We start from the raw sequence: 56206 nt of genomic DNA on the forward strand, positions 1-56206 counted from the left end.
GGAGTATCGCTTCCACCGCCGAAGAGGGCGGACGCCGCCCAGATGATCAACGCCAGTGCAATGACGGCGGCACCAATGGCCAGCGCCCGGCGACGCCAGTAGATCTCGGGGGGCAGTGGTCCATTCGGTTCCAACACGGACTCAACGGTAGTTGGCGCAGGGTCCACTAACCGTCAGCTGAGGCGGCGTGTCGGTACCCATTGTCTGCTACCGGGTATCACTGCCCCGGAAGATCTAACCCTCGACGGTCTCGACGCTCTCGCCGATGTCGCCGACCGCGCCCTGAACTCGCATGTGACCGTCGGACAATGTGTACGTGACGCCGACGATCGCGCACGCACCGTTGTCCACCTTGTCTGCGATGATCCGCGACCTCTGCATGATCAACGAGCCGGTCTCCACGACGTGTCGACCTTCGAGTTCGTCGACGGTGGACAAGCCTTCGTTGCGACCCATCAGGATGGACGGAGCAACGCGCTCGACCACGCTGCGAATGAAGCCGTCGGGAACCGCACCCTTGTCCAGGGCGTCGAGCGTTGCCTTCACGGCACCGCAACCGTCGTGACCGAGGACGACGATGAGCGGCACGTTGAGCACGTGAACCGCGTACTCGATCGAACCGAGCACCGAATCGTCGAGCACGTGACCTGCCGTACGCACGACGAACATGTCGCCGAGGCCCTGATCGAAGATGATCTCGGCGGCTACGCGCGAATCACCGCAACCGAACAGCACCGCGGTGGGGTGCTGCCCATCGACGAGCTTCGCGCGATCGGCGATTCCCTGGCTGGGGTGAATGGACGCGTCGTTGACAAATCGCTCGTTGCCTTCGCGAAGGGACTTCCAAGCGGAAATGGGGCTTGATCGTGGCATTCACTCATTGTGCACCCGTCGCATTTCGGACTCTCGCCGGGAAGGTTGCGTAGACGCAAACGGAAGCTCCGCGTCCACATTCACGCCTTGTGATGGCGTGCCCGAATTGGAACTTACTTCAGAGTCAGTTTCCTGATACCGTCCCCGAACGTGACCTGGAGCACTTCGACCTTCCGAGTGTGATCGAAGAAACCCGACCAGAACGATTCGGCCGGAAAGGGGGATGGCGTGAGCACTGAAGTTGGAACAACCGGGGACGCAACGCCTGCCTCCCCCGCCAAGACGAACATGTTCTCGAACCTGCTGTCCGAGATCGGACTGCTGTTCACCTTCACCGTTCGCGTATGCGTATGCGTCGCCGCTTTCACAACTCTGCGACACAAGCGCCTCGCCTGGCGTGAAGCGCTCGACCAGATGTGGTTTCTCGCCCACGTCACCTCGGTCGCTTCGGCACTGGTGATGATTCCCCTCGGCGTGGGCGTAGCTCTCCAGATCGGTTCGCTCGCAGACCAAATCGGCGCGGGTTCATACAGCGGTGCAGTCGTCGCGTTCCTCATCATCGGACAGGCCGGACCGCTGGTCTGCGCCCTGATCATCGCCGGCGTCGGCGGTTCCGCAATCTGCGCAGATTTGGGAGCGCGCACGATCCGCGAAGAGATCGATGCGCTCGAAGTACTGGGCCTGCCGGTGTTGGAACGCCTGGTCGTGCCGCGGATGATCGCAATTGCCGTCGTCTGCCTCCTGCTGAATTCGATAGTTCTCGTGATCGGTTTGGGCGCAAGCCTCTTCGTTCACGTCCTGATACTCGACGGCAACGCACAGAGCTTCCTGCGCAATCTCGTTCAATTCAGTCAACCGAGCGACTTCGTCGTCTCCGGTATCAAAGCCGTTGCCTTTGCTCTCATCTCGGGAATCGTGGCCTGCTACAAGGGCCTGACCGTCAAGCGCGGTGCTCAAGGCGTCGGCGACGCAGTCAACGAGACCGTCGTGCTCTCGTTTGTCCTCGTGTTCGTCGCCAACCTCGCAATTACCCAGTTCTACCCGCTGTTCGTCTCGGTGAAGGGTGCCTACTGATGCACCTGCCCATCGCAATTCGTGCCAAGCGGGCCAGTTCGCGCACCGTCGACGGTCTGAGTCGACTCGGCGATCAGTTCACGTTCCACGCGCGCGTCATCATCTCGATTCCGGCAACCCTCAAGCGATATTGGCGTGAAGTCGCCCGTCTCGTCGCCCAGGTGGCATTCGGTTCGGGCACCCTGCTCGCCGGCGGCGGCAGCGTCGTCGTGATCTTCGCGATCTCGTTCTTCGCAGGTTCCCAGATCGGACTCGAGGGCTACCGCGGACTCAACCTCGTCGGCCTCGCACCGCTGTCCGGCGTGATGTCCGCCATCGCGAATACTCGTGAGGTCGCACCACTCGTTGCCGCAATCACCTTGGCTGCCAAGGTCGGAACTGGATTCACCGCGCAGCTCGGAGCCATGCGGATCTCCGAGGAAATCGACGCACTCGAAGTCATGGCGATTCCCTCGCTGCGATACCTGGTCACCACCCGAATGATCGCGGCGCTCATCGCGGTGGTCCCGCTGTACCTGGTCGGCCTGTTTGCTTCGTACATGGCAACGGCGCTTGCGGTGATCCGGGTCAAAGGCCAGTCGGAGGGAACATACGGCTACTACTTCAGTCTTTTCCTCTCTCCCAACGACATCTGGTTGTCCTTGATAAAAGTCATGGTGTTCGCGGTCGTCGTGACCCTCGTGCACTGCTACTACGGTTATACCGCGACGGGTGGACCTGAAGGCGTCGGACGAGCAGCCGGACGAGCGCTGCGCACCAGCATCGTCTTCCTGGCCTTCACCGACGTCGCCATGACCATCGCGCTCTGGGGACTCAAACCTCAGGTGCCCGGGTTGACCGGATGATCGTCACGGGCACCAGTCGAATTGCACTGGCACTGCGTGGTTTACTTGCGATAGTCCTGCTGATCGTCGCCTACGTCTTCTTGTTCAGCAGGGGCACGGACACGTTCAGTTCCACACCGCAGGTCAGTGCTGTCGTCCCTGCCAGCGCCGGTGCGCTGCGAGTCGGATCCTCGGTTCAGTACCGCGGCGTCGTCGTCGGTTCGGTCGCCGACATCGAGCCTGGCACCACCGCTTCCACCATCTCACTCGCAATCGACGAGGGTGCATTCGAGGACATACCGTCGGCAAGTCAGGTGCGGCTGATGCCCCGCAACATCTTCGGCGACTTCTTCGTGGACCTGATTCAACCTGACGGTCTCTCGCGCGGTCCTGCTCTCGCGCCGGGTACCGAGTTGGCATCAGATCAGTCCGAAGTCGCGGTCCAGCTCTACCAATCGATCTCACGGATCTACTCGCTCGTTTCTTCCCTCGACCCCGCCGACATCAACGTGGCGCTCACGGCAGTCTCGGATGCGATGAGCGGCAAGGGAAACCAGATCGGTGAGTCTCTCGATTCAGTCCACCAAGCATTGGTCGGTGCGCAGCCCGTCATCGACGGACTCGGTGACGACCTCGACGACATAGCCACGCTCGCCGACAGTCTCTCGACGAGTGCGCCCGACATGCTCGCCGCATTCGAGAACTCCATCACCACATCCAAGACCGTCGTCGAGAAATCCGACGGATTGGCGGGGCTTCTGCGAGCAGGCACCAGCACGGGATCTGCTGCCACGAGTCTGATCGGCGACAATCGCGACCGCCTGATCACCTTGGTCGACGACGCCGATTCCCTCACCGGTGCAATCACTTCGCGGCCGGACCACATCACCACCTTCTACAACGGCCTGCGCAATCTCACGATCAAACTCCCGCCCGCATTGGCGCACGGTCCCTGGCTCAGCACTGACTTGCGCCTGTCTGTCACAGATCTGTATCCGTACGGAAAGACCGACTGCCCACAATACGACGGGACCCGCGGCCCCAACTGCCCTGCCGCCGCGACCGCGTTCGGCGGAACCGTCGGCCCGGTCGGCAGCCCTGCCGAACAATCCCTGATCTCAGCTATCACCCAGGGCGGTACAGCTTTGGACACTCTCGTGGCGGGGCCGGTATTTCGCGGCACGACGGTGGTGGGCGGATGAGCGTGAAGAAATCTCTGATCAGGTTCGGACTGTTTGCCGCGCTGTCGATTCTCGCCACCGTGGTCGTGGTGAGCACTCTGATCAACCCAGTCTCCGGGTCTAGTTCGCAGTACCGGGCCGTCTTCGTCAATGCCTCCGGCCTGGTCACCGGCAGCGATGTTCAGATCGCCGGGGTGCGAGTAGGGCGCGTCGACAGCGTCGAGTTGGTGAACAACCAAGCCGTCGTCGGCTTCGAACTCGAATCTACACAACGTATTCCGACCGACGGTCGGGCTGTGGTGAGGTATGCAGATCTGCTGGGGGCACGGACGATCTCGATCGAACCCGGACAGGGCGAACTAGTAGCCGGCAACTACCTCTCCCCCGGAGCCACAATTCCCGTGGAACAGACTCAGCCGGCGATCGACCTCACCGACATCCTCGGCGGTTTCCGTCCCCTGTTCGACGCACTTGACCCCGCAGAAGTCAACGAGCTTGCCGCACAGGTCGTCCAGGTATTCCAAGGACAAGGTTCCACCATCGAAAGCCTGCTGGAGCGCACAGTTGCCGTCACCGAGAACTTGACGTCCCGAGACGCGATCTTGGACCAACTACTGACCAACCTCGACCGGGTACTCACCGTCACGACGACGAATCGACCCAACTTCGTCGAGATGATCAATACGCTCGACACGCTGGTAGGCGGTTTGGCACAGGACCGCCAACAGATCTCGGCCGCAGTTGATTCCGCAGGTGCCCTGACTTCTTCCCTTCAGGACTTGGTGACGCGCGTGGAACCGGACTTGGCTGGCGCGCTGACTTCGATCGATCAGTCGGCCAGCGTCGTCGTCGACAATCGTGAGTCGCTGGCGACCGGTATCACCGCTTTCGATCAACTGTTCACCCAATTGGGAATCGCAATGAGCTACGGCAGTTGGGCGAACATCTACATCTGTAACTTCCGACTCAGCGCGCTGGACCAATCGGTGACTCTCGGCGGCCCCGAGCGTTCGGCGGTGTGCCGATGAACTGGCTCACCGTCAAGAACCCCGTCCGCAACGGAATGATCTGCATTCTCGTCGGAGTCTGTGTCGTTCTGGCCGCACTCGTTGTCCCTCAACTGATCTTGAAGGTCAAGACCAACGAGTACAACGCCGTGTTTGCCAACGCCACCGGATTGACGCAGGACGATCCGGTCAACGTCGCGGGAGTCCCGAGCGGGGTGGTCACCTCGTTGGCGGTCAGCGGCAACTCCGTTGAAGTCACCTTCCGACTCGACGACGGCGTCACTCTCGGCGAAAACTCGCGCGCGGACATCAAGATCTCGACTCTGCTCGGCCGACGCTCGCTCGACATCACTCCGAACGGATCGCGCTCGTTACCCGGAGGTTCGACCATTCCCATCGAGAACACGAGTGTTCCGTTCACTCTCGACGATCTCGGACGAGGAGCACAATCCACTTCGGAAAACCTTGATCTGCAACAACTGCGAAACATGCTGACCGTGGTGTCCGACAACTCACCGGACGATCCCGAACTCATTCGCCGCTCGCTCGAGGGAATCGACGCACTCTCCGGAGTAGTCAACGACAACGACGTTGCGCTCCGTTCCCTTCTCACCGGAGCGCAGCAGACGACCGCAACACTGATCGAGCAAAAGGACACTCTGCAAACCCTTCTGGGAAATGCGGACCTGGTGATGGCCACGATCGCCGACCGGCGAGATGTGCTCAATGCGCTTGTACAAGACCTCAATCAGTTGAGCACCACACTTGCCCAGTTCCTGGGTGACAACCAGGCATTGGTCGACTCGGTCATGGGAGACATCCACGAGGTGACGGGAGTTCTTTCCGAGAACGAACAATCACTGACCACGTTGCTCGACAACTTCGCCCCCAGCGTTCGGTACGTCACCAATGCGACCGGTAACGGCAACTGGCTCGACCTCAACTCACCCTCCACCCTCATCCCGGACAACTGGTTGTGCGTCGTCGGGCTCGTTCAGGGGTGTCGATGACCACGACCGTCAAGAAGCTCGCCGTGCTGGCAGCGATAATGATCTGCGCGATCGGTGCGGTCCTGTTCGTCACGCGTGACGAACACCAACTCACTCTCACTGCCGAATTCACCTCGACCGACGCCATCTTCACCGGAAACACGGTGACTATTCTCGGAGTTCCCAGCGGGAGGGTCGAGAGCGTCACGCCGGAAGGGTCCCGGGTACGAGTGGCGATGAGCCTGCCGTCCGGAACACGCATACCGGCCGACGCGCAGGCCTGGGTCCTGTCTCCTTCGGTCATCAGCGACCGCACGATCGAACTCGGCCCCGGCTACGAGGACGGTGAGTTCCTCGCGGACGGCGCAGTGATCCCTCTCGAACGAACTCACTCCCCTCTGACATGGGACCAGCTCACCGCATCGGTGAACGAACTGACGGTGGCGCTCGGCCCTGGCGCGGACGGCGGTGGGATCGGTGACCTCATCGGAGAAGGCGCCCACGCGTTGGACGGCAACGGGCAAGCATTCAACGATGCCGTTCGGTCCATCTCACAGGCTAGTTCGGTACTGGCGGGTGCAAGTCCCGACATCTCCGAACTCGTGAAGAACCTGAACACCCTCGTGCAGTTGATCGCGGACAACCAGACCAAGGTCGACTCGCTGTCGAATTCGGTGACAGTCACCGCCCGCGCGTTCAGTACCCAGCGAGAAGACATCAGCGGGGCGCTCGATTCCCTGACCACGTTGCTCGGACAGGTCTCAGCGCTACTCGCCGAACACGGCGAGGCGGTCACCGCCGATCTGGGTGCGCTCGCACAGTTGGCCGGTGCAGTCGCGACCAAACAGGACCAACTGCGCGAGATCATCGAAACGGCACCAACGGGATTCGAGAACGTCGCCAACCTCGTCACCGAAGAAGGCCGAGCCAGAGCGCGATTGAACGTCGCCACCGATCTCTCACAGTTCGACACGACGCGAGAACTGTGCGAGAAGATGCCGATTCCGCTGTGCACCGGGCCTGGGATCGTCAATCCCATCGAATTTCCTTCGGCAGGCAGCTCCGACCTGGCACGCATCCTCGGTGGGGGCAACTGATGGCGTCGAACAAGTCCGTGGTGAGCGTTGTCGTGGCACTTGTCATCGCGGCGCCGTTGACCGGCTGCAGTCTCAACTTCCAGCACCTCCCCCTCGGGCGCGGTCTGCCAGGAGAGTCGTACCCGCTGAACATGGAATTCGTCGATGCGTCATTACTCCCCGTCGGCGGCGAGGTGCGGATCGGCCAGGCAGTGGTCGGCAGAGTCACGTCGATGAGCGCGGAAACATTTGCAGCCGTAGTACATACAGAAATTGAATCGGACATCGAACTACCCGTCGGCACTCGCGCTCGGATCGAGCTGTCCACCCCGATCGGCGACGCATTTGTCAACCTCGAAGTTCCGGTCGATCCAACGGGCCCCAGGCTCGAACCAGGTTCCACCATCGCGCGATCGGAGACCGTGCGCGGACCCGATGTCGCACAACTGCTCGGCGCCGTCGGAACTCTGTTGAACGGCAGTGGGTTGGCGCAGGTCAAGAACATCGTCAGTGAGGCTGATCAGATTCTCGACGGCAGGGAAGAGACGATCCGCGATCTGCTTGCGCGCCTTGACACTTTTCTCGGAACACTTGACGACCGAAAGGAATCGATCAATTCGGCACTGGATTCACTGAACCGGCTCAGCGCTCTGATCGGTGACGAGAGCGCCACCATCGACGAAGGCTTGCGAACACTCACACCCGCATTGGGCGTGATCGCCGACCAACGACAACCGCTCCTCGATCTTCTCGACGAAACCGATCGGCTCAGTACCGCAACCAATTCCGTGCTCGACCAGTCGGCCGACCAGATTTCCGAGATCACCGGACGACTGTCACCCATCCTCGACCAGTTCTCGGCAATGGGCCCGACTCTGAGTGAGACCATGTCCAACCTGGACAACGCGAGAGTGCTCCTCGAGCGCGCCAGCCCAGGTGATTACGTGAACATCGACCTCGACGTCGATGTCGAGGGCACCGTGACCGGGGTGCTCAACGAGATAATTCCGGGCGCCGCACCGCCACTGCCACCTCTGCCCGCCTCCGATCGGGAACTGCCGATCACGACACCCCTGCAAGGAGGAACGCGATGAAGAACCGAACCGTCTATTTCGAGATCGTCGCCTTTCTCCTCATCGCGGTGGTCAGCACGACGTATGTGCTCCGACAAGTAGGTGCCGGAGATCCCTTCACCGGAACGTTCTCGGTCACCGTCGAATTGGAGAACGCGGCCGGAATCGCTCCGGGTTCGGAAGTGGCCTATCGCGGAGTCACCGTCGGCGACGTCGAGTCGGTGGAGGTGGACTCTGCCCAGGACCTCGTCGTGATGACGTTGAGCATCGCCGCCGACCAACAGATCCCCAGCGATTCGCATGTGGCCATCAGCCAGGACACCGCCGTTCCGGTGTTGAAAGTTCAGTTGTCTTCGCAGACCGACGGCGGCCCGTATCTGGTTGAAGGTTCGGTTGTTCCGACTGAGCGCACTTCGATCCCGGTCGCGTTGGGAACCGTGATTGCGAATTTCAACGCTGCTGCCGATACCGTCGATCCGGCAGACCTGCGAACCCTCTCGCACGAACTCGGTGAGGGATTGAACGGATTGGGTCCGGATCTGCAGGCGCTCGTCGACAACTTCGACGTCCTCGCGCGCACTGTCCAAGCCGATCAACCGCGTGTCAACACACTCGTCGAGAACTCGCGCTCACTGTTCACTGCGAACGAGGAAAATATTGACGCTCTTCCCGAAGTTGCACTCACACTTCGCCAATTGACAGATCAGGTACGAAACTCCGATCCGCAACTGCGCACACTCCTCGATCGAAGCCCGAGTGTTCTCGACAATCAGATACTGCCTCTCATCGAACAGAGTCGTGAGCCGTTCAGTCTGCTGTTGGCCAATTCTCTCGTCTCCACTCAGATCGTCACTGCACGGATGCCCGCCGTCGATGCCTTGTTGGTGGTGGTGCCCAAAGGATTCGAGAAGTTCGGAAGTATCGTCAAAGACGGACGGGCACAGCTTGATCTGATCACAGCACTCGGACCGGTCTGTATCTACGACACGCCCCGGCGATCGGTACAGGACACCTCACCGACCACGCTCGACAAGAACCAACACTGCGCGGACCAGTCGGGCCGGATCCAGAATCGCGGTTCGCAGAACGTCCCCACCGGAACTGGAACGATCGACTGGGTTGCCGAATACGATCCTGCTCTCGGCACAGTTGCGGCCGGTGACGGAACGTCGATTCGTCTGGGCCTCAACGGTGGTCAGAACACCGTTCTCGGTGACAACTCGTTTGCCGCACTACTAGTACAAGGAACGCAATGACCGAGACACCCCAGTCCGAGACACCCCAACCCCAGACTCCCGAGAGTCCGACACCCACAATCGTCGAAAAGCCCAAGCGGCTTCGCAAGCAGACCTTGCTGATCGTTGCCGGCGTCCTGGTCGTGGTCGCGGCGCTCGGATGGGGCGCATTCGCGACCTGGCAGAAATCGGCCGACGAAGACGCGCGTACCAGCGCACTGGACAGCGGACGGCAATTCGCCACTGATCTTGCGACGTACAACTTCCAGAACCTCGATCAGAATCTCTCCGTGGTGCGTGACAACTCTGTCGGTGAGTTCGCCGGTCAGTACGCCCAGGTGGCAGCCAACCTGCAGAACATGATCGTGCAGTATCAGGCGACCTCGTCCGCTCAGATCATTTCAGCCGGACTGGCGAGCAGTGATCGCGACAACGCCGAGGTGCTCGTGTTCCTCGATCAGACGATCACCAATACCAACTCCCCCGATCCGAGGATCGACCGTAACCGCATGCAACTTTCTCTGGTCCGCGAGGACGGCGAGTGGAAACTGAGCAACGTGCAGTTGTTGTGACTCAAAGGTCTGGCGTCACAGGCAGCCGTGTCGGTGACTGCCGATAAAGTGGCCTCCAGAAGTCGACGTGTCCTTCGTCGACCAGGAGCACAGGTTCGAGGAGTGTGTCGGTAGCAGTGGCAGTGGAATCTTCGGTGCTACTGAAGTGGTACTCCGAGAACGCTCGTGACCTGCCGTGGCGACGCGAGGGCGTCAGTGCCTGGCAGATCCTGATGAGCGAGATCATGCTCCAGCAGACGCCGGTGGTGCGCGTTGCGCCCATCTGGGAAGAGTGGGTGGAGCGCTGGCCGGTACCGTCGGCGATGGCAACGTCGAGTCAGGCAGAAGTACTTCGCGCGTGGGGCAAACTCGGTTACCCACGACGCGCACTGCGGTTACACGAATGCGCGGGTGTCCTCGCCGCCGAGCACGGCGACGTGGTGCCGGTAGACGTCGACACCCTGCTCTCCCTACCGGGAATCGGTTCGTACACCGCCCGCGCCGTGGCGTGCTTCGCCTACGGACAGCGAGTGCCGGTGGTGGACACCAACGTACGACGCGTGGTTGCGCGAGCCGTCCACGGCAATGCGGAACCCGGCAATCCGTCCAACACGCGAGACCTCGCCGACGTCGCGGCGCTGCTGCCACGGACACGAGCGCGCGCCGCCACCTACAGCGCCGCTCTCATGGAACTCGGTGCACTGATCTGCACTGCGCGGACGCCGAACTGCGAGAACTGCCCTTTGCCGAATTGCGCGTGGGTCGCTTCGGGCAAACCGGCACACACCGGACCGCCCAAGAAGGTGCAGAAGTTCGCGGGCACCGATCGCCAAGTTCGTGGAAAATTGATGGCCGTTCTGCGCGAGAGCCACCGTCCGGTCGAACGCGCGCAACTCGACATCGTCTGGCCGACCGATCCTGGTCAGCGTGACCGCGCACTACATTCCTTGTTGGTCGACGGACTGGTCGAGCAGACCGATAACGGCCTGTTTGCACTGGCTGGAGAAGGTACGCCCTAGCCCACTCGCATCGGGTCGCATGCTTCTGCTGGTTCGACGGTCTGGGGTGGTGTGACATCAGGATCCGAACGCCGAAACGCAGCGGGGACGACGGGTACCACCGGGTCGCAAGGCGGGAGCGTCAGGATCGGTAGGGCCGCTCCGGACGGTGGCCCGCTCGTCGGGTTCGCCGGCTCGGCGCCGACGTTCGGGCGATCAGTGGACACCGCTCGCGACCCGTCCGGCGACAGAGCGATCAGCAATCCCGTCAGCATGAGCAGGAGCGGCAGCACTATTGCCGCCGCCCACCGGATTCTGTTGACGGGCTGAACAGCCGCGCCGCCAGCGGACCTGACCTCACTCCCCCGACCGGCCGCTACCAGCGCAGCGCCTATCGCCAGTTGGGCGCGCTCGCCGAGATACAGGAAGCCGAGCCCTGCCGATTCGGCGGCTTCGGCGGACAACTGCCGTGACTCTTCCTTGCCGAGCATGGCGACGAGCAACTTGGGCACGGGGTCTCGTTCAGCGACGAGCAGGTCCAATGTCGCAGCAAATGTCGAGCTGTCTGTAAGCAACTCGGCGGTAGCGTAGCGGTGCGCCGAGTCCACGACGCCGGCGCTCGGATCGATGGCAGCGATCACAGTCTCACTGCCGTCCGGCCAGAACGCGAGAATCGGCGAAACACCATTCAGGGCGTCGACCGTCCGCAAGTAGGCAATGCGAGCGTCCAGACCGTTGACCAACTCGACGTTCTCGAAAGTGCTGGAGGACAATGAATCCGGGACAAATTCGCGCACGTCCGCGCGCTCGCACATCACTCCGACGACGGTGGGGCACAGGTTCGAGCGCAGGGCCCGACCGGTGGCGACCTCGGCAGCGGAGGCGAGCGCGCGTGCCGACGCTTGCGCAGAGGGAACAGTCCCGTTCGCGCCCCACGGATGACGGAACTCGTCGATCGAGCCCAGAAGGGGCGTGTCCGCATCTACGAGAGCTGTTGAAATGGAATTGTTTTCGAATACCACGCCCAGGCTTTCACGCACTGGATCCTCCATCGACTGTTTCCAACTGGTTCTGAACTGTTTCAGGTGTTGCTATCACTGTGGAGCTGTATCAGAACGTCAGGCCACCGACCGCCATTGCCCCTGGTTCCAACACCACGTCCACCGGCGCTCGGCCGTCGACCGTGACGCGATACGTCCCCGGCAGGAGTCCGACAAACGAGAAGCGACCCTCGAACGGTTTCACCGTCCGCGCTATCGCGTGCCCGCATTGATCGACGCCGTTGATCACCACCGCCTCCGAGATGCCCGACGTCACCAGACCTGAGATCCGACCATCTGCCGAGACAGCTGTCCCCTGGTCTCTCCGACCACCAACAGAATTCCCTTGTGGATCACACACTCCCGGGGTGGTCGCCACCCGCACGGTGACATCGTCCGACCGCACGCGAGCCGCCCCTCGATCTGCGGTGACCAGTGCAGCAATCGATAGACCGTCGGCGTCTTCCCGCTTTCCCGCAGTCATCGTCGCTGTCCGGGTGAAGTACCGATCCGCTTCCAGATTGCCTATCAGGCAATGTAACCCGAACTCGTCGACACCCGAGCCATCTTTGCAGTAGTCAGGCACGGACGGTAGAACGAAACCTCGAGGCACCGGAAGCTGCACGACCACGTCCGAGAGCGGGTTGCCCCGGACGCCGATGTCTACGACATACGTCACCGGATCACCCTCTCGGACAATGCCGTTGGACGGTCCGGTATCGAGCCCTGGACCGTCACCGGGGTCGAAGGGCGGCGCACCGTCAATCGCCGTCAACTCGACGGTGAAGGGAGAAGCGGACTCTCCCTCGGCTGCCAATCGAACATCCGACTGCATCGGTAGCGCACCGAGCGCAGCTGCGCCGACAAGTAACACTCCTGTCACCACGACTACGCCTCGCACTCTTCGGGCGCACGCTCTCGGTCGGAGTCGGACCGTAACCGCCTTCGACCACACCACTGACAGACGAGTTCTCACGACACTCCTTCGATGGCCGACCCTCGGGGCCCGGTCGGGCACTCTCGACCAGATTTGGCGAATCCCGAGCTACGTTCAATAGAAGTCGCTCGAGGGACTCGAAAGCCAATGGTGACGGCATGATTATGTGGGTGAACTTCTCTCACCCGGGGTGAAGTCGCGGGTGAATTGCCCGGGATGACACGCTCTGGATTCGCACCAGCTACGCTCCTCCATGTAGATAGATGGATCGAGACAATCCGCCCAAATCCGCCAATTAGCGTGGGGCGTGAAAGCAGAAAGGGTCCGCGTTGATGTTCGGGAGGGACGGCCACGACTGGGCAGCTATTCCCGAAAGGCGCACTCTCACCGAGTCGATTCCTCGGCAAGCACTGTTCGCGAAACTGGATCGACGCGCCGCTCTGACCATCGTCCGTGCACCGAACGGCCACGGGAAATCGTCGTTGATCGCATCGTGGCTGCGCGCCCATCTGGCATCCGAACGAATACTCGTCTGGGTCTCGGCCCCACAGCCCTCGTCGACACTCGAAGATTTCTGGGCCGTTGTCCTCGATCGAATCCACGCTGCCGGAATCGCACTGCCCGACGTCGACGATCTCGCCGATCCTTTCACCGCTGCCGCCAAATCCCTGAACGCCCTCAGCCGCCCCGTGCTGCTCGTGCTGATCAGGCCGGATCTGATATCGGAACCAGAGTTGGACGATCAGTTGATCGATCTCCTCACCCTCTGCCACAACCTGGACCTCGTGGTCACGCTCTCGGGATTCGGCATGTTCGCCGAGCCATACCTTCTCGACACGGATCACGAGGTCATCGGCGCCGATGAGCTGTTGTTCACGACATCCGATACCGCCCAATTGCTGGAACAGGCGGGGGTGCGCACGGCTGAGGGTGATGCAGAACAAATCACATCCCTGACGGGTGGGCTGCCCGCATTGGTTCGCGCCGCAGTCGCCGCCGTCAGGGACTCACGTAACAGCAACCGTGAGCGAGAGATCAAAACGAACACCGCGCAAGCGATAGACGATTACGTGACTGATTCCGTTCTCGCCACCGCTGAGCGCCTAAAGCAACATGAGTTCCTACTCGCGACCGCCTTTGGTCGATCGATCACCGTCGGCGTCGCCACAATGCTGTTCGAGTCCCAGCGCCCTGACACTGCCGAAACCGTTCATGAGATCCGCTCGCGGCTGGTGACGCTGGAGACAGCCGGCTTGTTGTCGCGCGTCGAGGCCGAAGCCGACGAAACATGGGAATTGCCTCCCGCCATTCGACGATCGATACTCGCGCACCACACTCGCGTGGGAATCGATCCGTCGCAACGTCTTTCATTCCTCGCTCACAATCGACTCGACAACGGCCATCACGCGTCGGCGCTGGACTATGCGGTCGAGGCACAGAACTGGACCCTGGCAGTAGACATCGTCGAACAACATTGGGTGACGATGATCGTGCATAACCTGGACTCGGTTCGCTCCGCCCTCCAACGGATTCCGGCGGAAGCTGCCGACAAGCACTCTGCCGTTGAGGCCGGGCGTGCCTTGTTCACGATGCATCCGAGCAAGCGATCCACGTCAATCGACTTGCTACCCGAATCGCCGGCCGAACTGTGGGAACTCGGCGCCCAACCCAGCGCGAAGGACGCCTTGAGCATCGCCTGCGTTCAATCGATCATGCTCAGGATGGCCGGTGAATACGGGCTCTCGGCAGAGACCACCAGGCGGCTGTCTCACCTCAGCCGCAGTGCGCTGGAAAACAATCCGGAAGCGGTCAGCGCACAACTCCCCCTGATGCGACTTCAATGGGCGATCAATTTTCAATTGAGCGGCAGGTTCACCGAATCCACGATCAAGGCTCGAATGGCATACCACGGCGCCCTGTCTCACGGAGTCGACTTCATCGCTCGCAACTCTGCGGGTAGTGCCGCCCTGAATTGGGCTTTGGCAGGTGAGCCGCGGCAGGCCAGACACTGGTTCGAACTCGAACAGAAGCATCCTGACCCCGGGGGTTGGCTCGAACCTGTAGTCAAGATCGCCGGCTTGACGGCACGGGCTCTCGCCGCTCTCGACACACTCGACTTCGGTGACGCACGTATCGCACTGACCGACCTCGGCGTTCCGTCCGACACCGAGGAGCTATGGGCGTTCGTCGTCTATGCGCACAGCCAATTCGCCCTGACTCAGAGCAGTGCATCTTCCGCTCTGCCCTTGCTCCACAACGCGATTGGAGTGCATTCCAAGCAGTACACGGCCACGTCTTTCGCGCTTCCTCTGCTGCAATCCGCAGAAATCGATCTCCTGCTCGCACTCGGCGAGGGAAACAAGGCGACGGCTCTGGCCAAGGAAATTGCCGATCCTGCAGCCAACCCGTGGACGCTCGCGTCGGTGGCGCGTTTACGTCAGCGAATCGGCCAGAACGAGGCCGCTGTGGCGCTGTGTCATCAGTTCGACTGGTCTGGCGAATCCTATCCGCGGGCACAGATGGAATCGCTTCTGGTGCAAGCGGTTGCACACTCCGAGCTGGGTGAGCCACGACTCGCCTCTCAGGAGTGGTCCAGAGCGTGCAGTATCGCGGACCAAACCGGACTTCTGCGTCCGTTCGCGACCATCGGATCGGCGGACGTCGAGAAACTCGAATCGATGGCAGTAACAAAATCGCGTGCACTCGCCGAGTTCTCGAAAAGTGCTCCTGCGGAATCATTTCCGGGATCCGTACGTATCGTGGAGCTGACCGAACGCGAACAGAAGGTCCTCTCACTCCTGGCGCTCGGCATGGGGTCGGCCGCGATGGCCGACAAACTGTACGTGTCCGTCAACACCGTCAAGACTCAACTGCGCACTCTCTACAAGAAGCTCGACGCACACAATCGAAACGAAGCGATCACGAAGGCACGTCAGCTGCGCCTGCTGTAGTCCCGGGTCGGATCTGATTCGGACTACATTCTGTAGGCATGAGCACCGATACCTGTGTCTTCTGCAAGATCGTCGCGCTGACCGAGCCGGCGATTCTCGTCCACGAGAGCGAGACGACTCTTGCATTTCTCGACGCCCGACCGGTGAGTCGCGGGCACACCCTGGTGGTCCCCAAGCGTCATGCAGAAAACCTCGATGCTCTCGAAAGCCACGAGGGCGCAGAGATGTTCCGCGTCGGCACGCTCATCGCCGGAGCTCTACGCCGCTGCGACATCGCCGCTGACGGAGTCAACTTTCTGGTCAACGACGGGCGTGCCGCGGGCCAAACCGTGTTCCACTCGCACCTCCACGTCGTCCCCCGCCATCGCGGCGACAAGGCGAAGTTCGCTGCCGGACTCCTGGCCAGGCGAGCCGTCGAACTGGAGCAGGTGGGCGCGTCGATCCGCAGTCAGCTCACCGTCTGAAGGAATTCCGTCACCACTTCGCGATAGCGCTGCGGTTGATCGTCGTGAACCAGGTGGCCTGCATCGGCAATACGTACGTACCGAGTTCCCGGCCTCTCGGCCATCTCTCGCATCTGTCCCTCGGGGGTGATGGTGAACTCTCCCTCGATCAGCAAGGTCGGCACGTCGATCGCCTTCCACTGATCCCAGAAATGCCTCGTGCCCCACTCCTCCGAGATGTCGCGGAAGGTCGACACCTCGCCGTGCAGGTACCACCCGTCGTCGCGGCGGTCGAAAGAGTCGAGAAAGTACTGGCCGGCGACGGGCCCGAAGAATTCCTTCATCGCGTCCTCGGAAGCAAACGGCTGCGGCCACGCCGAGATCATCTGAGCCCAATCCGCGGCGGTGCGTCCGCGAAAATCCGGAGCCATGTCTTCGAGGACCAGTGCACAAACCTTTTCGGGATGCGATGCGGCGAAGCACCACGCGTGCAGAGCCCCCATCGAATGGCCGATCACGATCATCGGCTCCTCGATGGACGCAACGGCAGATGCCAGGTCGTCGACGAATGCCTCGGTGGTCAGCTCTGACGGCGCGGGCCGGCCGTGACCGGCGGCGTCGAACGTGTAGACGTGGCCGAACTCGCGGATCCAGGGCACCTGGCGTCGCCACGTCCTCGAGCTGCCCATGAGGCCGTGCAACAACAGAATCGGTTGTCCTGTTCCACCTTCGTCATGCAACACGAGTGTCACGGTACGCGGTGAAGGTGCGCGGGTAATGTCGCTTGCATGGCAGTCGTGAAGATCAATGCAATCGAGGTCCCCGAGGGCGCCGGCCCCGAACTGGAGAAGCGCTTCGCAGCACGCGCTCATGCAGTCGAGAACTCCCCGGGCTTTCTCGGATTCCAACTCCTCCGCCCCACCGCAGGTGAGAGCCGCTACTTCGTGGTGACGCAGTGGGAGTCCGAGCAGGCGTTCGCCGATTGGCGTGACGGCCCTGCCCGCGAAGCCCATTCCGGCGAGCGTGCGAAGCCCGTCGCTTCGGGTGCGTCGTTGCTCGAGTTCGAAGTTGTCCTGGACGTCGCCGCAAAGAGCTGATCTAGAACGATTGTGCCCGCCTTGGCGGGCACAATCGACGGTCATCTCGGCTTACGCGTTGACACGGTGCGGGCAGTAGTGCAAAAGTTCGCATGTAAACGCGATGGTCCGACAGGAATCCGGTGAAAGCCCGGAGCGGTCGCGCCACTGTAATTCGAGGTGAAGTGCCTTTTTCGGCACGACTATTTCGACAGCCAGACACTTCGGCCATCGCATGGACCTAGGGGACGCGAAAATCCCAGGAGGCTTCGATGGCTCTCGCCTATTCTCCCGATACGTCGATCGATTCGACTCGTCTTGCTTTCCTCGCCGCTGCAGTAGTTCTGTTCGCGATGCTCGCTCTCTACCTGGTCGGATTCGACCAGGGCGCTATCTCTCGCACCGGCATGTACATGCATGAATTGATGCACGACGGTCGACACTTGATGGGCCTGCCGTGCCACTAGTCGACAATTTCACGAAGCTTCTCATTCGTGGTTTGTTGGCTGGTTTGATCGCAGGCATCCTTGCCGGCGGAGTTGCATTCGTGCTGGGTGAACCGCACGTCAATGCCGCCATTGCGATCGAAGAAGCCAACAGCGCCACCGGTGAGGTTGCCGGCGAAGCCGCTGGGCATTCGCACGGTGACGAAGAAGAACCACTGGTGAGCCGCGACGGGCAGCGCGCCGGGCTGTTCCTGGCCACAGCGCTGGCCGGACTGGCACTCGGGGCGATCTTCTCGGTCGTTGCCAATTACGCTCGACGACTCACCGGAATGTCCGGGCCGTTGTTGGCGATCACCATCGCCGTCGGTGGTTGGCTGGCCATCGAGGCCGTGCCCTTCTTCAAGTACCCGGCCAATCCGCCGGCCGTCGGAGATCCCGACACCATCAACCAGCGCACACTGCTGTGGCTGGCCGCCGTGATTCTCGGGCTACTGTCCGTCACCGCGGCAGCAGCGGCGGCAAAGGCAGTTTCCGGGCACGAGTTCCTCAGCGTGCGCATCGCTGCTCCGGTGGCTGCGTTCCTGCTGATCGCCACGATCGGTTACGTCTCGCTTCCCGGCATCAACGAGGTGGGCGAGGACTTCCCGGCAACTCTGCTGTGGGAGTTCCGACTTTCCTCGCTCGCTACGCAGGCGACGCTCTGGCTCGTGCTCGGGTTGGCATTCGCCTTCCTCACCGAGCGCGCGACCAAGAACACCGAAGTAGCAAAGAAGTACGCCCTTCGCTGAACCTGCTGTGCGCCTTTATTAACCGCGGGCGGTTAATAAAGGCGCACAGCAGTTCTATTTCAGCTCAGGTGATGCACTTCCTGCAGTCCGTACACCGGCGTCGGGATGCCCTCGTAGCGCGCCTTCAACTGCAACGCCAAGTACAGCGAGTAGTGGCGCGACTGGTGCAGATTGCCTCCGTGGAACCACAGCGCTTCCTGCTGCGTCGGCTTCCACATGTTGCGCTGCTCGCCTTCCCACGGTCCCGGATCCTTGGTGGTGTTCGACCCCAGGCCCCACACCTTGCCGACCTTGTCGGCGGTGTCCTGACCGATCAGATCCGCCACCCAGCCATTCATCGAGCCGTAGCCGGTCGCGTAGACCACCACGTCGGCAGGCAATTCCGTACCGTCTTCGAGGATCACGCTGTTCTCGGTCAGCTCACGAATGTTGCCGTGCGCGAGCTTGATGTCCCCGTTCGCGACCAGTTCGGCCGCGCCGACGTCGATGTAGTAACCCGAGCCGCGTCGTAGGTACTTCATGAACAGACCTGAACCGTCGTCACCCCAGTCGTGCTCGAAGCCCGCCTTCTCGAGGCGATCGTAGAAATCCTTGTCGCGCTCACGGATTGCGTCGTACACCGGGATCTGGAACTCGTGCATGATCCGGTACGGCAGCGAACCGAACGTGAGGTCTGCCTTGTGTGTCGTCATGCCCGCGGCCAGTGCTCGCTCCGAGTACAGATCGCCCAAGCCCAAATCCATCAGCGAATCCGACTTCACGATGTGCGTCGAGCTGCGTTGCACCATCGTGACGTCGATGCCGTTCTCCCACAGTGCGCCGCAGATGTCGTGCGAGGAGTTATTGGCCCCGATCACGACGACCTTCTTGCCCACGTACTGATCCGGGCCGGGGTGCTTGCTCGAGTGGTGCTGATCGCCGAGGAACTTGTCCTGCCCGGGGAACGTCGGAACGTTGGCCTTGCCGGACATACCCGTCGCCATCACCAACTGCTTGGGACGCAACGTCAGCTTCTCGCCGTTGCGGTTGACCTCGACGGTCCATTCCTGGGTCTTCTCGTCGAACGACGCAGAGGTGCAGGTCGTGGAACTCCAGTACGGAACCTCCATGACCTTGGTGTACATCTCGAGCCAGTCGCCGATCTTGTCCTTGGGCGCGAACACCGGCCAGTTGTCGGGGAACGGCATGTATGGCAGGTGGTCGTACCAAACCGGGTCGTGCAGGCACAGGGACTTGTAGCGTCCACGCCACTGGTCGCCCGGCCGCTCGTGGCTGTCGATCACGATGGCCGGAACTCCGAGTTGGCGCATCCGGGCACCGAGGGCGATGCCTCCCTGGCCGCCGCCGACGATCACGACGTAAGGCTGTGTGGTGTAACCCAGTTCGCGATCCTCGATCTCCTTCTGCTCGGCCCACGTGATGCGGTTCGGGTCCGCTCCGTGCTTCGCTCCACGAGGCCGGCGAGTGCCCTTACCTTCTTCGTGTCCCTTCAATTCCTGCAACGACGTCAGCAGGGTCCAACCTTCATCTCCTTTCAAACGAAGGTGCCCGTGCGCGCGACCGGTTGCAGTCTCGAATTCGATCCAGGCCGACGTGACGCCGTCGGCTTCGTCGGGTGTCTCGGTGGTCCGGAATCCCGAAGGATCGGTGTCGTCGAGACGCTCGGAGAGCATGTCGGCAATCTGCTCGCGACCTTCGACGGTCTTGATGTTCCAGGTGAACGACACCAAGTCTCGCCAGAAGCTGTCGAGTGCAAATTTGCCTGCCACACGCTCGATGTCACGAGCCGCGAGGGCCGACTCGAAATCCGCCAGCCAGGCGTCGACGCGTTCCTGAGGTGTCACCGCCGTCAACTTCACCTCGGGGGTGACTGCGGAATCGATGGTTTGCGTCATCACTTCTCCTTGTTTGTGAATGTGACACACAGCACATCCCATAAGTGGCCCCGGTCACAAGCGTTGCAGTCTGTTGCAATCAGCGGGCGCGGTGCCGCCGCCCGATACCGGTTACCCGCACCGATGTGCGGGCAACCGACTCACCCCTCAGTAGGCTTGAATTTGCCGAGTCCCAGCGACTGAAATCCCACGACGTAGAACAGCGTCCACAACACGGCCCAGTCCACGAAACCCAGTGCATTGCCGTGCAATCCGTCGACAACTGCCGGCTCGTGAAGAATGTGCTCTGCCGCAAAGCGGTAATAGAACAAGAATGTGACCACCGCGAGCGCAAACGTGAGCAGCGCGCGGATCGCCAGGTTGACCCCGTCCGCAAAGCCCGTGGGCTTGTTACCGAAGGCGTTGGCCCAGAAGATCATCCAGAAGGCCCAGCACACACCGAGCTGCGCCGGGAACTGATGGACCACACCACCCAACTCGGCAACGGCATCGCTTCCCACCAACACCTTCACGACCGGAAGTGCCACGAAGTACAAGCCGGTTCCGACGGCGAAGTTACCGATCGTGGCTGCGAGCGCCGTCTTACCGCCGCCGCCGAACAGTCGCCACGGCCAGTTGTCGAGCGTCTGGCCAGTCAGGATCACGACCACCACGACGCAGTAGAACCATCCGAGTGCGGTGTCGACGGTCATCAACGGATCCGTGGCGGACAGCGACACGGACGGCAGACCGAACACGAAGTACAGCGCCAGCGTCGGGACGGCGACAAACGCGATCTCACACAAACCCACCAACGGCTGCTTCATCCCGAGGGAAGTCCACGGCCAATGCTGCCAGTTCAGGACCACCATCACCCAGGTCCCGAAGCCGAAGAGCACGAACAGCGCACCCGCGAAATATCCGAGGCCGCCCTCACGATCGGCCGCGAAATCCGGGTACAAACTCCCCAAGCCGTTTGCCAGGAGCCACGTCACCACGACGGCGAAGACCGCGGTCGCGACCATGATCGCCAAGCCTTTCGCCGGCTGTGGGAGTCGATCGAAGCCGGCGAACTCGCAATTGAAGCCGATGAACACAACAAAAAGGATTGCCCAGAAAAGCGCCGCGTTGAACGGCAGAGGATAGAAACTCCAGGGACTGGTGGTCGGATCGGCCAGAAGGTACCAACTCGCCACGGCCAGCACGAGAACGATCACGAGGTTCGCGATCCCGAACCCGATCCAGCGGCGTGACGGTTGTCGGCTCGGCGTGGCCGGTTCCGTGGGTGTGTCGACTGTAGCGGTCATGTGCCCTCTCCCAGATTGTCTCGCAAGATGATTCGCGAAGTGGTGGCGCAACTATGGAACCGTCGCGCGGGGTACCGGGAGGGTTGCCGAGGGTTGCAACTGCTGTCCGATTTTCCGGAATTGCAACACGGTGCAACCCTTCCGCATTGTGGTCGCCGTCACATACAAATCACTCACCGGTTCACAACCGACTGGTTCACTGCTTACGAGGAGATCTGCATGAGCATCACGGGCAAGGTAGTACTGGTCACCGGCGCCGGCCAAGGAATCGGACGCGGAATCGCTCTCCGCCTCGCCCACGACGGCGCCGACATCGCGTTGGTCGACCTCGACCAGACCAAGCTGGATGCGGTTGCCGACGAGATCAGACAGATCGGTCGTCGTGCGACGACGTTTATCTCCGATGTCAGCGATCGCGCGCAGGTTCACGCCGCAGTCGAACACGCGCACAGTGAGTTGAGCGGATTCGACGTCATCGTCAACAACGCGGGAATCGCTCTCGTCGGCCCGATCTCCGATGCGACGCCGGAAGAGGTCTCCAAGATCTGGAGCGTCAACGTCGACGGTGTCCTGTGGGGAATTCAAGCCGCAGCGGCAAAGTTCCAGGCGCTCGGTCAGCGCGGAAAGATCATCAACGCGTCGTCCATCGCCGGTCATGACGGGTTCGCCATGTTAGGTGTTTACAGCGCAACAAAATTCGCGGTCAGGGCCCTCACTCAGGCTGCGGCCAAGGAATACGCGTCCGACGGAATCACCGTCAACGCGTACTGCCCCGGCGTCGTGGGCACCGACATGTGGGTGACGATCGACAAGAGGTTCGCCGAGTTGACCGGTGCGCCAGAGGGCGCCACCTACGAGAAGTTCGTCGGCGGAATTGCGCTGGGTCGAGCTGAAACCCCCGACGACGTAGCCGGTTTCGTCTCTTACCTCGCTGGGCCCGATTCCGACTACATGACCGGGCAGGCCGGTCTCATCGACGGCGGTCTCGTCTACCGCTGACCGAGGTGTCTTCACTGAAAGCGGCGTCTTCGCCGAAAGCGGTGTCTTCGCCGAAAGCGGTGTCTTCACTGAAAAAGCGGTTGCCAGAGCCTGCGATGCCGCCCGGCGAGGATCCTCGCGACTACGCGAGGACCCTCGCCGCGGTGTACGACGCGACGATGGCCGGAGACCGCGCACCGGCCCGCCCAAGGGACGTGGTGCGCCAATCGTGGCAGCGCCTGCGCGAACTCGGTATCGATCCCGAGCACAGCCGGGTCGAACCGTCGATGGACGTCGCCGAACTCGATCTCCGTCGTCGTGAGTCCGGACTGTACGACGTACTCGACGACGTGACACGCGGACTCGAATCGGTCACCGCGAGCGGTGAGAACATCATGGTCGTCGCAGATCTTCGCGGAACTGTACTGTGGCGCAGCGGTTCCCATCGCGTACTGGACCAAGCTGCGCGTCTGGGATTTGTCGAAGGGGCGAGCTGGGCGGAGGACAGCGTCGGCACCAATGCCATCGGAACGGCATTGGTGTCACGACAGGCGGTTCAGATCTTCTCGGCGGAACACTATGCGCGCAGCCATCATCCGTGGACGTGTGCGGGGGCGCCCATCCGCGATCCGCGGGACGACCGTGTCATCGGCGTCGTCGACATCAGTGGTCCTGCCAAGACCGTCCATCCCACGACGCTCGCTCTGGTCGACGCCGTCGCACGCCTCGCTCAATCACACCTGCGCGACAAGCATCGGGACAATCTCGATCAACTACGTTCTGTTGCAGGGCCGATGCTTGCACGAAGCGGATCACCCGCACTGGTGATCGACACCCACGGATGGGTCGCAGCGGTCGACGCGTTACCTCATCGCTCGCGCGTGCTGCTCCCCGCAGCTTTGGCTCCCGGCAGGACATGGTTCCCGGCCCTGGGCCTGTGCGAACTGGATCCGCTTCCCGGCGGGTGGCTGGTTAGACCGATCACCACCGGCGAGAGAATCAGCGCGCCCACGGTGCATATCGATCTGCGCGATTCCGAGAACATGTCGGTGACAGTCACGTCGGGTTTCGGCGAATGGGCATACGCCCCCACCCAACGACATGCGGAGATTCTGTTCCTCCTCGGATCCGAGAGACGGGGACTGACTGCATCGCGGTTGGCGCAAGATCTGTTCGGCGACCCGGCCCGCACGGTGACCGCGCGGGCCGAGATGTCGCGTCTGCGAAAGAACCTCGCCGGAGTTGTTGCAGCGCAGCCGTACCGGTTCGTCGATGCAGCGCACGTGACCTTGTCCTGCCCTGTGAACGGCGCACATCTGTTGCCGTTTTCGAACGCCCCGGCTGTGCGTGCCGCTCGCCTTTCTCAGGCCGGTTCGGAGGCCTGAGTGAGCAACTGCAGAAACACCTCTTCGGGCTGAGCGCCGGACACGGCAACCGCACGGTTGGCGACAAAGAACGGAACGCCGCTGACCTGCAGTTGGCGGGCCATGGACAGATCTTCGCGGACAGCCTCCGCTGCGGCATCGGAGCCCAGTTGCTCGCGCACGACATCGGCGTCGAGGCCGACGCTCACGGCCAGCTCGACCAGCACCTCACGGTCGTCGATCACCTTGCCGTCGCTGAAGTGCGCTTTGAACAGCGCTTCGAGGAGTTCGTTCTGCCGCTCACCCGCGAGATGCAGCAACCTGTGCGCATCAAAGGTATTGGCGGCGATCACGGTTTCGAAGTCCAAGGTCAACCCGACCTCGGCGGCCGTCGCGCTGACGTGGGCGAACATCTGACGTACCTGATCAGGCGCCATCCCCTTCATTTCGACCAAGGCGTCGAGTTCGGTTCGCCCCTCTCCCACCGGGGTCTCCGGAGCGAGCTGGTACGAGCGCCAGATGACGTTGACGCGGTCCTTGTTCTCGAAACGATCCAGCGCCGAGAGGAACCTGGTCTTTCCGATGTAGCACCACGGACAAGCGACGTCCGACCACACTTCGATGGTCACGTCTTGGTCAATCACGATTTGATCAGTCACCGAAGGTGCAACAACGAACAGGGTCGGGATTAGTCCCGAGTCACGTGACCAGGCCACACCGGAACGCGATCAACGATGCACTCACGCGGTTGGGCACACCCAGCTTGGCGAACAGCGAAGAGATATGCGTCTTGACGGTGGTCTCACCGAGGTACAGCCGCTCCGCGATGACACTGTTGGCCGCGCCTGTCGCCAGGATTGTCAGCACTTCGCGCTCGCGCTCGGTGAGCGAAGCGAGCGGAGTCTGATCGGGCGCTTGCCGACGCGGCGACGAGGCCACGATGGCGCGCAGAGAATCGCAACTGAACAACGAGTGGTCCGACGCCACCACCCGCACTGCCTGCTGGAACGCCTGCGGAGCTGCGTCCTTGCTCAGGAAACTGTGCGCGCCCGCCTCGACTGCCTGCACAACCATGTCGTCGACGTCGAAGGCGGTCATGGCAATGACCTTCGGTGGATTGCTCATGGTCATCAATTCACGCGTGGCCTCCAAGCCACCGACCCGTGCCATTTTCAGATCCATCAGCACCACGTGGGGACGAAAACGAGTGACCTTGGCTGCGACCTGATCGCCGTCCTCGGCCTCGGCAACCACCACGATGTCCGGCGCTGCTTCCAGGATGTCCTTCATCCCGCGCCGAACCCACGCGTCGTTGTCGACGATCAAAACTGTGATGCGCGAGTCAGCGTCCATAGTGCGCTCAGATTACCCAGCGCCCCCGACAATTAGAGGGTGGGAGGGCTACGACGACCAGGGCACCCAGCAACTGACGAGGAAATCGTCCCCCAACGCGCCTGCCTCCACCTTGCCGCCGATCTCTCGCGCCTGTTCGGCCAACCCGCGTAGGCCGGATCGAGAACCGATCGACGTCATGGGTGCAAGCTCGCTCAGCTTGTTGCGTGCGAGGATGCGGATTCCGTCGTGCGGCGACCCGGTCACGGAAATGACGAGCATCTGGTCGCTCGCGTACTTCTGGACGTTGGTCAACGATTCCTGAACGACGCGATAACAGACATGCCCCGCCAACATTCCGACATCACCCGGGAGCAACTCGGATTCGAGACGGCAGTGGATGCCTGCCGCGCGTGCACTGTTGACCAGGTCACCGATCGCGTCGATCCCCTGGTGCCCACCGTGTTCGCGGCGATCACCGCTTCCCCTGAGCACTCCGACGATTCCCTTCAATTCGTCCAAAGCCTCGTGCGCGGCGGTTCTGATCATCGCTGCGGTGTTGACGACCTTCTCGGGATTGTCTGCCGCGCTGACCTGCAACCCGCCGGCGAACAACGAGATCCGGCTCAAACTGGCCGCGATCGTGTCGTGCATGTCTCGAGCGATCCGCGTTCGTTCCTCGGTGCGAATCATCTCGTCGCGCATCACGTCGGTTTTCTCGGTGGCCAGATCCCGTACGTGCTCTGCCTCGACGAGTTCGGTTCTGGTCCGAATCAGGAGCGAGAGCGCCACGACAATGCCGACCATGACGGCAGCGACGAGCCACGGGATCCAGATGGCGACGTCGTATTGAACAACCACCGAACCGTCTTTGGGTTTCGCGGTGCCCATCGTGAGAACGGAGTATTCACGATTTCGAAAAGCGTCGTAGGTCAACGAAATTCCGCACACGACGAAGACAGCTGCCGCGGCTGCTGCAAGCCGAGGCCCACGCGCGATCCGAGCAACGGCGAACAACGCGATGAGCGCCGCCGTTGCATCGGTGGGGAAGAACAGCGGGCCGACCAGCGTGATCGCCAGAACCACCCAGGGATGTTGATGGCGCCAGACAAGCGATATCCCACCGGCCACGCCCAGGACGAACCCGATCCCGACCAATGCCGGTGGCATATTTCCCGACGCGCCTGCGATGCCCACCGTCATGAAGGAACAGAAAAGGCTGAACGCGACGGCGGCGGTAGTCCATACGCGTCGTCGCACAACGGTTCCTTTGGTGGTGATCACCGAGCAAGCGTATCCACCGCCACCGACGCCTCGAATCAGCCGAACGGGTGGACGAACCGTCAAGCTCCGACCGAAAGGATGAGGCTCCCCGATCTTTCGACCGAAGCGGTGAGCGGTCCCCACATCGTTGACTTGTGCCATACCAACTCTCGAAAGGCGCACATCATGCGATCACTCCGTACTCCCCTCGCCCTCCTCGCCGTCGGCGCAGCCCTGTTCGCAACCATCGCCTCTGGCGAGACCGACGAAGCGAAGAAGGTCGACGACAACGGTTCTTCCGCCGCACCCGCGGCTGCCTTCGGCATCGGTGACGTCGTCGAACTGGGCGACTGGCGCGTCCAGGTACACGGCGTTGTCGATCCCTATGTCTCGACCAATCAGTTCATCACCGCGGATCCCGGAAACCGCTACGTCGTGGTCGACACCGAGGTCACCAGCAACAGCGACAAGCCGTCGACCGTGTCATCGATGATGTGCTTCGAACTGCAGGACTCGACCAACAAGTCGTACAACATCACGTTCACCGACAGCAGCACGTCGAGTGTCGACGGAGAGCTTGCGCCGGGTGCAGCCAAGCGAGGCGAACTGGCGTACGAGGTCCCCGAAGCCGCCACCGGTCTTCGCCTTCAGTTCAAGTGCGACCTGTTCTCGTCCGGCTCGGCAACCATCAACCTGTCGTGAACCGCCCGGGCGATCTGCTGCTGAGTCCGTGGGCGCTGGTCTCGGTGGCCGTCATCTTGGTCAACGACCACGTACTCAAAGGGGCATTCGGGAACACGATGACGGGCAAGCTGTCCGACGTCGCCGGCGTGTTCCTGTTTCCCTTGCTTCTGCTCTCGGTTCTCGAGGTGCTCAGACGAAAGCTGGCGGGGCGAGCAGCGATCGCCTGGTCCATCGCGGTCACGGGCATCGGCTTCGCCGCGGTGAAGACGGTCTCGCCGATCGGCGACGCGTACGAGTGGGTGATCGGGTTTTTCCGCTGGACCGCAGGAGGATTCCGCGGCGAGCTCTTGCCGATCGTGGTCTTTCGTGATCCCTCGGATCTGTGGGTGCTCCCGATATTGTTCGCAAGCTACCTGGTCGTCACACACAACCGCACTCGGGCGCCGCAGGGGGCGCCCGAGCACGAGGTGATCAGTCCTGTGCCGCATCCAACGTGATGTCGACGCCGGTCAGTGCCTTGCTGATCGGGCACGTTTCCTTGGCCGCCTGGGCAACCTTGGCAAAACCGTCGGCGTCGAGGCCGTCGACCTCGGCGCGAACGGTGAGCTTGATTCCGGTGAGCTTGAAGCCGACCGTGTCGGGGCCCAGCGACACGTCTGCGGTGATGTCGAGGCTCTGCGGGGTTCCGCCGGCCTCGGCGATCAGTGCCGACAACTGCATCGCGTAGCAGGACGAATGTGCCGCGGCGATCAGTTCTTCGGGGCTGGTGGTTCCGCCGGCTTCCTCAGCTGCGCGCTTGGGGAACGACACATCGAAGGTCGCGACACCCGAGCTGGTGAGTTCGACCTGTCCCGACCCGGCTTCGAGGGTGCCGTTCCAGGCGGTGCGTGCGGTACGAGTTGGCATTGCTGTCCCTACTTCCGTCTTCACATGATTCGGTGAACGCCTTGCGATCACGAACCTACCCGCGATACGTGAAGTCACACCTACTGTTTCGGACTGCGCTACCCCAGGAGAGTCGCGGTCAGCAATTTCTCGACGCGTGCTTGCGCGGAGTTCTCCGAGGAAAAGTGCACGATCCTGCCGATGTCGAACACCAGACCAAGCGCCGCGTGGACGAGGAACCGCGCTTGGACGATCGTCAACTCCGGCCGCGCCTCGACGCACAAGTGCGCCCACTCCTCCACGTTGAGCCGCTGGATGTTCCGCAACTCGGTCCGCGACCGGTCCGGCAAGCTGCCGATCTCGGCGAAATAGACTGCCAACAGTTCGCTTCTGCCGAACGACACCTCGACGTACATCTTGGCCAATGTCTCTACGGCCGCGAGTGGTGTCTCCGACTCCGCCAACGCCGAACCCAACGTCATCGTCAGGCGATCGGACGCCCGGTGGAAAGCCGCGGCGAGTAGATCGGCCTTGCTCGCGAAGTGCCGGTACACGCTCGACGCGTTGATACCCGCTGCGGCGCCGATCTCCTCGATACTCACGTCGTGATAGCCGCGCTGATAGAACAGCAATACGGCTTCCTGAAGCAGCACTTCACGTTTCGACGTCCGGGCAAGGCCGGGTTTGCGTTCGGGCGCCTGTTTCTTGCCGCCGCCCTTCGCACCAACGGGCAACTCGACGCCGATCACCGACCAACAAGCTGTGAGAATCAACGATTCGATCTGCTTGGCGGACAACGCCGATCGATGACCGGTGATACTGGCGATCACGCTGAGCACAGCCGGTGCGATCAGCTCGACGTCGGCCGGGTCCAGTTCCGGGCGCACTGCGGCCAACGGCTCGGCAATCCGAAGATTGAGCGTGCGCATTCCCTCCCGCAATTGCTCACGATCCTCGTCGACCAGGTACCGGCCCTCCCAACGGTAGAGCCCTCCCCTACGCCGATTCTCGATCGTCGCGCGGATGACCCCCACCATGGTGGAGTTCAACTGCTCGCGTGGATCGTCGTTTCCGTGTACCGCGGGATCGCTGGCATCCAGCAACGCCTGGGTCAGGTTGTTCACGGTGTAGACGAACAGCGCGTATTTCGTGGGGAAATGACGATAGAGGGCCGGCCCGGAGATTCCGACCTTCGCGGCGATCTCGTCGATGCCGACCGCGTGGTAGCCACGTTCACTGAATGCCTCCGCGGCAGCGGCCGCGATTTGGGCCTTCCGATTCTTCGGACGCGTTCGTGGTGCAGAGCCACTGCCGCTCACGGAGACGCGTGTCTGTCCGGGCACCTGACCCTCCACTTCCGTTGCTTTCTTCCACTGCCTTCGTCCGCTGCACCGCACTTCTACGGGCGCGAGTCCGAACGGACCATGTTAACCGTCGCGAAGGTCGCAATTCGCGCCCGGTACGGCTTCACCCGAAACCCTACAACGCGGCTGTCACGGCGGACGGATTCCGGAAAAAGAGTCTTGACACCCGCTCTCACACCGGTGTTATGTTAGTGATGATTCGCACAAACTTGCACGCAGTCCGCTGGCGGGCTCGTTCCATGCAGCGCAGGATTTTTCTTCGCCTGCAATAGGGTTCGATGCCGATTGACCGATCGTAAGAAAGTAGTTGTGAGCAGATGATTCGCACTCGTTTCACCGAGATGTTCGGCGTAGACCATCCGATCGTGCAGGGCGGCATGATGTGGGTAGGACGCGCAGAACTTGTTGCGGCCACGGCAAATTCCGGTGCCCTGGGGTTCCTGACCGGCCTTACCCAACCCACTCCGGAAGATCTCGTCAAGGAAATTGCTCGGACCCGCGATCTCACCGACAAGCCTTTCGGCGTCAATCTCACGATTCTGCCGTCGATCACGCCGCCGCCGTACGCCGAATATCGCCAGGCGATCATCGAATCCGGGATCAAGATCGTCGAGACGGCCGGTTCCAATCCGATCGATCATCTTCCGCATTTCAAGGACGCGGGCGTGAAGGTGATCCACAAGTGCACTGCAGTTCGTCACGCGGTCAAGGCCGAGAGACTGGGCGTCGACGCCGTCAGCATCGACGGCTTCGAATGCGCCGGACACCCAGGTGAAGACGACATACCAGGGCTGATTCTGATTCCGGCGGCCACGCAGCAACTCACGATTCCGGTGATCGCGTCAGGCGGAATCGCAGATTCCCGCGGACTCGTCGCGGCGCTTGCGCTCGGAGCAGACGGCGTCAACATGGGAACTCGATTCATGTGCACCGTGGAATCTCCTGTAGCACAATCGGTTAAAGAGCAGATAGTCGCCAACACCGAGCGTGACACCAAGCTGATTTTCCGGACTCTGCACAACACCGCACGCGTAGCAGCGAATGCGATCAGCGCCGAAGTCGTCGACATCGAGGCGCGCGGCGACGCGCAGTTCAGCGACATCCAGCATCTGGTCGCCGGGGCACGCGGGCGCAAGGTCTTCGAAGACGGCGATCTCGATGCAGGCATCTGGTCCGCCGGGCAAAGCCAAGGGTTGATCAACGACATCCCGACCGTCGCCGACATGATCGACCGCATGGTCTCGGAGGCCGAACACCTCATCACCTCACGGCTTTCCGGATTCGTCACCTCTGTGAGCGCGGCATGACCGCCACCGCTGAGACGGGCTTTCGCTCCGAAATCACCGACGGTGTACTGCGATTGACCTTCGACCGCCCGAAGCGGATGAACGCGATCGACCTACCCACGATGACTGCTTTCGCAGCCGCCGTCAGAGAGGGCGGCGCAGACCCGAGAGTTCGTACCATCGTGATCACCGGATCCGGTCGAGCGTTCTGCACCGGAGCCGATCTTGCGGCAGCGGCCCTCAACCCCGCAGACCCGAAAGTTGTCATGGATGCGGCGACTTCTCTGATTCGCGCCATCACCAGCGCCCCGGTCCCGGTGATCGCCGCGGTCAACGGCCCGGCAGCCGGCGTCGGAGTGTCCATCGCCCTGGCCGCGGACCTGACGTACGCAGCATCGAGCGCCTATTTCCTCCTCTCGTTCGTCAACATCGGCCTGATGCCCGACGGCGGCGCCAGTGCGCTGGTGCCGGCAGCGATCGGACGTGCCAGAGCGGCCGAGATGGCATTGCTGGGCGAGCGGGTTTCCGCCGAGGACGCAGAGCGTTTCGGGCTCTTGTCCCGCACCATCGCAGACGACGCGTTCGACGCACTCGTCGACTCGGTCGTCGATCGCACGTCGAAGGCTCCCCGACGCGCACTCGAACTCACCAAGCGCGCACTCAATGCAGCGACGCTGGACCGCCTCGATGCCGCGTTGGAGCTCGAAAATACCGGTCAGGCAGAACTTCTCACCGGTGACGACTTCAAAGAAGGCGCGATGGCGATGCTGCAGAAGCGCGCACCGCACTTCAAGTAGTCGTTGCGAATTTTCGTTAACAAAACCACTGTGAGAATCGACGGCTCACTGTAGCCTGAGTCACACAATCACCCACGCATGAGAGGAACCCATCGATGGCCTCCACCGATGCAGTCTCCGAGGCGCAGCGTTCACGCCGCACCAACTGGAACAATCAGATCGCCAGGCATGCGCAGATGATTCCCGATCGCACCGCGCTGCGATTCTTGGGCGATTCCATCACCTGGAGCACCCTCGACGCACGCGTCGAGAAGCTGGCAGACGCTCTAGCCCGACGCGGCGTCAGCTTCGGCGACCGCGTGCTCATCCTGATGCTCAATCGCCCCGAATACCTCGAGATCGTGCTCGCGACCAACGCATTGGGCGCGATAGCTGTTCCGGTGAACTTCCGTCTCACGCCACCCGAGATCGCGTACCTGGTCAACGACTCCGGCTCCAAAGTCATTGTCGCCGAGGGACCATTGGCTCCACTGGCCGGAGCGGCGCGTGCCGCGTCAGAGGGTATCGACATTTCCATCACCGTAGGCGCCCCCGCCGAGGGTGACAGCCTGAACTACGAGGACCTGATCAGCGAGGCGGGCGAGCCGCACGCGTTCGTCGACATCCCGGACGACACTCCTGCACTCATCATGTACACCTCGGGAACCACCGGTCGCCCCAAGGGTTCGGTGCTCTCCCACTCCAACCTGTCTTCGCAAGCATTGACCTGTATCAGGGCCTTCCACCTGTTCAATGCCGATTCCATCGGCTTTTGCGCGTCGCCCATGTTCCACATCGCGGCCCTCGGTTCCATCGCGCCGAGCCTGCAACTCGGCACGACCACGGTGATCCATCCGGTCGGCGCATTCGACCCTGGTCAACTACTCGACATTCTCGAAGCCGAGAAGGTCACCAGCTTGTTCCTCGTGCCCGTGCAATGGCAGGCCGTGTGCGCAGTGCAGAAGGCGCAACCTCGAGCACTGTCGCTGAAGAACATCTCGTGGGGCGCCGCACCATCGTCCGATACCATCCTGCGGGCAATGGCCGAAACCTTCCCGGACGCATTCAATGTCGCAGTCTTCGGTCAGACCGAGATGTCGCCCATCACTTGCGTTCTCGACGGTGAGGATGCGATTCGCAAGCTCGGATCCGTCGGTCGGGTCATCCCGACCATTTCGGCCAGGGTCGTCGACGAGAACATGGACGACGTGGCGCCCGGTGAAATCGGTGAAATCGTCTACCGCGGGCCCACGATGATGAGCGAGTACTGGAACAACCCCACCGCCACCGCTGACGCCTTCCACGGTGGATGGTTCCACTCCGGCGATCTCGTTCGAGTCGACGACGAAGGCTTTGTCTACGTCGTCGATCGCAAGAAGGACATGATCATCTCCGGCGGAGAGAACATCTACTGCGCCGAAGTGGAAAACGTTCTCTACGAACACGAATTGATCGTCGAAGCGGCCGTCGTCGGTCGCCCCGACGCCAAGTGGGGTGAGGTGCCGGTAGCGATCGTCGCGATGGCGCCAGGTTCAGCCGTGGACCTGACCATCGAGGAACTGAGCAGCTTCCTCAATGATCGTCTCGCGCGTTACAAGCACCCGAAGGACATCGTCGTCGTGGAAGCGCTGCCGCGCAATGCAAGCGGCAAGGTCGTCAAGGGCGAACTGCGAGAGAAGGTTCGAGCGGTCGACGCAGTTTCCTGACTCCACACGCAAACGGGCGGCACCTCCAGCGGGGTGCCGCCCGTTAACCTGTGCCTTTCAAGCACTCTGCGAATGCAACTTCCGATGCAGTTCTCGCACCAGCGGAACCAACTCCGGCACCGGACCTTCGACCGGGACGTTCGGCGCAACCTCGTTGACGGACAGAGACTTCACCGGCGCCGGGGCCGCGCCCCACTCCGCGAGCCAGTCGCCGAGTTGAGCCGAAGAGCAGATGTAGACGATACGTCCGAGGCCCACCCATGCGTGCGCAGCCGAACACATCGCGCAGTGCTCTCCCGAGGTGAATACCGTTGCCGTCGAACGCTCTTCCGGCGTCAGATACTGAGCCGCCCACCGAGCCAGCTCGAACTCGGGGTGGCGGGTGTTGTCGCCGCCCGCGATCCTGTTTCGATCTTCCGCCAGAAATGTTCCGTCGGCCGCTGCCAGGACGGAACCGAAAGGTTCGTCGCCGGCATCCAATGCTTCCGTTGCCAATTCGACGCAACGCCGCAGGTGACCCAGTTCGATGTCGTTCATGTGTACGCCCTCTCCCGTGATACACGAAACGGGCGGCACCGGTGAGGTGCCGCCCGTTCGTTAATTACTCTGCTGTACTACTCTGCTGCGCTTTCGCTTTCGCCGGCCTTGGTCAGCTCGATCGGCGGTGCGTCCGGCACGTCGATCGGCTTCTTGGTAGGCGTGAACGTGAACTTCGCGTCCTCGCCCGAGCCTTCGCCGTCCCAGTTCTCGACGTCGACGAGCACGATGTGGCCGGGTCCGATCTCTCCGAAGAGGATCTTCTCGGACATCTGGTCCTCGATCTCGCGCTGGATGGTGCGACGCAGCGGTCGTGCACCCAGTACCGGATCGAATCCGCGCTTGGCCAGAAGCGACTTGGCCTTGTCGGTGACCTCCATGGCCATGTCCTTGTTCTTGAGTGCCGCCTCGACGCGAGCGAGCATCAGGTCGACCATCTGAACGATCTGCTCGTTCGTGAGCTGATGGAAGACGACGATGTCGTCGATACGGTTCAAGAACTCGGGACGGAAGTGCTTCTTCAGCTCGTCGTGAACCTTGAGCTTCATGCGCTCGTAGTTCGACTCCGTGCCCGTTCCCGAGCTGAAGCCCAGGCCGACTGCCTTGGAGATGTCCGACGTACCGAGGTTGGACGTGAAGATCAGCACCGTGTTCTTGAAGTCGACGGTACGTCCCTGACCGTCGGTGAGACGGCCGTCCTCGAGCACCTGCAGGAGGGTGTTGTAGATCTCCTGGTGTGCCTTCTCGATCTCGTCGAACAGCACGACGCTGAACGGCTTGCGGCGCACCTTCTCGGTGAGCTGGCCACCCTCTTCGTATCCGACGTACCCGGGAGGGGCACCGAACAGACGCGAAGCGGTGAAGCGGTCGTGGAACTCGCCCATGTCGATCTGGATCAGAGCGTCGTCGTCGCCGAACAGGAAGTTGGCGAGCGACTTCGCGAGCTCCGTCTTACCGACACCGGACGGGCCGGCGAAGATGAACGAGCCCGAGGGACGCTTGGGATCCTTCAGACCTGCACGCGTACGACGGATCGCCTTCGAGACGGACTTGACTGCCTCTTCCTGGCCGATGATCCGCTTGTGCAGTTCCTCTTCCATGCGGAGCAGACGAGTGGTCTCCTCCTCGGTGAGCTTGAAGACGGGGATACCGGTCCAGTTGCCCAGAACCTCGGCGATCTGCTCGTCGTCGACCTCGGCGATGACGTCCAGGTCGCCCGCACGCCACTGCTTCTCACGCTCAGCGCGCTGAGCAACGAGGGTCTTCTCCTTGTCACGCAGGTTCGCAGCCTTCTCGAAGTCCTGCGCGTCGATCGCGGACTCCTTCTCGCGACGCGCGTCGGCGATGCGATCGTCGAATTCGCGCAGGTCCGGCGGTGCAGTCATCCGACGGATGCGCATTCGCGCGCCCGCCTCGTCGATGAGGTCGATCGCCTTGTCCGGCAAGAAGCGGTCGTTGATGTAGCGGTCGGCCAGCGTCGCCGCTGCCACGAGAGCACCGTCCGTGATGGAGACACGGTGGTGAGCCTCGTAGCGGTCACGAAGACCCTTGAGGATCTCGATGGTGTGCTCGACGGTCGGCTCGCCCACCTGAACGGGCTGGAAACGACGCTCGAGAGCGGCATCCTTCTCGATGTACTTGCGGTACTCGTCGAGAGTGGTAGCACCGATGGTCTGCAGCTCACCGCGGGCAAGCTTGGGCTTGAGGATGGAGGCCGCGTCGATAGCGCCCTCTGCCGCGCCCGCACCAACGAGGGTGTGCAGCTCGTCGATGAACAGGATGATGTCTCCGCGGGTGTTGATCTCCTTGAGAACCTTCTTCAGGCGCTCTTCGAAGTCACCGCGGTAACGGCTGCCGGCCACGAGCGACCCGAGGTCGAGCGTGTACAGCTGCTTGTCCTTGAGGGTCTCGGGGACCTCACCGTTGACGATTGCCTGAGCCAGGCCCTCGACCACAGCGGTCTTACCGACACCGGGTTCACCGATGAGAACCGGGTTGTTCTTGGTACGACGCGAGAGAACCTGCATGACGCGCTCGATTTCCTTCGAGCGGCCGATGACCGGGTCCAGCTTGCCTTCGAGGGCAGCTTGCGTCAGATTGCGACCGAACTGGTCGAGCACGAGCGAGGTGGACGGCGTGCCGGCCTCTCCGCGGGTGCCACCGGTTTCGGTGGGCTCCTTGCCCTGGTATCCCGACAGCAGCTGGATGACCTGCTGGCGGACACGGTTGAGATCGGCACCGAGCTTGACCAGAACCTGGGCTGCTACGCCCTCACCCTCACGGATGAGACCGAGCAGAATGTGCTCCGTACCGATGTAGTTGTGTCCGAGCTGCAGCGCTTCGCGCAGACTCAGCTCGAGGACTTTCTTGGCGCGCGGTGTGAAGGGGATGTGACCGGACGGAGCCTGCTGGCCCTGGCCGATGATCTCCTCGACCTGGCTGCGGACTCCCTCGAGGGAGATACCCAACGACTCCAACGACTTGGCTGCAACACCTTCGCCCTCGTGAATGAGGCCGAGAAGGATGTGCTCCGTGCCGATGTAGTTGTGGTTGAGCATCCTGGCTTCTTCTTGAGCCAGGACAACAACGCGCCGCGCGCGATCGGTGAACCTCTCGAACATCGCTCTCCCTCACACTCTCCGGCGGGCAGGTTCGAGACCGGATGTCTCGTCCCTGGTCGCCGCGTTTCGCTCCGGCACTACAGACTGATCGCCTCGCCGGTCAGCGGACTGACGTCCACGAATCGACAAAGGTTGCACGACCCCACTTATTACTCTAGAGGGCGCGAAGTCCACCTGCTGCTCCTCCACCCGATTGGCGGCGGAAGCCGGACTGCTTACCGTTCACAACGTCGCAGCTGAGGGAATCGTTTCCCGGTTCCTGTACGCCTGAAGCGAACAGCGATTTTCGACGCCTGATCAGCCGAATATCGGGAGTACCCGAGTGCACGGCACCTCACGCGGATTCGACGGATCAAGCGCGTTGAGCGTCAGAGTCGCCGTTCGCTGCGACGCCACCAACGCGATGTGATCCGACAGGTCCTGCTCGCAACCGTCCTGAACAACTATGTTCGACGCGTTCGACGCGGCCAGTATTCCGCTGCTGTACGGAACGACCACTTGATCGAACCGAGTCACGATGTTGGTGTACTCGACGTCATCGGAGTAGACGCCCGCGTCGCGCAGTTCGGTCACGAAGGTGGCGTTGTCGAAATCCGGTCCCCCGACGCCTTCCGGCGGCCCGACCTCCGAGCCGTCCCACAACGGAGCGATGGAGACGATCTTGGAAACCTTCGCGTCGCCGCCGAGGAACTTGGCGTAATACGCACTGACCGTCGTCCCCTGAGAGTGTCCGATCAGGTCGACCTTCGAGGCACCCGTCGCAGAAAGAACGTCATCGACGAAGTCCGACAGCTGCCCTGCGCTGTCTCCGAGTGGTGCGAGACCGCCGGCTGCGGAAATCGGCCACGGCTGGTCCGTTCGATTCCCGAAGGTGAGCGCGAAAACGCAGTATCCCTCGTTGGCCAGTACGGGCGCGAGTACACCCCAATTGGTCTGACGGTTGGCCGCCGTCCCGTGCACCAGGACGACTGGATCAGGATGAGCAGCGGAAGGCGTGCACGAGAAGTCGTTGGTGCCAGGGGCCGATCCGCCCGGGTTGGTCGCTTCGAGGGCGATTCCGCTGAAGAAACCGGACGGAACGGGAAGAGGTTCGTTCGCCGACGCAAGAGGTGCGGCGGTCGCGGCCACGGCACCCGCCAGAGCGAGCGCACCCACGCATGTTCGAATCCCCACCGAAGGCCTCCACATATTGATCAACCCACGACGGGCAATACCGAGTTGCACGGTACCGGCCGCTGATGCGCGGGATCGAGTGCATTGAGAGCAAAAGTCGCCGCGCGCAGCGACGCCGCGATGGCGAGATGATCGGAGATGTCTTGCTCACAACCGTCCTGGACGACGATGTTGGTTGCGTTCGGCCCGGGCTCCAGCCCATTTGTATACGGCAGCACCAGTTCGTCGTAGCGCGTCGTGATGTTCGTGTAGTGAACGCCCGGCGCGTAAACGCCTCCCGCACGGAGATTTTCGATGAACTCCGAACCGGCCCCCATGTTCAGGCACGCCTTGCAGATCGGGAATCCTGCCTGTGCCGCCTCGGATACCCCGAGTTCGCGAAGGCTGCGGCCGATACTTGCCTGCTCGTTTCCGAGGGTTCCCTTCCACAGCGATGCCACCGAGACGATGTTGTCCACTTTGTCGGCACCGCCGAGGAACTTCGCGTAGTACCCGTTGATGATCGTGCCTTGCGAATGCCCGACGAGATCCACCGACGTTGCGCCCGTAGCGCCCAGAACTTGATCGACGAAATTCGACAATTGTGCTGCGCTGGAAGGAATTTCCTGCATTCCACCGATGGCCGACAACGGCCACGGCTGCTCGGGGAAGTTGCCGTACGTCAGCGCGAAGACGCAGTAGCCCTCGTTGGCGAGCAACGGCGCATAGGTGGCCCAGTTGGTCTGCCTGTTTCCACCCGTTCCGTGAACGAGCACAACCGGATTGGGATGTTCGGCAGTAGGTTTACACGAAAAGTCATTGGATCCAGGAGCTGAACCGCCAGGATTTCCCAACTCCTGAGGAACACCGGCAAGGAAGGCATTGGGCACGGGCAACGGGGCCTGAGCCGAAGCCACGGAGGTGAACCCGACAAGCATCAGAGCGGCAAGAACCACGCCCCCGAACAACCCGATTCTGTGCACGACCGACTCCTCTACGAGAGATGCGAACCGTGCAGACGCTAACAAACTAGAACGCGTTATCAATCCGTTTCGGCAAAATGCGCCCGAATCCATTCGCGATCCATTTCAGACGGCCTTTTCGTAGGCTCGGCGCACCTCCGTGGAAATACGACCGCGGGCCGAAATCTCGAAGCCCGCACCCTTGGCCCATTCGCGGATGGCGGCACTCTGATCGCGGTCCGCAACGGGACGGGATTTGGTCACCGCTCCGTTGACCGATTTGGCGGAATTCGACTTTCTCGCATGAGGAATCCACTTTTTCAGTGCATCGCGCAGTTCCGCGGCGTGGGCGGCGGTCAGATCGATTTCGTAAGCAACTCCGTCGACGGAAAACTCCACAGTTTCGTCCGCGGGCGATTTTTTGTCCAGATCGTCAACCATCGTGACAACAACCTTTTTCACCACGACCATTCCTCCCCAGATCCTTCGATAAGCAGCGACAATAGCACCTGGACAAACGTCCTGTCTTGGCTCGTCCGGATGATTGGGACTGATCTCCGCCGGGTATGCCAGTCGACTTGTCTTGCGACAAAGACAGACGGGGGAATCATGACAGACGACGGCTCGAGAAAAGACTACCGAGCGCAATCTTCGCCTCCAAGAACGGCACTCTCGCCAGCATCGCGTACAGCGGACCCACGAATTTCACCATCTCCGGACGCCCTGCGATCCGGTACACCGCAACCGTCACAAATATCCCGGCGGACAACGAATGCGATCCGCCCTCAGCACAATTCGATGTCGTCACCACACCCGGATACTCCACAGCCGAGGTCATGGTCTTCCTTGTCCAGTCGGATCAGGGACTACCTGACGCACTCAACCAGGGCACGATCGACCAAATCATCGCAACAATTCGTAAGTCCGAAACTCGGGCGACCGCGCATGGATGAATCCTTTGCCGCAGGCGAATGTCGTTGGGAACTATCGAATACCTTGGGAGCGCCCCAACTGAAAAAGGTTCAGCCGCAACATGTGCGGCCGAACCTTGATCGAAGTAAAGCTAGCGAGCGGACGGACGAACGATCGGGAAGAGGATCGTCTCGCGAATACCGAGACCAGTCAAAGCCATCAGCAGTCGATCGATTCCCATGCCGGTGCCGGTGGTCGGCGGCATGCCCTGTTCCATCGCGGCGAGGAACTCCTCGTCCAGCACCATCGCTTCGTCGTCGCCTGCCGACGCGAGGCGCGCCTGGTCGACAAAGCGCTCACGCTGGATGACCGGGTCGACCAGTTCGGAGTAGCCGGTCGCCAATTCGAATCCGCGGATGTAGAGGTCCCACTTCTCGGTGACACCCTTCTTGCTGCGGTGATCACGGGTCAGGGGCGACGTCTCGACCGGGAAGTCACGGACGAACGTCGGCCCGTACAGCTGATCGCCGCACTGGTGTTCCCACAACTCCTCGACGAGCTTGCCGTGGCCGTAACCCTTGTCCTTGGGAACCTCGAGGCCGACCTTCTCCGCCAGAGCGAGAAGCTCGTCGACCGTCGTATCCGGCGTGACCTCGGTGCCGATGGCAGCCGACAGCGACGGGTACATCTCGAGAACCTGCCACTCGCCACTGACGTCGTACTCGGAACCGTCGGCGAGGGTGAGGACCTGCGTGCCGAATGCTTCCTGCGCAACTTCCTGGACGAGTTCACGAATCATCTTCGCGGAATCGTCGTACGTGCCGTAGGCCTCGTACGTCTCGAGCATCGCGAACTCGGGCGAGTGAGTGGAGTCGACGCCCTCGTTGCGGAAGTTGCGGTTGATCTCGAAGACCTTCTCGATACCGCCGACGACGCAACGCTTGAGGAACAGTTCCGGCGCGATACGCAGGTACAGGTCGATGTCGAGGGCGTTCGAGTGCGTGACGAACGGGCGAGCTGCCGCGCCGCCGTGCAGCGTCTGCAGCATCGGCGTCTCGACCTCGAGGAAGCCGCGGCTCTCGAGCGCATTACGCAGCGCACGGACAACAGCGACACGCTTGCGGGCGTTGTCCCGAGCCTCGGGCCGAACGATCAGGTCCGCGTAGCGCTGACGCACCCGGGACTCTTCACTCATTTCCTTGTGAGCGACCGGCAGGGGACGCAGCGCCTTGGACGCGATCTGCCACGCGTCGGCCATCACGCTGAGCTCGCCGCGACGGGAGCTGATGACCTCACCGTGGATGAAGACGAAGTCGCCGAGGTCGACGTCGGACTTCCAGGCAGCCAGTGCCTCTTCGCCGACGCCGGCGAGGCTGATCATGGCCTGCAGCTGGGTACCGTCGCCTTCCTGCAGAGTCGCGAAGCACAGCTTGCCGGTGTTGCGCATGAAGATGACGCGGCCGACGACGCCGACCAGCACGCCAGTCGCCGTGTCCGGCTCGAGTTCCGGGTACTCCGCGCGGATCTGCGCGAGCGTGTGGGTGCGATCGACCGAAACCGGGTACGCCTCCTGCCCCTGCGCGAGGATCCGTTCACGCTTCTCTCGCCGGATACGGAGCTGCTCGGGGGTGTCGTCGACTGGCTGGGCTTCTACATCACTCACGGGGTACAAGACTACTGGGCCGTGTCCACCGCGTTTGTTGCTGGTAGCACCGCGGCGACCGCGAGCACGATTCCCGACAGGAGGTACAGCGCAACCCTGACGTGATTCCACACCGTCCAACCCACCTCGTACGACGCCCATGCGGCTGCATCGGCAGCGCTGACCGAGGCAAAAGCGTCGTTGCGGGGGACGTGGTAGATCGCTGTCACCGCGAAGGCCGCGAGCACCCCGACGCAACCGACAACGGCAAGGACCCAGCCGTCCGGTCTGGAGATCGCTGCCCAGATTCCGGTGGCGATCGCGGTGAGCGCCGATCCGACGAGTGGCAGCATCAAGGCGCTCCGCGGTGCTTCGACGTTGATCGCCTGCATCGACGTGATCGCGGCGTGTGCATCGACCGACCGCAGAGCGGGCATTACGAAGGACGAGAACGCGAACAACGCACCACCGGCAACGAGCGCGCCGAGCGCAGTCACGCCGACGAGCAACTCCAAGAAGATCTCGGATTTCTTCACGACCAGACCCCCGTTCGAGCAGCCTCGGCGGCAAAAGTGGTGAAATCTCGAGCGGGTCGTTCCAGGACCTCTTCGACGACGCCGGTCACACTTTGATTTCGTCCGTCGAGAACCTCGGCAAACAAGTAAGTGAGCAACTCCACGACATCACTCGGGACGCCAACTTCTGCCATGCCGTCGGAAAACTGTTGCAGTCCAATTCTTTCGAATGACACCGCACGCCCCGACGCCGCCGAAATCGCCTCAACCGCCTCCGCGAAGGTGAGCAACTCCGGACCCGTCACCTCGAGAACTCGGCCGAGGAGGTCGGTTCGAGTCAATGCGGCGACCGCCACGTCAGCGAGATCGTCGACGTCGATGAACGGCTCCCCCACTTCACCGACCGGAAGTGCCAGGTGGCCTTCCCGAATCGGATCGAGTAGATACCCCTCACTGAAGTTCTGGGCAAACCAACTGGCCCGCACCACAGCCCATTCCAGACCGGTGTCGGCCAGAACCTGCTCGGCTTTCTGCGCCGCCGGTTCACCGCGCCCGGACAGGAGCACCATGCGACGAACCCCTTCGCGGTACGCAAGCTCAGCGAGTTCCTCGATGTGGGTGCTCGATTCCGGCACTGCGAGGTCCGGCGCATACGTCACATATGCCACGTCGACGCCGGACACTGCAGGCTGCCACGTCGTCTGATCGTTCCAGTCGAAACGCGTCCCGGATGTTCTCGACGCGATTCTGGTACGGATTCCCACCGCCGTCAGCCTCTGCGCAACGCGCGCACCGGTCTTACCGGTACCACCGATCACTACTGCCGATTGAATGTCGCTTGTTGTCGTCATGTACTCATTCGACCGCGGAGCGTCAATACGATCCATAGCCGAAGGTCGCAAAAACATACGTCAGCGTCTACCGTCGAAACATGGATGCATTGTCGATGATGCTGGCCGGATCGCGGGCGGAGGGCGCTTTTCTGCTGCGCTCGCTGCTCGATCCACCGTGGTCATTACGTATCGAGGACCACGCACCGATCACCGTGCTGGTTCTGGTTCGCGGAAGCGCAGTCGTCGTCTCCGACACCGGACAGACAGAAGATCTCGAGGCCGGCGACATTGCACTCCTGCGCGGCCCCGACCCCTATACGGTCGCCGATCACCCGGGCACGTCAGTCCACGTACTCATCGACGAGGCACAAAACTGCGCCGCAGTCGACGGATCGCCACTCGAGGACATGTCGGTTCTCGGCGTTCGCACCTGGGGCAACTCGACCAGTGGCCAGACCGTCATGCTCACGGGCACATACCGTTTGGACTCCTATGTCAGCCGTCAGATCCTCGACAGCCTGACACCCGTCGCGGTAGTGCGACGCAGCATCGAAACAGCGCCGATGACAAACCTTCTGGAACAACAGATCGCCGCCGACGGGCCAGGGCAGGAAGTGTTGCTGGACAGGCTCCTGGACCTGGTCCTGATCTCGGCGGTCCGTACGTGGTTCGCCGAGAACCCGAATCGATCACCGCGATGGATCAAGGCCTACGAGGATCCCCTCATCGGGCATGCCTTGCGGCTCATACACAATCGGCCGAAACACCCCTGGACGGTCGCGAGCCTGGCCCAGGAGTCCGGCAGTTCACGAGCAGCCTTCGCGCGCCGGTTCACCGGTCTCATGGGGATCGGACCCGTCGGCTATCTGACCGAGTGGCGCTTGTCGGTGGCGGCAGATCTACTCGCAGACCCGGCACGAACGGTGTCCTCGATCGCGCGAGAAGTGGGCTACTCGAGCCCCTTTGCGCTCACGACGGCCTTCACCCGCCATCACGGTATGAGCCCGAAGATTTACCGCCAGACCCGCTGTGCGCCTTTATTAACCGCCCGCGGTTAATAAAGGCGCACAGCAAATACCTCAATGAGCCGAAACCGCCGCCAACTCGCGGGAGCAATGACGCACTCCGCTGAGCGCACCCAGCAGTCCGGCGGCCTTGATCGCCTGGTACCCGCCCACGAGATCGGTTGCCTTGTGCAGACCCAACTGCTGCAACGACGCTGCGGCCAGGCTCGAGGTGTAGCCCTCGGAGCAGACGATTACCCACTCGACGTCGTGGTCGGTGGCCAACGCGAGGTGTGCGCTGCTGGTGGGGTCGAGTCGCCACTCGAGAACGTTTCGCTCGATCGCGAGTGCACCGGGGAGAGTTCCCTCGATGGCGCGCTGCGCCTGCGGGCGAATGTCGACGAAGATCGCCCCGCGATGGAAGGCTTCGGTGAGCTGGAAGACGTACATACGATCGATCTGTGCGCGAGCGTCGTCGAGCATTTGGTCGATGGTCATTTGGTGCCCCCCTCGGGCAGGTCGGTCAGCTCGGTACGGGTGCGACGAAGAGTCCGGTGATCCGTCACTTCGTAGAAGGACATTGCCGTCAGCGGCGGTGAGTAGGCGTGAACACTCAGAGTCGGTGCATCAGAGCTGATTTCGATCGGAGCACCAGGCACATCCGTCGAACGCACGACATCGTGAACCCAGCCGAGCGGGAAAGAAGCCTGATCGCCGGCGTCGAGCTGGCGTTCCACCAGGGCGTCACCGGCCCAACGGAATTCGGTGAGAGAACCACTGAGGACGGTCAATGCGCCGAACGAACCTGCGTGGTCGTGCAATTCGGTGTTGCGTTCGGGTACCCAGCTGATGAGCCACACATCGACGTCGTCGTCCGCATGTAGGCGAGTGGACCAACGATCGAGCGTCGGGAAGGCGTCGGGAATGAGGTGGTCGAAACGGCCGTCGAGCACGCCGTTCGCTCCCTCGTCGGTCAGTCGCAGCAAATCGGCCGGGCGAAGGCGGGTAGGCAACGACGCACCACTCGGACGGCGTCCGGACGCCCCACGATTAGCGCTACGACCTGCGGAAACAGCACGATCAGCAGCGAGAGTAGGGGTCAAAACAGAGAGATCTGCAGAATATGTGGATAGCACGAGCTAGCTCCAAGGAATGTGAATTGGTCAAGGCAGCGGTCAGCCTCGACAACACTCCTGAGCACCCATGCAGCGATTCACGAGCACCATTGTGGCATAACTTTTGCAATCGCGAAACTGCTGGAACGAAACCATCGATCAGGCGACCGGTCGTCGACCGGATCCACGACGCGCCTGATTGCGCTCGAAGACCAACCTCAGCCCCTCGAGAGTGAGGTCCCGTTCGAGGTGATCGATAGTGTCGGATTCGGGAATGATCAGCGGTGCGCTGTCCCCGGTTGCGATCACGGAGACGTCGTCACCACCGAACTCCGGCAGTTCGTCGCGTACGCGGTTGACCAATCCGTCGACGAGGCCGGCAAAGCCGAATACCGCACCGGACTGCATGCATTCGACGGTGTTCTTGCCGACCACCGAACGCGGGCGCACCAATTCGACCTTGCGCAGCGCAGCGGACTGCGACGCCAAGGCATCGGTCGAGATCTCGAGTCCGGGCGCGATGCAGCCGCCCAGAAACTCACCCTTGGCGGAAACGACGTCGACACAGGTCGACGTACCGAAGTCCACGACAATGCACGGACCCTCGTAAAGATGGTGAGCGGCAAGACTGTTGACGATCCGGTCGGCTCCCACCTCTTTGGGGTTGTCCACCAGCAGTGGCACACCGGTGCGAATACCCGGTTCGACCACCACGTGGGGAACGTGACCCCAGTACCGCTCCAGCATCACGCGGATTTCACGCAAGACGGACGGCACTGTCGACAGCGCCGCAACGCCGGTGATCTCATCGACATGAGTACCCAACAGCCCTCGGAAGGTCAACGCCAACTCGTCGGCAGTCATCCGAGGGTCGGTTCGCATTCGCCAGTCCTGCAACAGCTTCGAATACTCACCAGTCCCGGAAAACAACCCCAGAACGATATTGGTGTTCCGCACGTCGACCGTGAGCAGCATGGATTACACCAGGCTGGATTCGCGCGAGGCCTCGAGTGTCGACAGCATGCGCGGGGTGATCAGACCCGAACCCTCCGGCGCGTGAGCCGGGTCTGAGCCGAGTTCGATCTGCTTGTTGTGGGCATCGACGAAGACGACGCGCGGGGAGTATTCCTTGACTTCCTGCTCGTTCATCACGCCGTAGGCGATGAGGATTACCAGGTCGCCCGGCTTGACCAGATGCGCTGCCGCACCGTTGATTCCGATGACACCGGTTCCGCGCTCGCCGGCGATGACGTACGTCTCGAGACGCGCACCGTTGTCGATGTCGACGATGCACACCTGTTCACCCTCGAGGAGGTCTGCGGCGTCCATCAGATCCTGGTCGACGGTGACGGAGCCGACGTAATGCAGGTCGGCGTGAGTCACGGTGGCGCGGTGGATCTTCGACTTCATCATTGTGCGAAACATATCTAGGTCCTTACTCGTGAAAAGTGCTCAGTGAGACAGCAGGTCGTCGATGGCGTCGGCGGATGGGTCGGTGTCACGCTCGAGGAACCCGGTTCCCACCGCGACACCGACGTTGTCGATCAAACGGGTGGTTCCGAGCTTGGCGGCCACCAACAGTCGGCCGTCACCTCTCTCGGGCGCGGGGCCCAGATCGACGCCCCGAACCTCGAGGTAGTCGACCTCGATTTCCGGAACAGCTGCCAGAACAGCGCGTGCGGTTTCCAGAATTGCTTCCGCTCCCCCGGACGCCGCGTGTGCACCGGCGATCAGAGCAGCGGACAGCGCGACCGCTGCGGCGCGCTGGCCCTCGTCGAGGTAGCGATTGCGAGAGGACAACGCGAGGCCGTCGAACTCGCGGACCGTCGGAACTCCGATGATCTGTACATCGAAGTTGAGATCCCACACCATCTGACGGATGAGCGTCAGCTGCTGGTAGTCCTTCTCACCGAAGTACGCGTGATTGGGTGCCGCGATCTGGAGCAGCTTCGCCACAACCGTCAGCATTCCGGCGAAGTGAGTGGGGCGCGCTCCGCCTTCGAGTTCGCTACCCAACGGGCCCGGCACGATGGTGGTGCGCTGGCCCCGCGGGTACATCGTCTTGGCGCTCGGCGCGAACACCAATTCGACGCCCTCGGCGCGAAGCAGGTCGAGATCCGCATCGAGAGTGCGCGGGTACGCGTCCAGGTCTTCGCCCGCACCGAACTGGAGCGGGTTCACGAAGATGGAAACGATCACGACGGCGCCGGTGACCTTGGCCTGACGAACCAATTCGATGTGGCCGGCATGCAACGCACCCATCGTCGGAACGAGCGCCACCTGACGCCCGACACCTCGCAGTGCCCGCGAGACGCGCCGAAGCTTGTCCGGATCGTGGTGCACCGTCAGTTCGCCGCGCTTGTATCCGCCCTGCAGATCACTCACGACGGTCACCTCCCGTTTCAGTCAAGATGTCGAACAATTCGGTGGGGGCGCCCACCCGCTGGGCCGATCGCAAGGACATCGCCCGATAGCCGGCAGCGAGCTCCGGATCCAGTTCTGTCAGTACGCGCAAATGTGTGTCGACGGCAGCAGCGTCGCCGCGTGCCACCGGACCGGTCAACGCCGAGGGACCGCGTCGTAGCGCGTTGTCCAAGGCTGCCGACAGCAGCGGCTGCAGGACACGCTCGGCCACTCCACCCGGATCTCCGTCGACCAACTGTTGACCGAGCAGCTCGTCACCTTGCAACGACGCTCGCAGCGCCTCGACGGCGTCGACCACGAGCGTGACCAGGTGATTACTGCCGTGAGCCAGTGCCGCGTGGTAGAGCGCTCGGTTCTCCTCGCGCACTCGGACGGGCTCGCCGCCGATCTCGAGGACCAGTGACTGCGCGATCGCGTAACCGATATCGTCGGCAGCAGTGATTCCGAAGCATGCAGACGACAGCCGTGCGGTGTCCTCGTCGTGACCGGTGAACGTCATCGCCGGATGGATAGCCAAGGGCAGCGCGCCGAGTTCGGTGAGCGGAGTCAGGATCGCGATGCCGTTGGCACCGGACGTGTGGGCGACGAGCGTGCCCGGCTTGACGGCTTGGGTGGCCGCGAGACCTCGCACAAGATCCGCAAGCTGGTCGTCAGGAACGGCAAGAATCAGCAGTTCGGAGCGAGCTGCGACGTCGGCGGCCGGAAGAATTTCGGTATCGGGAAGCCGCTTCACAGCGCGGGCGACCGAGGCACTGGAGACGGCGGAGCAAGCGCTGACAACATGACCGGCTCGCTCCAATGCGGCACCGACAGCTGTTCCGACCCGTCCTGCTGAGACAATTCCTACCGTCAATCGCGCAGGTGCAGGCCCATTAGTGATCCCGAAGGAAGTCACCGGATTCCTCTCGTTCGTTCCAGTCCCGCTCGGCGGGTACCAGACGTTCTGCGTCCGAGGATAACCTTCGCCCGAACCGTCATGCCATGACCGGGCGAGTGATCTGCGACTCAGTCCTCTCGGCGACGACGTCGACCGGAGCCTTCGGACGGGTTGTTCGAACTCAGGTTCGCCATTATTTCGGCGACGGTCAATCCGTTGGAATGAGCACCGCTCGCGGCATCTTCCGGAGCGGCACGGCGACGACGGCGCGGCTCTGCGTCAGGCTCCGCAGCGGGTTCAGCTTCCGTGACAATCTCGGGAACAACCTCGGGCGCCTCTTCGACGACAGCGTCTTCGATGACGGCGTCTTCGATGTTCGGGGCCTGGGCGGGAGCCTTGACTTCAGGCTCGACGGGCGCGACCGGCTCCGGATCCTTCTCCACCGGAACGTCTTTCACCGTTCGTGACTGTGTGGAACCCGCCGGGGAACTCTTCGGTGCCTGGTTCCCGCTCTGATTCTGTGGCTTCTGCGTCTCTTGAGGCTTCTGCGTCTCTTGTGGCTTCTGCGTCGGGATGACGCGCGGCGCCACGAAGCTGCTGTCACGCCACGACGTCTCAGCGAACACGACGGTTGTCTCAGCAGTCACCGGATCGTCGTTGGGCGATGCCAAGCCGCCGACGTTCGGTGCCGGTTGGCTGGGTCCGTTCTGGCCGGCGCCGGGAACGTACAACCCCGACGGTGCCGGCTGGTACGCGCCGTACGAACTACCGCCAAGTTCCGGTACTCGCGTGGAATCGGTCTTGAGCGCGGTCTGTTCGGGCAGCAGTCCACCTTCGAACAGTGCTTCGAGGTTTCGGCGCAGCGCCACCAATTCGGCGCGCAGCCCGGCCAGTTCCTCCGCGTCCGCGGTCACCTCACGTCGCACGCGACCTTCGACGCTCAGTTCGTACTCACGTCGAGCCGAAATTTCACGTTCGAGCTGCAGTTCGTACACGGTCTGCAGATCGGCAACCTTGGCTTTGTCCAGTGCCGACTCACGCCGATACTTGGTCATGGCGATAGCGCCGAGGGTGGCTGCCCACAGAGCGACGACCAGTCCCACCCGAAGAAGCTGAACGCTGTTGCTGAAGATCAGAAACAGCGAAGCAATGACAGCAAGTGCCAGAAGAGCAGCAATGATCATCTGGCTCGCGCTGCGCTTGCTTCGGCGCGCAGACTTCGATCGACCAGAATTTGTCATGGTTGCCAGGGTACTTGCCGAGACCGGGGTCGCCACGTACCTCGGTGGGTGATTTGCCGACCAGGCTGTCAGTGCGCGGGCTCGTCAGGTGTATCTTCCGGCGTCTTGCAACAATGTTCGAGCCACAGAGCTGCCGCTACCAGCGCAATTGCGGCGCCCAACCCCACCCACGCGCCCGGCGTGTCGGAGGCTGCGGCCTGCAGAACCGAGCGCTGTGGGATGAGATACACCAGCACTCCGACCCAGACACCGACGGTAGCTGAACCGACCAAAGCGGATGCTTTGGCCAATGCCAGCGCTCGGGCGGCGGTGATGGGATGAAGCTGTCTGAGCCCGTCTCCGACCTGACGGTTCTTGACGCGTGAACGAATAACAAAAGCGAAGACGGCCTCGGCAACGGCCACGAAGTACAGCGACGCTCCCGCATAAACGGGGATGGGCGGCATCGAACCGTAGAACACGCGAATCAGAATCCAGGTGGCCACGGCCGCCACTGCGGCGAGTACCGCGAGTTCACTGATCCGGGTCGGCTTCAAACCCTTGTCGTTTTCGGTCACCGCGCAAGCACCACATCGGTAATGCGGACACCTTCGCGCTCAGTGCGATCGAGGCCGTCGAGAATTTGTGCCACCGGCAACTTCTGGCCGTCGACGATCAGCGTCGCGTCAGGCTCGACGTCCAGCCAGGGAACGAGAACGAATGCCCGAAGATGCGCGCGCGGATGCGGAAGTGTGAGCACGGGATCGGAACTGACGACGCCTTCGCAATCGACCACGTCCACGTCCAGGCTCCGTGGCCCCCACCGCTGTTCGCGCACCCGGTCTGCAGCTTCTTCGAGAGCTTGCGACCGGCGAAGCCACTCAGCGGCGTCGGCCTGGGGATCGTCGACCACCACCACCGCGTTGAAGAAATCCTGCTGCTCGACGCCACCCCACGGCGCCGTCGAGTAGACCGGTGAGACAGCAACGACGGCGCTGCCCAACCCGTCGACAACGGACTGCAGGTGAGCCACGCTGTCGCCGATGTTGGAACCGATCGACAGAACAGCGCGCGTCATGCCGATCTGGTCCGATGTGCGACGACGGCGACGTCCGCAAAAACCAGCGGAATCGGTGCCGACGGTTTGTGGACCACGACCTCGACGCTCTCGACTCGCAAATCTTTCATGACGTCGTCGGCGATCTCAGCGGCGACGGTCTCGATGAGATCGCGCGACGGGCCGGCGACGATGGCTGCGGCGGCTTCCGCCAACTCGCCGTAGTGCAGGGTATGGGTCAGATCGTCCGACGCCGCGGCGGGAGCCAAGTCCATCCAGACGGTGATGTCGATGAAGAAGTCCTGACCGTCACGCTTCTCGTGGTCGAACACTCCGTGATTGCCGCGAACCTTCAGCCCGCGCAATTCGATTCGGTCCCCCATGTCAGGCCCTTTCTCGTCCACGGTTCCAGGCGTCGACCACGGCAATGGCGTCGAGCGAGGCTTGTGCGTCGTGCACCCGAACTCCCCAGGCGCCCTCACATGCTGCAAGGGCCGAGACCACGGCCGTCGCAGTCTCGCGGCCACCAGGCGGACGGGGATTGCCGTCGGGATCGCTGAGCAGAGACCCCAGGAATCGCTTGCGGGAAGCGCCGACCAGTATCGGGAATCCGGTCGCGTTGAACTCGGGTAGTGCACGCAACAGGGCCCAGTTGTGGTCGGCGTTCTTCGCGAACCCGAGGCCGGGGTCGAGGATGATCGACGACGAATCGACCCCTGCTTTCAACGCCAGATCGACCTGCGACAGCAGTTCGTCTCGGACGTCGCGGACCACGTCGTCGTAGTGATCGGCGCTGCCACGATGGACGTAGTCACCGGCCGAGCGCCAATGCATGAGGATCCAGGGCACTCCGGCGTCGGCCACTACGGATGCCATGTCGGGGTCTGCGCGACCGCCCGATACGTCGTTGACGATGCCTGCGCCCGCTTCGATCGCGGCGGCGGCGACGGAAGCACGCATCGTGTCGACGCTGACGCGAATTCCGGCTGCCACGAGTTCTTCGATCACCGGGGCAATACGGTCCGCCTCGAGTTTCGGATCGACGCGGGTGGCTCCGGGGCGCGTCGACTCGCCGCCGACATCGACGATATCGACGCCTATGCGTTGCAGTTCGAGCCCGCGAGCGATCGCCGCGTCACGATCGAGAAATTGACCACCGTCGGAAAACGAATCGGCGGTGACGTTCAGAATCCCCATCACGACCATCCGGGCCGGATCGCTACCTGCAACGGGAGCCGCGGACATCTCGCTCACTTACGAAGGATGAGGTCCAGCGCTTCGGACCGTGAGGCCGCGCTGGATTGCAGGAGCCCACGAACCGCTGACGTGGTCGTGCTGGCTCCAGGCTTGCGGATACCGCGCATCGCCATGCAGAGGTGCTCGGCTTCGATGACGACGATGGCTCCACGCGGGTCGAGCTTGCGCATCAAAGCATCCGCGATCTGACTGGTCAGGCGTTCTTGAACCTGCGGACGCTTGGCGTACAGATCGACGACGCGCGCGAGCTTCGACAAACCGGTGACCTTGCCCGACTTTCCCGGGATGTAGCCAACGTGAGCAACACCGTGGAAGGACACCAGGTGGTGCTCGCACGTCGAGAACATCGGAATGTCTCGCACGAGCACCAATTCCTGGTGACCCTCGTCGAAAGTTGTGTTCAACGCGTCGTCGGGCTCGGAGTACAGACCCGCGAAGATCTCCTTGTACGAGCGCGCAACCCTGGCCGGCGTATCGAGCAGGCCTGGGCGCTCCGGATCTTCACCGACCGCGATCAACAATTCCCGTACGGCAGCCTCTGCCCGCGCCTGATCGAACGGGCGGCCCGTTCCGAGCGACACCAGTTCACTGGCCACATCATTCACCGACAACCGAACTCTCCTCGAGAATTGTTCACAGGTCCCCCGCCGCAGAGCCTAGTGGCGCAAGGTCAGCGGGATCCGTCCGGTCCGTCCCAGCGAGCGGTGCTCGGGCCGTCGTCCTCAGCCGAATGATGCGGCGGCGGAGTCTGCGGCTGTTCCGGTGCGGGGCTCTGCCACTGGTTTTCGCCGGTCGGGTTTCCCCGGTTCGGATCGGCGAAGGGTCCACCGTCCGGGTACTGCACCGGGTAGTCGGGCTGCGCGGGGTAACGGCGGCCGGGGTGCGGCTGCTCGGGGTACGCCTGCTGTCCCGGGTGCGGTTGACCGTACTGCCCCTGATCGGGCTGGGGCTGACAGTGTTGGGGCTGACCGTACTGGCCCTGCGACTGGTTCGGCGGGGTCGGATTCTGTCCACCGGTGTACCCACCCGACTGCTGTCCGGGGTACGTCGGCGACGGGTTCTCACGCGGAGGCCAACCCGGTGCCGACCATCCGGCGGGCGCTCCGTAGTCGGGTGTTCCCGGTTGCGGAGTCTGCTGCGGAGCACTCGGCTGCGGGTACGAGGGCTGTGCGTAGCCGTTCGAGGGTCCCTGGTTGCCGTTGTTGGGGAGACCACCGTTGTTGGGGACACCGCTGTTGGGTGCGCCTGCCTTGACGAGAACAGGTGCAGCAGCGGGCTCCGGCCACGTTTCGCCGCGCTCGATCGCGAGTTCGCGAGGAGTCTTCACCGGCGGACGATCCGAAGGCGTGCGCCCACCGAAATCGTTGAAAGCCGTGATACGCGGACGCTTTTCGACGCCGGCAAGGATCTTCTCGAGGTCCTTGCGAGTCAACGTCTCACGCTCGAGCAGTTCGGTAGCGATGAGGTCGAGCGCATCGCGGTACTCGTTGAGGATGGCCCACGCTTCGGTGTGCGCCGCCTCGATGAGGTTGCGCACCTCCTCGTCGATTTCGCGGGCGATCTCGTGCGAGTAGTCGGACTGAACGCCCATCGAACGGCCGAGGAACGGATCCCCGCCCTCCTGTCCGTAGCGAACCGCGCCGAGCTTGGCACTCATGCCGTATTCGGTGACCATCGCGCGTGCGATCTTGGTCGCCATGTCGATATCGGACGACGCTCCGGTGGTGGGCTCGTGGAACACCAACTCCTCGGCGGCGCGTCCACCCATTGCCATGACGAGACGAGCGATCATCTCGGAACGCGTCATCAAACCCTTGTCGTCTTCGGGCACGGTCATCGCGTGACCGCCGGTGCGACCGCGAGCGAGGATCGTGACCTTGTAGACCGGCTCGATGTCAGGCATTGCCCAAGCAGCCAGCGTGTGACCGCCCTCGTGGTACGCCGTGATCTTCTTCTCGTGCTCGCTGATGATGCGACTCTTACGCCGCGGTCCACCGACAACACGGTCCACCGATTCCTCGAGTGAGGCTTCGGTGATGACGGTCCCGTTTTCGCGTGCGGTGAGCAACGCAGCCTCGTTGATGACGTTGGCAAGATCGGCGCCCGACATTCCGACGGTCCGCTTCGCGAGGCCTTCGAGATCGGCGTTGGGATCGATCGGCTTGCCCTGCGAGTGCACTCGCAGGATCGCACGGCGACCGGCGAGGTCGGGGGCGCCGACCGGAATCTGGCGATCGAAGCGTCCCGGACGCAGCAGTGCGGGGTCGAGGATGTCGGGGCGGTTGGTTGCGGCGATCAAGATGATGCCGGTGCGATCACCGAAGCCGTCCATCTCGACGAGCAGCTGGTTGAGCGTCTGCTCGCGCTCGTCGTGTCCGCCGCCCAGTCCTGCGCCGCGCTGACGACCGACTGCGTCGATCTCGTCGACGAAGATGATGCAGGGGCTGTTCTGCTTGGCCTGCTCGAACATGTCGCGAACACGCGAAGCACCGACACCGACGAACATCTCGACGAAGTCCGAACCGGAGATGGTGAAGAACGGGACGCCGGCTTCGCCTGCGACAGCGCGAGCGAGCAGCGTCTTACCGGTTCCGGGAGGGCCGTACAGCAGCACACCGCGCGGAATCTTGGCGCCGAGCGCCTGGTAGCGAGCCGGGTTCTGCAGGAAGTCCTTGATCTCGTACAGCTCTTCGACAGCCTCGTCCGCACCGGCGACGTCGGCGAACGTGGTTTTCGGCATGTCCTTGGTGAGCTGCTTGGCCTTCGACTTACCGAATCCCATGACTCCGCCGCGACCACCGCCGCCCTGCATCCGGTTCATGACGAAGAAGAAGATGCCGAACAGAATGATCATCGGCAGCACGAACAGAAGGATCGACGTCAGCCAACTCTCCTGAGTGACCGTCGTGTTGAACTTGTCCGCTCCGGCGCCTTCGACCTTGTCGAAGATCTGCTCCGACGCACTCGCGGGGTACTTCGCCAGGATCTGCGTCTTACCGTCGGTGGCGTCGTTGCCGTTCTTGAGCCACAGACGAACCTGCTGCTCACGGTCGTCGATCTGCGCCGACTCAACATTCTTGGCGTCGAGTTGGGAGATCGCGACCGAGGTGTCGACGGTCTTGAAGTCGCGGGTGTCGTTGCTGAAGTAGCTGAAGGCATAGATCACCAACAGCACGACGGCTACGAGTAGCACGTTACGGAACACAGTCTTACGGTTCATACAGGTCGGCCGATGTGGCCGGTCCTTTCGAGAGTGCGGGTCTGCCAGGTCGCCTTCCGGCTGCCAACCGGACACCTGCAGGTTACCGCGATCGGCCCCATCGATGCCCGCCAGCGGCCGTGCCGCTTGGTTGGAACGGTCGTCACTGTGTTCAACGTGCGCATTGCCGATCAGGTTCCCGGGCTACGTCGCAGCACAGTTTCCTGTGAGCGAACATGCTCATAGTGGTTATCGTGCGCTTTTCCGACGCTCGTCCGTCGTTATTCGTCAGGCCGTTTCGGAGAGGATTCCCGCAACAGCGTCAGCGGCGCCCGATTGGTCACCGTCGATGATCCGGTGCGCGAGCTGATCGAGTCGCGCAGACAGTCGCGCCGAGGACTCGGGCACGTCCGCCTGCTTGGCGATGGTGTCGTCGAGATCAGCCAATAAGCCGCCACCGGCCAGGTGCCTGACGCAGCGCCATGTCTCGGCGAAGTTTCTCGCGGTCCCGTCGTCGGTCAACATCGCGACCCGAAGCGCAGCGTTGGGATTCGACGCCGCCGCCCGAGCCAGGCCGGCCATGATCGCTTCCCTGGCAGCAGTCAGTTCGTCGACAGTTCGGTCTTGCAACCGCACTCCCGAATCCGCAGACCTACCCGCGTCGGGCGTGGGAGCTTCGCGAATCACCGCTCCGTTACCGTGCTGAATTTCCACTCTGCCTCGAATCTCGAGGGCCACGAGCGCTTGAGCCAGCGACGCTCGACTGACGCCGAGTTCGGCAGCCAGGCTGCGTTCGGGAGGAAGCCGATCGCCGGGCGAAAGGCCTTGAGCCTCGATGAAATTCGAAATGTGCTCGGCCAACTGCTCATACAGACGCGGACGCTTCAATCGTCCGGGCAGGCCCGAGCGCGAGCCGGGCGATGACGTCGAATTCATGCCTCGGAGTGTACTTGACAAATGGAGCAGTGGCAGAGAGGCTAGGCCAATTCCAAGTGATGCAGACCACAAGCTGGTCGCGAACGGATTGAGAGTTCGATGGCAAATGTCATAGCCCTGTCAGTACTTGTCCTGGTGTTCGTCATATCCACCGTGAGGTCGGTGAACATGGGTGCGCTTGCCCTGGTGGCTGCCTTCGTCGTCGGAACACTGGTCTTCACTGTCGATACCAGCGAGATCCTCGACGGCTTCCCGGCCAGCCTCTTCGTCATCCTGGTCGGCGTCACCTACCTGTTCGCGCTGGCCAGAAACAACGGCACGGTCGACTGGATCATTCACGCGGCGGTCCGTGCGGTCAGAGGACGAGTGGCCCTCGTGCCGTGGGCGATGTTCGCGGTGTGCGCGGCCGTCACCGCCATGGGCGCGGTCAGTCCCGCTGCCGTCGCCATCATCGCGCCCGTGGCAATGGGCTTCGCCACCCGCTACCGGATCCACCCCATGCTGATGGGCTTCATGGTCGTCCAGGGCGCAACGGCGGGCAGCTTCTCCCCCATCGGAATCT

At 62.3% G+C, this 56206-nt stretch carries 59 protein-coding genes and 1 riboswitch (2 of these 60 only partly in view); of the genes, 24 read left to right on the forward strand and 35 right to left on the reverse strand.

The window, feature by feature from the left end; translation table 11 throughout:
* A protein-coding gene (locus H7C86_RS06785) for a DUF4232 domain-containing protein (protein WP_019746833.1) crosses the window boundary here: on the reverse strand, window positions 1-137 show its start. The gene continues 607 nt to the left of window position 1, outside the view; only the first 137 of its 744 coding nucleotides appear in the window; its start codon is at window positions 135-137; its stop codon lies beyond the left edge, outside the window.
* A 97-nt stretch (window positions 138-234) separates the two neighbouring features.
* A complete protein-coding gene (locus H7C86_RS06790) occupies window positions 235-873 on the reverse strand; it encodes a carbonic anhydrase (protein ID WP_019746832.1) in 639 nt (212 codons plus the stop codon).
* A 228-nt stretch (window positions 874-1101) separates the two neighbouring features.
* Here H7C86_RS06790 and H7C86_RS06795 point away from each other — a divergent pair, with 228 nt between their 5' ends.
* The 10 genes from H7C86_RS06795 to H7C86_RS06840 all read left to right on the forward strand — a co-directional run bounded on the left by H7C86_RS06795 (window position 1102) and on the right by H7C86_RS06840 (window position 10902).
* Window positions 1102-1947, forward strand: a complete 846-nt coding sequence (locus H7C86_RS06795) for an ABC transporter permease (RefSeq protein ID WP_259349051.1) — start codon at window positions 1102-1104, stop codon at window positions 1945-1947.
* Entirely contained in the window at window positions 1947-2792 is an 846-nt protein-coding gene (locus H7C86_RS06800) for an ABC transporter permease (RefSeq protein WP_019746829.1), read from the forward strand. The genes H7C86_RS06795 and H7C86_RS06800 overlap by 1 nt, the downstream gene beginning before the upstream one ends.
* Window positions 2789-3973 (forward strand): MCE family protein, encoded by a 1185-nt coding sequence (locus H7C86_RS06805; protein ID WP_182261285.1) that lies wholly within the window; start codon window positions 2789-2791, stop codon window positions 3971-3973. The genes H7C86_RS06800 and H7C86_RS06805 overlap by 4 nt, the downstream gene beginning before the upstream one ends.
* The gene (locus tag H7C86_RS06810) at window positions 3970-4980 is read left to right on the forward strand and encodes an MCE family protein (RefSeq protein WP_020906102.1); all 1011 of its coding nucleotides are present in this window, start codon (window positions 3970-3972) and stop codon (window positions 4978-4980) included. The genes H7C86_RS06805 and H7C86_RS06810 overlap by 4 nt, the downstream gene beginning before the upstream one ends.
* A complete protein-coding gene (locus H7C86_RS06815) occupies window positions 4977-5969 on the forward strand; it encodes an MCE family protein (RefSeq protein ID WP_259349052.1) in 993 nt (330 codons plus the stop codon). The genes H7C86_RS06810 and H7C86_RS06815 overlap by 4 nt, the downstream gene beginning before the upstream one ends.
* On the forward strand, window positions 5966-7045 hold the full coding sequence (locus H7C86_RS06820) for an MCE family protein (RefSeq protein ID WP_029254429.1): 1080 nt from the start codon (window positions 5966-5968) through the stop codon (window positions 7043-7045). Before H7C86_RS06815 ends, H7C86_RS06820 begins: the two co-directional genes overlap by 4 nt.
* Window positions 7045-8118 carry an MCE family protein gene (locus H7C86_RS06825; protein WP_182261287.1) on the forward strand — a complete coding sequence of 358 codons (1074 nt, stop codon included), beginning with the start codon at window positions 7045-7047 and terminating at the stop codon, window positions 8116-8118. The genes H7C86_RS06820 and H7C86_RS06825 overlap by 1 nt, the downstream gene beginning before the upstream one ends.
* Entirely contained in the window at window positions 8115-9353 is a 1239-nt protein-coding gene (locus H7C86_RS06830) for an MlaD family protein (protein ID WP_182261288.1), read from the forward strand. The genes H7C86_RS06825 and H7C86_RS06830 overlap by 4 nt, the downstream gene beginning before the upstream one ends.
* On the forward strand, window positions 9350-9904 hold the full coding sequence (locus H7C86_RS06835; RefSeq protein ID WP_020968377.1) for a hypothetical protein: 555 nt from the start codon (window positions 9350-9352) through the stop codon (window positions 9902-9904). The genes H7C86_RS06830 and H7C86_RS06835 overlap by 4 nt, the downstream gene beginning before the upstream one ends.
* Window positions 9905-10020: 116 nt before the next feature.
* A complete protein-coding gene (locus tag H7C86_RS06840) occupies window positions 10021-10902 on the forward strand; it encodes an A/G-specific adenine glycosylase (protein ID WP_182261289.1) in 882 nt (293 codons plus the stop codon).
* Here the strand turns inward: H7C86_RS06840 and H7C86_RS06845 are convergent.
* Window positions 10899-11921, reverse strand: a complete 1023-nt coding sequence (locus H7C86_RS06845; protein ID WP_259349053.1) for a hypothetical protein — start codon at window positions 11919-11921, stop codon at window positions 10899-10901. The genes H7C86_RS06840 and H7C86_RS06845 overlap by 4 nt on opposite strands.
* 70 nt (window positions 11922-11991) lie before the next feature.
* Window positions 11992-12807, reverse strand: a complete 816-nt coding sequence (locus tag H7C86_RS06850) for a hypothetical protein (protein ID WP_020723634.1) — start codon at window positions 12805-12807, stop codon at window positions 11992-11994.
* A 383-nt stretch (window positions 12808-13190) separates the two neighbouring features.
* On the opposite strand from H7C86_RS06850, the gene H7C86_RS06855 reads away from it, so the two are divergent.
* Window positions 13191-15809 carry a LuxR C-terminal-related transcriptional regulator gene (locus H7C86_RS06855; RefSeq protein ID WP_182261291.1) on the forward strand — a complete coding sequence of 873 codons (2619 nt, stop codon included), beginning with the start codon at window positions 13191-13193 and terminating at the stop codon, window positions 15807-15809.
* Window positions 15810-15847: 38 nt separating this feature from the next.
* Window positions 15848-16273, forward strand: a complete 426-nt coding sequence (locus tag H7C86_RS06860; protein ID WP_019746817.1) for an HIT family protein — start codon at window positions 15848-15850, stop codon at window positions 16271-16273.
* Here the strand turns inward: H7C86_RS06860 and H7C86_RS06865 are convergent.
* A complete protein-coding gene (locus H7C86_RS06865; protein WP_029254422.1) occupies window positions 16258-16995 on the reverse strand; it encodes an alpha/beta fold hydrolase in 738 nt (245 codons plus the stop codon). The genes H7C86_RS06860 and H7C86_RS06865 overlap by 16 nt on opposite strands.
* 45 nt (window positions 16996-17040) lie before the next feature.
* Here H7C86_RS06865 and mhuD point away from each other — a divergent pair, with 45 nt between their 5' ends.
* The 3 genes from mhuD (at window position 17041) to H7C86_RS06880 (ending at window position 18562) form a co-directional block, all read left to right on the forward strand.
* Window positions 17041-17349: a mycobilin-forming heme oxygenase MhuD gene (mhuD, locus tag H7C86_RS06870; RefSeq protein WP_007726927.1), complete on the forward strand. Its 309-nt coding sequence runs from the start codon at window positions 17041-17043 to the stop codon at window positions 17347-17349.
* An 87-nt stretch (window positions 17350-17436) separates the two neighbouring features.
* Window positions 17437-17576, forward strand: a riboswitch (cobalamin riboswitch).
* A 24-nt stretch (window positions 17577-17600) separates the two neighbouring features.
* Window positions 17601-17795: a CbtB domain-containing protein gene (locus tag H7C86_RS06875; RefSeq protein ID WP_003945915.1), complete on the forward strand. Its 195-nt coding sequence runs from the start codon at window positions 17601-17603 to the stop codon at window positions 17793-17795.
* Window positions 17786-18562: a CbtA family protein gene (locus H7C86_RS06880; RefSeq protein WP_042950658.1), complete on the forward strand. Its 777-nt coding sequence runs from the start codon at window positions 17786-17788 to the stop codon at window positions 18560-18562. Before H7C86_RS06875 ends, H7C86_RS06880 begins: the two co-directional genes overlap by 10 nt.
* Before the next feature lie 59 nt (window positions 18563-18621).
* Here the strand turns inward: H7C86_RS06880 and H7C86_RS06885 are convergent, their stop codons facing one another.
* Together H7C86_RS06885 and H7C86_RS06890 are read right to left on the reverse strand one after the other, a co-directional pair.
* Window positions 18622-20457, reverse strand: coding sequence for an NAD(P)/FAD-dependent oxidoreductase (locus H7C86_RS06885; protein ID WP_020968370.1), 1836 nt, complete (start codon window positions 20455-20457; stop codon window positions 18622-18624).
* A gap of 140 nt (window positions 20458-20597) precedes the next feature.
* On the reverse strand, window positions 20598-21743 hold the full coding sequence (locus H7C86_RS06890) for a hypothetical protein (protein WP_060939437.1): 1146 nt from the start codon (window positions 21741-21743) through the stop codon (window positions 20598-20600).
* Between the two features lie 219 nt (window positions 21744-21962).
* Here H7C86_RS06890 and H7C86_RS06895 point away from each other — a divergent pair, with 219 nt between their 5' ends.
* Together H7C86_RS06895 and H7C86_RS06900 are read left to right on the forward strand one after the other, a co-directional pair.
* Entirely contained in the window at window positions 21963-22742 is a 780-nt protein-coding gene (locus H7C86_RS06895; RefSeq protein WP_060939456.1) for an acetoin reductase, read from the forward strand.
* Window positions 22743-22837: 95 nt separating this feature from the next.
* Window positions 22838-24106: a GAF domain-containing protein gene (locus H7C86_RS06900; protein ID WP_182261311.1), complete on the forward strand. Its 1269-nt coding sequence runs from the start codon at window positions 22838-22840 to the stop codon at window positions 24104-24106.
* On the opposite strand, the gene H7C86_RS06905 is transcribed toward H7C86_RS06900, so the two are convergent.
* Genes H7C86_RS06905 through H7C86_RS06915 form a run of 3 tightly spaced genes read right to left on the reverse strand, consistent with a single transcriptional unit; the run spans window position 24085 to window position 26842 of the window.
* On the reverse strand, window positions 24085-24729 hold the full coding sequence (locus H7C86_RS06905; protein ID WP_232816808.1) for a DsbA family protein: 645 nt from the start codon (window positions 24727-24729) through the stop codon (window positions 24085-24087). The two genes, H7C86_RS06900 and H7C86_RS06905, sit on opposite strands and share 22 nt — an antisense overlap.
* Before the next feature lie 55 nt (window positions 24730-24784).
* Window positions 24785-25438 carry a response regulator transcription factor gene (locus tag H7C86_RS06910; protein ID WP_019746809.1) on the reverse strand — a complete coding sequence of 218 codons (654 nt, stop codon included), beginning with the start codon at window positions 25436-25438 and terminating at the stop codon, window positions 24785-24787.
* A gap of 48 nt (window positions 25439-25486) precedes the next feature.
* A complete protein-coding gene (locus tag H7C86_RS06915; RefSeq protein WP_070796399.1) occupies window positions 25487-26842 on the reverse strand; it encodes a sensor histidine kinase in 1356 nt (451 codons plus the stop codon).
* 24 nt (window positions 26843-26866) lie between these two features.
* On the opposite strand from H7C86_RS06915, the gene H7C86_RS06920 reads away from it, so the two are divergent.
* Both H7C86_RS06920 and H7C86_RS06925 read left to right on the forward strand, forming a co-directional pair.
* A complete protein-coding gene (locus H7C86_RS06920; protein ID WP_182261292.1) occupies window positions 26867-27382 on the forward strand; it encodes a DUF4352 domain-containing protein in 516 nt (171 codons plus the stop codon).
* The gene (locus tag H7C86_RS06925; protein ID WP_020906087.1) at window positions 27379-27861 is read left to right on the forward strand and encodes a hypothetical protein; all 483 of its coding nucleotides are present in this window, start codon (window positions 27379-27381) and stop codon (window positions 27859-27861) included. The genes H7C86_RS06920 and H7C86_RS06925 overlap by 4 nt, the downstream gene beginning before the upstream one ends.
* On the opposite strand, the gene H7C86_RS06930 is transcribed toward H7C86_RS06925, so the two are convergent.
* Window positions 27836-28270: an OsmC family protein gene (locus H7C86_RS06930; protein WP_182261293.1), complete on the reverse strand. Its 435-nt coding sequence runs from the start codon at window positions 28268-28270 to the stop codon at window positions 27836-27838. The two genes, H7C86_RS06925 and H7C86_RS06930, sit on opposite strands and share 26 nt — an antisense overlap.
* Window positions 28271-28368: 98 nt before the next feature.
* Window positions 28369-29592, reverse strand: coding sequence for a TetR/AcrR family transcriptional regulator (locus tag H7C86_RS06935; RefSeq protein ID WP_172932236.1), 1224 nt, complete (start codon window positions 29590-29592; stop codon window positions 28369-28371).
* Between the two features lie 338 nt (window positions 29593-29930).
* Between H7C86_RS06935 and H7C86_RS06940 the strand changes: the two genes are divergently transcribed.
* The 3 genes from H7C86_RS06940 to fadD5 all read left to right on the forward strand — a co-directional run bounded on the left by H7C86_RS06940 (window position 29931) and on the right by fadD5 (window position 33381).
* Window positions 29931-30920, forward strand: a complete 990-nt coding sequence (locus H7C86_RS06940; RefSeq protein WP_182261294.1) for a nitronate monooxygenase family protein — start codon at window positions 29931-29933, stop codon at window positions 30918-30920.
* The gene (locus H7C86_RS06945; RefSeq protein WP_182261295.1) at window positions 30917-31696 is read left to right on the forward strand and encodes an enoyl-CoA hydratase; all 780 of its coding nucleotides are present in this window, start codon (window positions 30917-30919) and stop codon (window positions 31694-31696) included. The genes H7C86_RS06940 and H7C86_RS06945 overlap by 4 nt, the downstream gene beginning before the upstream one ends.
* Before the next feature lie 95 nt (window positions 31697-31791).
* Complete coding sequence (gene fadD5 / locus H7C86_RS06950) at window positions 31792-33381, forward strand: fatty-acid--CoA ligase FadD5 (RefSeq protein WP_030534800.1); 1590 nt, start codon at window positions 31792-31794, stop codon at window positions 33379-33381.
* A gap of 57 nt (window positions 33382-33438) precedes the next feature.
* Here the strand turns inward: fadD5 and H7C86_RS06955 are convergent, their stop codons facing one another.
* The 9 genes from H7C86_RS06955 to H7C86_RS06995 form a co-directional block, all read right to left on the reverse strand.
* Window positions 33439-33918, reverse strand: coding sequence for a nucleoside deaminase (locus tag H7C86_RS06955; RefSeq protein ID WP_019746801.1), 480 nt, complete (start codon window positions 33916-33918; stop codon window positions 33439-33441).
* A 77-nt stretch (window positions 33919-33995) separates the two neighbouring features.
* Window positions 33996-36539: an ATP-dependent Clp protease ATP-binding subunit gene (locus tag H7C86_RS06960; protein WP_003945604.1), complete on the reverse strand. Its 2544-nt coding sequence runs from the start codon at window positions 36537-36539 to the stop codon at window positions 33996-33998.
* A 297-nt stretch (window positions 36540-36836) separates the two neighbouring features.
* Window positions 36837-37727, reverse strand: coding sequence for an alpha/beta fold hydrolase (locus tag H7C86_RS06965; RefSeq protein ID WP_047888640.1), 891 nt, complete (start codon window positions 37725-37727; stop codon window positions 36837-36839).
* 5 nt (window positions 37728-37732) lie between these two features.
* Entirely contained in the window at window positions 37733-38674 is a 942-nt protein-coding gene (locus tag H7C86_RS06970; RefSeq protein ID WP_019746799.1) for a triacylglycerol lipase, read from the reverse strand.
* Window positions 38675-38779: 105 nt separating this feature from the next.
* Complete coding sequence (locus H7C86_RS06975) at window positions 38780-39118, reverse strand: Lsr2 family protein (protein WP_003945673.1); 339 nt, start codon at window positions 39116-39118, stop codon at window positions 38780-38782.
* 142 nt (window positions 39119-39260) lie between these two features.
* Window positions 39261-39491, reverse strand: a complete 231-nt coding sequence (locus H7C86_RS06980) for a hypothetical protein (RefSeq protein WP_081671521.1) — start codon at window positions 39489-39491, stop codon at window positions 39261-39263.
* A 225-nt stretch (window positions 39492-39716) separates the two neighbouring features.
* Complete coding sequence (gene lysS, locus H7C86_RS06985; protein ID WP_182261296.1) at window positions 39717-41228, reverse strand: lysine--tRNA ligase; 1512 nt, start codon at window positions 41226-41228, stop codon at window positions 39717-39719.
* Between the two features lie 11 nt (window positions 41229-41239).
* Window positions 41240-41743: an anthrone oxygenase family protein gene (locus tag H7C86_RS06990; RefSeq protein WP_069146917.1), complete on the reverse strand. Its 504-nt coding sequence runs from the start codon at window positions 41741-41743 to the stop codon at window positions 41240-41242.
* Window positions 41740-42573, reverse strand: a complete 834-nt coding sequence (locus H7C86_RS06995; protein ID WP_069147010.1) for an NAD(P)H-binding protein — start codon at window positions 42571-42573, stop codon at window positions 41740-41742. The genes H7C86_RS06990 and H7C86_RS06995 overlap by 4 nt, the downstream gene beginning before the upstream one ends.
* Before the next feature lie 80 nt (window positions 42574-42653).
* Between H7C86_RS06995 and H7C86_RS07000 the strand changes: the two genes are divergently transcribed.
* Window positions 42654-43613, forward strand: coding sequence for an AraC family transcriptional regulator (locus H7C86_RS07000; RefSeq protein ID WP_182261297.1), 960 nt, complete (start codon window positions 42654-42656; stop codon window positions 43611-43613).
* A 21-nt stretch (window positions 43614-43634) separates the two neighbouring features.
* Here the strand turns inward: H7C86_RS07000 and H7C86_RS07005 are convergent, their stop codons facing one another.
* From H7C86_RS07005 to H7C86_RS07070, 14 genes are all read right to left on the reverse strand, one after another.
* Window positions 43635-44057 (reverse strand): rhodanese-like domain-containing protein, encoded by a 423-nt coding sequence (locus H7C86_RS07005; protein WP_003945445.1) that lies wholly within the window; start codon window positions 44055-44057, stop codon window positions 43635-43637.
* Window positions 44054-44572, reverse strand: coding sequence for a cysteine dioxygenase family protein (locus H7C86_RS07010; protein WP_019746792.1), 519 nt, complete (start codon window positions 44570-44572; stop codon window positions 44054-44056). Before H7C86_RS07010 ends, H7C86_RS07005 begins: the two co-directional genes overlap by 4 nt.
* A 261-nt stretch (window positions 44573-44833) precedes the next feature.
* A complete protein-coding gene (locus tag H7C86_RS07015; RefSeq protein ID WP_019746791.1) occupies window positions 44834-45649 on the reverse strand; it encodes a type III pantothenate kinase in 816 nt (271 codons plus the stop codon).
* A gap of 3 nt (window positions 45650-45652) precedes the next feature.
* Complete coding sequence (panD, locus tag H7C86_RS07020; RefSeq protein ID WP_092765436.1) at window positions 45653-46099, reverse strand: aspartate 1-decarboxylase; 447 nt, start codon at window positions 46097-46099, stop codon at window positions 45653-45655.
* 27 nt (window positions 46100-46126) lie between these two features.
* Window positions 46127-47059, reverse strand: coding sequence for a pantoate--beta-alanine ligase (gene panC, locus H7C86_RS07025; protein WP_170320391.1), 933 nt, complete (start codon window positions 47057-47059; stop codon window positions 46127-46129).
* Window positions 47052-47993, reverse strand: coding sequence for a Rossmann-like and DUF2520 domain-containing protein (locus H7C86_RS07030; protein WP_019746789.1), 942 nt, complete (start codon window positions 47991-47993; stop codon window positions 47052-47054). The genes panC and H7C86_RS07030 overlap by 8 nt, the downstream gene beginning before the upstream one ends.
* A 110-nt stretch (window positions 47994-48103) precedes the next feature.
* The gene (locus tag H7C86_RS07035; protein ID WP_182261298.1) at window positions 48104-49216 is read right to left on the reverse strand and encodes a DUF6779 domain-containing protein; all 1113 of its coding nucleotides are present in this window, start codon (window positions 49214-49216) and stop codon (window positions 48104-48106) included.
* A gap of 68 nt (window positions 49217-49284) precedes the next feature.
* Window positions 49285-49752, reverse strand: a complete 468-nt coding sequence (locus tag H7C86_RS07040) for a DUF3180 domain-containing protein (RefSeq protein ID WP_153213529.1) — start codon at window positions 49750-49752, stop codon at window positions 49285-49287.
* 17 nt (window positions 49753-49769) lie between these two features.
* A complete protein-coding gene (gene folK, locus H7C86_RS07045) occupies window positions 49770-50273 on the reverse strand; it encodes a 2-amino-4-hydroxy-6-hydroxymethyldihydropteridine diphosphokinase (protein WP_182261299.1) in 504 nt (167 codons plus the stop codon).
* Complete coding sequence (gene folB / locus H7C86_RS07050) at window positions 50270-50635, reverse strand: dihydroneopterin aldolase (protein ID WP_042950643.1); 366 nt, start codon at window positions 50633-50635, stop codon at window positions 50270-50272. Before folB ends, folK begins: the two co-directional genes overlap by 4 nt.
* A 1-nt stretch (window position 50636) precedes the next feature.
* Window positions 50637-51497, reverse strand: a complete 861-nt coding sequence (gene folP / locus H7C86_RS07055) for a dihydropteroate synthase (protein WP_182261312.1) — start codon at window positions 51495-51497, stop codon at window positions 50637-50639.
* 5 nt (window positions 51498-51502) lie between these two features.
* Window positions 51503-52120: a GTP cyclohydrolase I FolE gene (gene folE, locus H7C86_RS07060; RefSeq protein ID WP_019746783.1), complete on the reverse strand. Its 618-nt coding sequence runs from the start codon at window positions 52118-52120 to the stop codon at window positions 51503-51505.
* A 59-nt stretch (window positions 52121-52179) separates the two neighbouring features.
* Window positions 52180-54729 carry an ATP-dependent zinc metalloprotease FtsH gene (gene ftsH, locus H7C86_RS07065; RefSeq protein WP_182261300.1) on the reverse strand — a complete coding sequence of 850 codons (2550 nt, stop codon included), beginning with the start codon at window positions 54727-54729 and terminating at the stop codon, window positions 52180-52182.
* 267 nt (window positions 54730-54996) lie between these two features.
* Window positions 54997-55644, reverse strand: coding sequence for a FadR/GntR family transcriptional regulator (locus tag H7C86_RS07070; protein WP_007727006.1), 648 nt, complete (start codon window positions 55642-55644; stop codon window positions 54997-54999).
* 99 nt (window positions 55645-55743) lie between these two features.
* Here H7C86_RS07070 and H7C86_RS07075 point away from each other — a divergent pair, with 99 nt between their 5' ends.
* Window positions 55744-56206: the start of an SLC13 family permease gene (locus tag H7C86_RS07075; protein ID WP_003945503.1), read on the forward strand. 878 nt of this gene lie beyond the right edge of the window; only the first 463 of its 1341 coding nucleotides appear in the window; the start codon lies at window positions 55744-55746; its stop codon lies beyond the right edge, outside the window.

The sequence above is a fragment of the Rhodococcus sp. UFZ-B548 genome (genome assembly GCF_903819475.1).
Taxonomy (GTDB): Bacteria; Actinomycetota; Actinomycetes; order Mycobacteriales; family Mycobacteriaceae; genus Rhodococcus_F; species Rhodococcus_F erythropolis.

What these genes read in the sequence shown, in the direction of transcription:
- H7C86_RS06790 (WP_019746832.1), bottom strand. Translation starts at nt 873, where the DNA reads ATGCCACGATCAAGCCCCATTTCCGCTTGGAAGTCCCTTCGCGAAGGC.
- H7C86_RS06800 (WP_019746829.1), top strand. Translation starts at nt 1,947, where the DNA reads ATGCACCTGCCCATCGCAATTCGTGCCAAGCGGGCCAGTTCGCGCACC.
- H7C86_RS06805 (WP_182261285.1), top strand. Translation starts at nt 2,789, where the DNA reads ATGATCGTCACGGGCACCAGTCGAATTGCACTGGCACTGCGTGGTTTA.
- H7C86_RS06810 (WP_020906102.1), top strand. Translation starts at nt 3,970, where the DNA reads ATGAGCGTGAAGAAATCTCTGATCAGGTTCGGACTGTTTGCCGCGCTG.
- H7C86_RS06815 (WP_259349052.1), top strand. Translation starts at nt 4,977, where the DNA reads ATGAACTGGCTCACCGTCAAGAACCCCGTCCGCAACGGAATGATCTGC.
- H7C86_RS06820 (WP_029254429.1), top strand. Translation starts at nt 5,966, where the DNA reads ATGACCACGACCGTCAAGAAGCTCGCCGTGCTGGCAGCGATAATGATC.
- H7C86_RS06825 (WP_182261287.1), top strand. Translation starts at nt 7,045, where the DNA reads ATGGCGTCGAACAAGTCCGTGGTGAGCGTTGTCGTGGCACTTGTCATC.
- H7C86_RS06830 (WP_182261288.1), top strand. Translation starts at nt 8,115, where the DNA reads ATGAAGAACCGAACCGTCTATTTCGAGATCGTCGCCTTTCTCCTCATC.
- H7C86_RS06835 (WP_020968377.1), top strand. Translation starts at nt 9,350, where the DNA reads ATGACCGAGACACCCCAGTCCGAGACACCCCAACCCCAGACTCCCGAG.
- H7C86_RS06855 (WP_182261291.1), top strand. Translation starts at nt 13,191, where the DNA reads ATGTTCGGGAGGGACGGCCACGACTGGGCAGCTATTCCCGAAAGGCGC.
- H7C86_RS06860 (WP_019746817.1), top strand. Translation starts at nt 15,848, where the DNA reads ATGAGCACCGATACCTGTGTCTTCTGCAAGATCGTCGCGCTGACCGAG.
- mhuD (WP_007726927.1), top strand. Translation starts at nt 17,041, where the DNA reads ATGGCAGTCGTGAAGATCAATGCAATCGAGGTCCCCGAGGGCGCCGGC.
- H7C86_RS06875 (WP_003945915.1), top strand. Translation starts at nt 17,601, where the DNA reads ATGGCTCTCGCCTATTCTCCCGATACGTCGATCGATTCGACTCGTCTT.
- H7C86_RS06885 (WP_020968370.1), bottom strand. Translation starts at nt 20,457, where the DNA reads ATGACGCAAACCATCGATTCCGCAGTCACCCCCGAGGTGAAGTTGACG.
- H7C86_RS06890 (WP_060939437.1), bottom strand. Translation starts at nt 21,743, where the DNA reads ATGACCGCTACAGTCGACACACCCACGGAACCGGCCACGCCGAGCCGA.
- H7C86_RS06895 (WP_060939456.1), top strand. Translation starts at nt 21,963, where the DNA reads ATGAGCATCACGGGCAAGGTAGTACTGGTCACCGGCGCCGGCCAAGGA.
- H7C86_RS06900 (WP_182261311.1), top strand. Translation starts at nt 22,838, where the DNA reads ATGCCGCCCGGCGAGGATCCTCGCGACTACGCGAGGACCCTCGCCGCG.
- H7C86_RS06910 (WP_019746809.1), bottom strand. Translation starts at nt 25,438, where the DNA reads ATGGACGCTGACTCGCGCATCACAGTTTTGATCGTCGACAACGACGCG.
- H7C86_RS06915 (WP_070796399.1), bottom strand. Translation starts at nt 26,842, where the DNA reads ATGGCACAAGTCAACGATGTGGGGACCGCTCACCGCTTCGGTCGAAAG.
- H7C86_RS06920 (WP_182261292.1), top strand. Translation starts at nt 26,867, where the DNA reads ATGCGATCACTCCGTACTCCCCTCGCCCTCCTCGCCGTCGGCGCAGCC.
- H7C86_RS06930 (WP_182261293.1), bottom strand. Translation starts at nt 28,270, where the DNA reads ATGCCAACTCGTACCGCACGCACCGCCTGGAACGGCACCCTCGAAGCC.
- H7C86_RS06940 (WP_182261294.1), top strand. Translation starts at nt 29,931, where the DNA reads ATGATTCGCACTCGTTTCACCGAGATGTTCGGCGTAGACCATCCGATC.
- H7C86_RS06945 (WP_182261295.1), top strand. Translation starts at nt 30,917, where the DNA reads ATGACCGCCACCGCTGAGACGGGCTTTCGCTCCGAAATCACCGACGGT.
- fadD5 (WP_030534800.1), top strand. Translation starts at nt 31,792, where the DNA reads ATGGCCTCCACCGATGCAGTCTCCGAGGCGCAGCGTTCACGCCGCACC.
- H7C86_RS06955 (WP_019746801.1), bottom strand. Translation starts at nt 33,918, where the DNA reads ATGAACGACATCGAACTGGGTCACCTGCGGCGTTGCGTCGAATTGGCA.
- H7C86_RS06960 (WP_003945604.1), bottom strand. Translation starts at nt 36,539, where the DNA reads ATGTTCGAGAGGTTCACCGATCGCGCGCGGCGCGTTGTTGTCCTGGCT.
- H7C86_RS06965 (WP_047888640.1), bottom strand. Translation starts at nt 37,727, where the DNA reads ATGTGGAGGCCTTCGGTGGGGATTCGAACATGCGTGGGTGCGCTCGCT.
- H7C86_RS06980 (WP_081671521.1), bottom strand. Translation starts at nt 39,491, where the DNA reads ATGACCTCGGCTGTGGAGTATCCGGGTGTGGTGACGACATCGAATTGT.
- H7C86_RS06995 (WP_069147010.1), bottom strand. Translation starts at nt 42,573, where the DNA reads ATGACGACAACAAGCGACATTCAATCGGCAGTAGTGATCGGTGGTACC.
- H7C86_RS07000 (WP_182261297.1), top strand. Translation starts at nt 42,654, where the DNA reads ATGGATGCATTGTCGATGATGCTGGCCGGATCGCGGGCGGAGGGCGCT.
- H7C86_RS07005 (WP_003945445.1), bottom strand. Translation starts at nt 44,057, where the DNA reads ATGACCATCGACCAAATGCTCGACGACGCTCGCGCACAGATCGATCGT.
- H7C86_RS07015 (WP_019746791.1), bottom strand. Translation starts at nt 45,649, where the DNA reads ATGCTGCTCACGGTCGACGTGCGGAACACCAATATCGTTCTGGGGTTG.
- panD (WP_092765436.1), bottom strand. Translation starts at nt 46,099, where the DNA reads ATGTTTCGCACAATGATGAAGTCGAAGATCCACCGCGCCACCGTGACT.
- H7C86_RS07035 (WP_182261298.1), bottom strand. Translation starts at nt 49,216, where the DNA reads ATGACAAATTCTGGTCGATCGAAGTCTGCGCGCCGAAGCAAGCGCAGC.
- folK (WP_182261299.1), bottom strand. Translation starts at nt 50,273, where the DNA reads ATGACGCGCGCTGTTCTGTCGATCGGTTCCAACATCGGCGACAGCGTG.
- folB (WP_042950643.1), bottom strand. Translation starts at nt 50,635, where the DNA reads ATGGGGGACCGAATCGAATTGCGCGGGCTGAAGGTTCGCGGCAATCAC.
- folP (WP_182261312.1), bottom strand. Translation starts at nt 51,497, where the DNA reads ATGTCCGCGGCTCCCGTTGCAGGTAGCGATCCGGCCCGGATGGTCGTG.
- ftsH (WP_182261300.1), bottom strand. Translation starts at nt 54,729, where the DNA reads ATGAACCGTAAGACTGTGTTCCGTAACGTGCTACTCGTAGCCGTCGTG.
- H7C86_RS07070 (WP_007727006.1), bottom strand. Translation starts at nt 55,644, where the DNA reads ATGAATTCGACGTCATCGCCCGGCTCGCGCTCGGGCCTGCCCGGACGA.